Annotated in this window: 41 protein-coding genes, 1 other RNA gene and 1 pseudogene; 19 read left to right on the top strand and 24 right to left on the bottom strand. The window is 36.6% G+C overall.

All coding sequences use genetic code 11. From position 1 onward, the window contains the following. From ACXAG7_RS19050 to ACXAG7_RS19020, 7 genes and pseudogenes are all read left to right on the top strand, one after another. A pseudogene (locus tag ACXAG7_RS19050) lies at positions 1–758 on the top strand (hypothetical protein); the annotation flags it as partial. Positions 759–760: 2 nt separating this feature from the next. Then, complete coding sequence (locus ACXAG7_RS19045) at positions 761–1,837, top strand: hypothetical protein (protein ID WP_476667810.1); 1,077 nt, start codon at positions 761–763, stop codon at positions 1,835–1,837. An 11-nt stretch (positions 1,838–1,848) separates the two neighbouring features. Further along, positions 1,849–2,565 carry a hypothetical protein gene (locus tag ACXAG7_RS19040; protein ID WP_408044446.1) on the top strand — a complete coding sequence of 239 codons (717 nt, stop codon included), beginning with the start codon at positions 1,849–1,851 and terminating at the stop codon, positions 2,563–2,565. A gap of 5 nt (positions 2,566–2,570) precedes the next feature. Continuing rightward, complete coding sequence (locus tag ACXAG7_RS19035) at positions 2,571–3,287, top strand: hypothetical protein (protein ID WP_476667809.1); 717 nt, start codon at positions 2,571–2,573, stop codon at positions 3,285–3,287. Then, positions 3,284–4,153, top strand: a complete 870-nt coding sequence (locus ACXAG7_RS19030) for a hypothetical protein (protein ID WP_476667808.1) — start codon at positions 3,284–3,286, stop codon at positions 4,151–4,153. The genes ACXAG7_RS19035 and ACXAG7_RS19030 overlap by 4 nt, the downstream gene beginning before the upstream one ends. A gap of 3 nt (positions 4,154–4,156) precedes the next feature. Continuing rightward, positions 4,157–5,065, top strand: coding sequence for a hypothetical protein (locus tag ACXAG7_RS19025; RefSeq protein ID WP_476667807.1), 909 nt, complete (start codon positions 4,157–4,159; stop codon positions 5,063–5,065). A 518-nt stretch (positions 5,066–5,583) separates the two neighbouring features. Continuing rightward, positions 5,584–6,744, top strand: a complete 1,161-nt coding sequence (locus ACXAG7_RS19020) for a gliding motility-associated C-terminal domain-containing protein (protein WP_476667806.1) — start codon at positions 5,584–5,586, stop codon at positions 6,742–6,744. Between the two features lie 87 nt (positions 6,745–6,831). Here the strand turns inward: ACXAG7_RS19020 and ACXAG7_RS19015 are convergent, their stop codons facing one another. Then, entirely contained in the window at positions 6,832–7,323 is a 492-nt protein-coding gene (locus tag ACXAG7_RS19015) for a DinB family protein (RefSeq protein ID WP_476667805.1), read from the bottom strand. 230 nt (positions 7,324–7,553) lie between these two features. On the opposite strand from ACXAG7_RS19015, the gene ACXAG7_RS19010 reads away from it, so the two are divergent. Continuing rightward, the gene (locus ACXAG7_RS19010; RefSeq protein ID WP_408044452.1) at positions 7,554–8,285 is read left to right on the top strand and encodes a hypothetical protein; all 732 of its coding nucleotides are present in this window, start codon (positions 7,554–7,556) and stop codon (positions 8,283–8,285) included. A 120-nt stretch (positions 8,286–8,405) separates the two neighbouring features. Here the strand turns inward: ACXAG7_RS19010 and rny are convergent, their stop codons facing one another. The 4 genes from rny to ACXAG7_RS18990 all read right to left on the bottom strand — a co-directional run bounded on the left by rny (position 8,406) and on the right by ACXAG7_RS18990 (position 10,778). Continuing rightward, on the bottom strand, positions 8,406–9,968 hold the full coding sequence (gene rny / locus ACXAG7_RS19005) for a ribonuclease Y (protein WP_408044453.1): 1,563 nt from the start codon (positions 9,966–9,968) through the stop codon (positions 8,406–8,408). Positions 9,969–10,015: 47 nt separating this feature from the next. Continuing rightward, positions 10,016–10,120: non-coding RNA, 6S RNA (gene ssrS, locus ACXAG7_RS19000), on the bottom strand. A gap of 66 nt (positions 10,121–10,186) precedes the next feature. After that, positions 10,187–10,474, bottom strand: a complete 288-nt coding sequence (locus ACXAG7_RS18995; RefSeq protein WP_408044454.1) for a cell division protein ZapA — start codon at positions 10,472–10,474, stop codon at positions 10,187–10,189. Between the two features lie 13 nt (positions 10,475–10,487). Continuing rightward, the gene (locus ACXAG7_RS18990; protein WP_408044455.1) at positions 10,488–10,778 is read right to left on the bottom strand and encodes a hypothetical protein; all 291 of its coding nucleotides are present in this window, start codon (positions 10,776–10,778) and stop codon (positions 10,488–10,490) included. A gap of 148 nt (positions 10,779–10,926) precedes the next feature. On the opposite strand from ACXAG7_RS18990, the gene ACXAG7_RS18985 reads away from it, so the two are divergent. The 5 genes from ACXAG7_RS18985 to ACXAG7_RS18965 all read left to right on the top strand — a co-directional run bounded on the left by ACXAG7_RS18985 (position 10,927) and on the right by ACXAG7_RS18965 (position 17,583). Beyond that, positions 10,927–12,618, top strand: coding sequence for a M23 family metallopeptidase (locus ACXAG7_RS18985; protein WP_476667804.1), 1,692 nt, complete (start codon positions 10,927–10,929; stop codon positions 12,616–12,618). A gap of 8 nt (positions 12,619–12,626) precedes the next feature. After that, complete coding sequence (locus tag ACXAG7_RS18980; protein ID WP_476667811.1) at positions 12,627–15,074, top strand: carboxypeptidase-like regulatory domain-containing protein; 2,448 nt, start codon at positions 12,627–12,629, stop codon at positions 15,072–15,074. Positions 15,075–15,078: 4 nt separating this feature from the next. Then, a complete protein-coding gene (locus tag ACXAG7_RS18975; RefSeq protein WP_476667803.1) occupies positions 15,079–15,681 on the top strand; it encodes a hypothetical protein in 603 nt (200 codons plus the stop codon). Between the two features lie 10 nt (positions 15,682–15,691). Further along, positions 15,692–16,915 carry a DUF418 domain-containing protein gene (locus tag ACXAG7_RS18970; protein ID WP_476667802.1) on the top strand — a complete coding sequence of 408 codons (1,224 nt, stop codon included), beginning with the start codon at positions 15,692–15,694 and terminating at the stop codon, positions 16,913–16,915. Between the two features lie 218 nt (positions 16,916–17,133). Then, positions 17,134–17,583 (top strand): GNAT family N-acetyltransferase, encoded by a 450-nt coding sequence (locus ACXAG7_RS18965; RefSeq protein ID WP_476667801.1) that lies wholly within the window; start codon positions 17,134–17,136, stop codon positions 17,581–17,583. A 68-nt stretch (positions 17,584–17,651) separates the two neighbouring features. Here ACXAG7_RS18965 and lgt read toward each other — a convergent pair whose 3' ends face one another. From lgt to ACXAG7_RS18935, 6 genes are all read right to left on the bottom strand, one after another. Next, positions 17,652–18,515, bottom strand: a complete 864-nt coding sequence (lgt, locus tag ACXAG7_RS18960; RefSeq protein ID WP_408044460.1) for a prolipoprotein diacylglyceryl transferase — start codon at positions 18,513–18,515, stop codon at positions 17,652–17,654. Positions 18,516–18,519: 4 nt separating this feature from the next. Beyond that, positions 18,520–18,771, bottom strand: a complete 252-nt coding sequence (yidD, locus tag ACXAG7_RS18955; protein ID WP_408044461.1) for a membrane protein insertion efficiency factor YidD — start codon at positions 18,769–18,771, stop codon at positions 18,520–18,522. Then, positions 18,771–20,249 carry a cysteine--tRNA ligase gene (gene cysS / locus ACXAG7_RS18950; RefSeq protein WP_476667800.1) on the bottom strand — a complete coding sequence of 493 codons (1,479 nt, stop codon included), beginning with the start codon at positions 20,247–20,249 and terminating at the stop codon, positions 18,771–18,773. The genes yidD and cysS overlap by 1 nt, the downstream gene beginning before the upstream one ends. A gap of 105 nt (positions 20,250–20,354) precedes the next feature. After that, positions 20,355–21,863 carry a hypothetical protein gene (locus ACXAG7_RS18945; protein ID WP_408044463.1) on the bottom strand — a complete coding sequence of 503 codons (1,509 nt, stop codon included), beginning with the start codon at positions 21,861–21,863 and terminating at the stop codon, positions 20,355–20,357. Beyond that, a complete protein-coding gene (locus ACXAG7_RS18940) occupies positions 21,844–22,428 on the bottom strand; it encodes a hypothetical protein (protein WP_408044464.1) in 585 nt (194 codons plus the stop codon). Before ACXAG7_RS18940 ends, ACXAG7_RS18945 begins: the two co-directional genes overlap by 20 nt. Further along, positions 22,421–22,969: an RNA polymerase sigma factor gene (locus ACXAG7_RS18935; protein ID WP_476667799.1), complete on the bottom strand. Its 549-nt coding sequence runs from the start codon at positions 22,967–22,969 to the stop codon at positions 22,421–22,423. Before ACXAG7_RS18935 ends, ACXAG7_RS18940 begins: the two co-directional genes overlap by 8 nt. Before the next feature lie 99 nt (positions 22,970–23,068). Here ACXAG7_RS18935 and meaB point away from each other — a divergent pair, with 99 nt between their 5' ends. Next, positions 23,069–24,160 (top strand): methylmalonyl Co-A mutase-associated GTPase MeaB, encoded by a 1,092-nt coding sequence (meaB, locus tag ACXAG7_RS18930; RefSeq protein ID WP_476667798.1) that lies wholly within the window; start codon positions 23,069–23,071, stop codon positions 24,158–24,160. A gap of 68 nt (positions 24,161–24,228) precedes the next feature. Further along, positions 24,229–24,579, top strand: a complete 351-nt coding sequence (locus tag ACXAG7_RS18925; protein ID WP_476667797.1) for a tRNA-binding protein — start codon at positions 24,229–24,231, stop codon at positions 24,577–24,579. A 23-nt stretch (positions 24,580–24,602) separates the two neighbouring features. Here ACXAG7_RS18925 and ACXAG7_RS18920 read toward each other — a convergent pair whose 3' ends face one another. Together ACXAG7_RS18920 and ACXAG7_RS18915 are read right to left on the bottom strand one after the other, a co-directional pair. After that, positions 24,603–24,965, bottom strand: coding sequence for a winged helix-turn-helix transcriptional regulator (locus ACXAG7_RS18920; RefSeq protein ID WP_408044467.1), 363 nt, complete (start codon positions 24,963–24,965; stop codon positions 24,603–24,605). 81 nt (positions 24,966–25,046) lie between these two features. Next, positions 25,047–25,565: a hypothetical protein gene (locus ACXAG7_RS18915; RefSeq protein WP_476667796.1), complete on the bottom strand. Its 519-nt coding sequence runs from the start codon at positions 25,563–25,565 to the stop codon at positions 25,047–25,049. Between the two features lie 279 nt (positions 25,566–25,844). Here ACXAG7_RS18915 and ACXAG7_RS18910 point away from each other — a divergent pair, with 279 nt between their 5' ends. Genes ACXAG7_RS18910 through ACXAG7_RS18900 form a run of 3 tightly spaced genes read left to right on the top strand, consistent with a single transcriptional unit; the run spans position 25,845 to position 27,025 of the window. Beyond that, positions 25,845–26,375, top strand: a complete 531-nt coding sequence (locus ACXAG7_RS18910; RefSeq protein WP_408044469.1) for an RNA polymerase sigma factor — start codon at positions 25,845–25,847, stop codon at positions 26,373–26,375. After that, complete coding sequence (locus ACXAG7_RS18905) at positions 26,372–26,788, top strand: hypothetical protein (RefSeq protein ID WP_476667795.1); 417 nt, start codon at positions 26,372–26,374, stop codon at positions 26,786–26,788. Before ACXAG7_RS18910 ends, ACXAG7_RS18905 begins: the two co-directional genes overlap by 4 nt. Before the next feature lie 21 nt (positions 26,789–26,809). Then, on the top strand, positions 26,810–27,025 hold the full coding sequence (locus ACXAG7_RS18900) for a hypothetical protein (RefSeq protein ID WP_408044471.1): 216 nt from the start codon (positions 26,810–26,812) through the stop codon (positions 27,023–27,025). Positions 27,026–27,340: 315 nt separating this feature from the next. Here ACXAG7_RS18900 and ACXAG7_RS18895 read toward each other — a convergent pair whose 3' ends face one another. The 8 genes from ACXAG7_RS18895 to ACXAG7_RS18860 all read right to left on the bottom strand — a co-directional run bounded on the left by ACXAG7_RS18895 (position 27,341) and on the right by ACXAG7_RS18860 (position 34,998). Beyond that, a complete protein-coding gene (locus ACXAG7_RS18895; protein ID WP_408044472.1) occupies positions 27,341–27,952 on the bottom strand; it encodes a hypothetical protein in 612 nt (203 codons plus the stop codon). 153 nt (positions 27,953–28,105) lie between these two features. After that, on the bottom strand, positions 28,106–28,432 hold the full coding sequence (locus tag ACXAG7_RS18890) for a hypothetical protein (RefSeq protein ID WP_408044473.1): 327 nt from the start codon (positions 28,430–28,432) through the stop codon (positions 28,106–28,108). A 306-nt stretch (positions 28,433–28,738) separates the two neighbouring features. Beyond that, on the bottom strand, positions 28,739–29,128 hold the full coding sequence (locus tag ACXAG7_RS18885) for a DUF7668 domain-containing protein (RefSeq protein WP_476667794.1): 390 nt from the start codon (positions 29,126–29,128) through the stop codon (positions 28,739–28,741). Positions 29,129–29,328: 200 nt separating this feature from the next. Beyond that, on the bottom strand, positions 29,329–29,631 hold the full coding sequence (locus tag ACXAG7_RS18880; protein WP_476667793.1) for a hypothetical protein: 303 nt from the start codon (positions 29,629–29,631) through the stop codon (positions 29,329–29,331). 116 nt (positions 29,632–29,747) lie between these two features. Next, positions 29,748–30,338 carry a hypothetical protein gene (locus tag ACXAG7_RS18875; RefSeq protein WP_476667792.1) on the bottom strand — a complete coding sequence of 197 codons (591 nt, stop codon included), beginning with the start codon at positions 30,336–30,338 and terminating at the stop codon, positions 29,748–29,750. A gap of 83 nt (positions 30,339–30,421) precedes the next feature. Next, complete coding sequence (locus ACXAG7_RS18870; RefSeq protein ID WP_476667791.1) at positions 30,422–33,037, bottom strand: DUF4132 domain-containing protein; 2,616 nt, start codon at positions 33,035–33,037, stop codon at positions 30,422–30,424. Further along, positions 33,027–33,419 (bottom strand): hypothetical protein, encoded by a 393-nt coding sequence (locus ACXAG7_RS18865; protein WP_476667790.1) that lies wholly within the window; start codon positions 33,417–33,419, stop codon positions 33,027–33,029. The genes ACXAG7_RS18870 and ACXAG7_RS18865 overlap by 11 nt, the downstream gene beginning before the upstream one ends. Positions 33,420–33,846: 427 nt before the next feature. Further along, positions 33,847–34,998: a hypothetical protein gene (locus ACXAG7_RS18860; RefSeq protein ID WP_476667789.1), complete on the bottom strand. Its 1,152-nt coding sequence runs from the start codon at positions 34,996–34,998 to the stop codon at positions 33,847–33,849. 583 nt (positions 34,999–35,581) lie between these two features. Here ACXAG7_RS18860 and ACXAG7_RS18855 point away from each other — a divergent pair. Next, positions 35,582–36,151, top strand: a complete 570-nt coding sequence (locus tag ACXAG7_RS18855; protein ID WP_476667788.1) for a hypothetical protein — start codon at positions 35,582–35,584, stop codon at positions 36,149–36,151. 455 nt (positions 36,152–36,606) lie between these two features. On the opposite strand, the gene ACXAG7_RS18850 is transcribed toward ACXAG7_RS18855, so the two are convergent. The 3 genes from ACXAG7_RS18850 to ACXAG7_RS18840 form a co-directional block, all read right to left on the bottom strand. Then, complete coding sequence (locus ACXAG7_RS18850; protein WP_476667787.1) at positions 36,607–37,077, bottom strand: hypothetical protein; 471 nt, start codon at positions 37,075–37,077, stop codon at positions 36,607–36,609. Between the two features lie 70 nt (positions 37,078–37,147). Further along, positions 37,148–41,119, bottom strand: a complete 3,972-nt coding sequence (locus ACXAG7_RS18845; RefSeq protein WP_476667786.1) for a DUF6443 domain-containing protein — start codon at positions 41,117–41,119, stop codon at positions 37,148–37,150. Between the two features lie 4 nt (positions 41,120–41,123). Further along, positions 41,124–44,402 (bottom strand): hypothetical protein, encoded by a 3,279-nt coding sequence (locus ACXAG7_RS18840; RefSeq protein ID WP_476667785.1) that lies wholly within the window; start codon positions 44,400–44,402, stop codon positions 41,124–41,126. Between the last annotated feature and the right edge of the window lie 296 nt (positions 44,403–44,698).

The following is a 44,698-nucleotide window of genomic DNA, read 5'->3' as shown; positions in this document are numbered from 1 at the left end:
CGGTAACAGCTGCTAAAATAAATGCGGATGTTGCGGGTACTGGTTTAACACAAAACGGTGCGGGTGCTTTAGTAGTTGATCCGACTGCCTTTAACGGTGACGGTAACATTACTTCTTCTGACTTAACGGTTGGTGGTGATGCTAACGCTTTATTAGGAGATGTTACGCTGGAAATCTCAGCAGGTGCTGTTGGAACAACAGAATTAGCTGACAATGCAGTAACTACTGTAAAGATCAACGACAACGCTGTAACTACCGGAAAAATTAATGACAATGCAGTAACTACTGCGAAGATCAACGATGCCGCAGTTACTACGGTTAAAATTGCCTCAGGTGGTAACGACAAAGTATTAACCACTACTGATGCTGGAGTTGTACAATGGGAAGATAAAGGCCCTACTATTAAGGCAGCAGGAAAAGTAGCTATGACATACAATGCCGACGCTACTTCTACCTACAACAATCACAATGTAGTCAAGAGCTTTAACATTGCTAGCGTTACAAGAGATAGCGAAGGTGATTATCAAGTAACTTTTACAACCGCTATGAGCAGTGCTAATTACATTATTCAATTATCAATTAGAGATTGTGGTGGTAATTGTCCTGGAAACACCAATGCAAACTATGATGATCCAGGTATTACTTATTACGACCAAACTGCTACAGGATTTAAAGTTAACATCGGTGATAGTGACAATGGAACTAATCAAAAAGATGATATCGATTTAGAATTTATGTTTAGTGTTATTGATTTTTAATCATGAATAAACTACAGTATCTCATAATAACAACTATATTATATTCTTTCGCTGGATTTGCACAATTAGATGCGAATTCAGCGATGGGGATACCTCAAGTCAGTAACACCACTGAAATGCAAAATATTACTGGCGCTACTGAAGGATCGTTGGTATACAATATTGCACAGAAGGGAATCTATGTTTACAACGGCACTAATTGGGTTTCCCCTAGTGGAAGTAATTGGCTTATATCTGGCAACAACGGAATTAGTTCTTCTAATTTTTTAGGAACTACTAATGACGTTAAGATGGAAATTCGCTCTAATAATTTGCCGATGCTCGAATTCGGAAGAAGAGAAACACTCAACCTTTACCAAAACTTTCCTGACTATACTGACAATGATCAACCTTTGGTCCACTTAAAAGGAAATGGGAATACTGCTGCCTTACAATTTGCTGCATCGGGAGCCTCATTTTACAAACCGATGTTTTTCACGACTACCAATGGGAGTTTTCGTTTAAAGGGAAGTTCAGGAAGAACCGATCTTTTTGAAATCGGCTCGGGAGGTCCAAGTAATGATGGAAGACTGGAGTTCATCATTGGTGATGATGGTGCAGAGCCCATTATATTTAAACGTTATGATTATCGAAATGGGAAATTTCACAAAGAACTTTTCCGTGTACAAGGAAGCAACAACACTGCCAATGCAAAAACGAGATTTGGAATCAACATCAATACAAATGAAGTGCCTGTTGACAGTGAATATGACGATTCACAATCGGGGTATAATATTGCTAATTCCACCTTGCAAGTACAGGGATCTGTTGCCACCGCAATTACACGCGTAACGGGTTCTGGGAATTATACACTTTCGGAAGATAACCATACCTTGATTATGCTCTCAAATCGAAGCCTCACATTGCCTACGGCCTCGAGTTGTACCGGTCGTGTGTACATTATAAAAAATAACTCAGGGAGTAGCCTTTCTATATCTTCATACAACAATCAAAACAATACCAGCAGCACCAGTATTACCAATAATAATACTGTATGGTTACAAAGTGACGGCGTAGTATGGCAACAAATAAATAATTAACTAACAGCTTTATGTTTAAACCCCTATTGTACATAACATTTCTATTGGCTGTATTCACAACGACCCTTGCTCAAATTGACGAGAATGCCCTCGTTAGTTTACCCAGAGCAACGACCACTGAGTTGAATGCTATTACCACTCCCCAATTGGGAAGCTTAGCTTATGACACAGATAAAAACCGCGTGGTACAATACACCAACGCTGGTTGGTCGGACTTTTTAACTGCGAGGAATGTTTATGTAGGTGCTTTTACAATTAACGCTGCAGGTAATCAAGACATTACTGGACTCCCCTTTCAACCTTCTCAAATTACCTTTGTCGCACATGCCAATGTCGAAAGTCTCAATATCAATAGTGATAATGGTACTGGTAATAACGATCGTGGAATTCCCAACTCTTTTGGAACCATGAATGGATTTGCCAGAGATGACAGCGGCACCATCGTACAACAAGTAATCTATGTTGGTGGGCATGGTAACTCAATTAATGATATTACACGATACGCGAGTAGCTCGAACTGTATAGGACTCAGATATGGTGATCAAAACGGTAATAGCCTTGGTCGCATTACCGCCTCTTTAAGCTCCTTTAATACAGATGGTTTTACAGTAAACGTTACTTATACCAATGGAACGGTTACTGCTAATAATGGAAATCCCATTGTCGATGTTCAACCCGATGATGTACTCGGTGAAGGGATTGTAGTACTGTTCACTGCTTATAGATAATTTTCATGAAAACCTCTACCCTGATAGTTCTAATCGTATTAAGTTTCAACTCAATTCTCAATGCACAAATAGATGCTAATTCTTTACTTTCCATTCCTACTGTGAGTAGTAATGCTGAGATGACAGGCATTTCTTCACCCTCATCAGGATCGCTCGTTTATCACAGCGGAGAAAACAAAATCTATATGTATGATGGCACAAGTTGGGCCGCCTTAAAAAAAGAAACGAATAGTTTTGGCGATATCAAATACGGAGTACAGTCAGCAGATCACAATGGTTGGTACTTACTCAACGGTCGCGCAACCAGTACACTCTCTGCAGCCGCGCAGACAAATGCTACTAACCTCGGCTTTACAACAAATCTTCCGAACGCTCAGGACAGAGTTTTAAAACACCCCTCAGCTACCGACAATATAGGTGATACCGGCGGACAAACAACCACTACCCTATCTCAAAATAACCTCCCCAATGTAAACTTTACGGGTTCCACGTCTACTGACGGGAATCATACACATACCGTTCCACGAACCACAGGAAGTGACCAGGTACGTCACAGCAGTGACGATACCCGAACTTTTTACAATTCCGGAGGAACTACCACTACCAGTACTAGCGGTAATCACAGTCATACCGTAACCGTTAACAGTGGTGGAACTGGACAATCGTTTGAGAGATACCAACCCTATTTAGTGGTCAACACATTTATTTACCTAGGACTATGAGAAAACTTTTACTACTAACTATTATTACCTTATTTCCCCTTACACTCTTCGCACAAATCGATGCGAATTCAGTAATAGGGCTTCCTACAGCGACAGACAATACCGAAATGAATGGAATTTCAGGTGCTGCTGAAGGATCTTTTTTATACAATATAGCTCAAAAAAACATTTACTTTTATAACGGAACCGCCTGGGTAGCCGTTTCCTCATTAAGCTCAAACCTATACACTGCCAACGGAGCACTTACAGGGGCAAGAACCTTGAATGGTTCAGGAAATGCACTTTCCTTTTCCAATTTAGCATCCTTCCAATTGAACACTACGGGAGCTACACAATTATTTGCAACTGGAAGTCTACAACTCGGATCTACAGGCAATACCACACAAATCACCAGTGCCCTCGGGTTAACACTTACCGCAACCAGCGGCGGAGTAACTATTAACGGAAACACAACGGTTAATAACAATCTCATAGTTGATGGGTCTTTTACCGATAGTACTGGAAGTACAGGTACTAATGGACAGGTTTTAAGTTCAACAGCTACTGGTACAGACTGGATAGATCCAAAATTAGCTACCGTAGAAAACAAAACCGCAAACTATACCTTAACCGCCGATGACAATGGTAAGGTTTTTACATTTAGCAGCGCCACTGATGTTACCTTAACAGTACCAAACGGACTCCCCGTTGGCTTTAACATCAGCATCTACCAAACAAATGCAGGACAAGTTACTATTGCCGGAGCGGGAGGTGTAACCATCCTCAACCGACTGTCGCGATTTAAAACAGCCGGACAACACGCTGGTGCGGGGCTTATTTGTACGAGTACCAATAATTTTCATCTGACAGGTGACTTAAAAAGGTAATTTATGAGAATTCGAATACTATTTTTTCTTTTTACCGTTTGCCTCGTTTGCAACGACTCGTGGAGTCAAATTGCAAGTTACAACCAATTCCCAACGCATAAACCATCGCATATTCTCGACGAAAAACTAACCAGCATCAGTTTTTCTTTTTCCATGCGTGTTTTAGAAAGTGACTACACGGGCCCCATTATCAGACTCCGCAGAGCGAGTGATAATGCAGAACAAGATTTTGGCTGGGCCGATAACGACATCGTAGATATTACTGCCATCAATGCATGGCGAGGTGCTAGTAATGTTTTTGTCCATACTTGGTACGATCAAAGTGGACTTGGCAGAGATGCCATCCAAACGAATACGAACAGACAACCGCGGTTTTATCCAGACGCCACTCGTCCTTATTTTCAAGGAGACGGTGTAGATGATCACTTGTTAATAGATACGCCAAACGGAGTACAAGACCTTACCAATGCGGGAGACGAAGGAACAGTACTCACCATTGCACGTGCTACAAACCGCAACCAACACTCCTTTGGAGTACTCATCAATTCCAACAGATGGTCAACACATATCAACTGGGGAAATCGAAATTTGTACTTCGATCCGGGAATCTGCTGTAACGGAACTAGATTTTTTTACAATGATTCTAATGTTAATACATGGGAATTGTATACTTTTATCAAAACGAATACCAATGCTATCGCAAGAGCAGGTGGTGTTCAACGATTTAATGGTGTGCACACAACGGGTAGGTGTACATTGACAACCGATTTTACTATTGGTTGGGCCAACGGTAATCAGGCCTGGGCTCATTCTAACACAAGTTTTATCGAGTTTATCATGTATCGTACCGACATTAGTGCAACAGAATATCAAGAAATAGAAGAAAACGCTATCACCTTTTGGGGTATTTAATACTCCCTTTGTAAGTTTCTGTCCCCCCTCCTTCTACTTCTCTATGATACGGTATGTGACATTTTGAACTTTTTTGGGTCAAAATGTTAGGATTCACGTATTAAAACTACTATTAGATAACAAAAACATAGTATCGGTAAACTGTACGAACTGATTTTTTTAAGTATCGATGAATTCCACTGAACGGAAGATAGCTTGCATCTATCTAAAACGACGCTAAAAGACTTCAATTTGGATGTAGTTTTACAATGTAATTAGTTCGCAACTAGTAATAATGACCGGAACATTTACTAAGCAAACCAGTTATATTGGACCATCATCAGTTATCATACTATAATTCAAATAGATACAAAAAATGTTAGTTGGCCATATCGATAAATTTTATATCTTTGTCGCCTTGAAAAAAACTAACCGAAATTAACTGAATGAACGATAAACCTATATGATTTAAAAGAAAAAAGACATATACGATTTTAATAAAAGAATAATAAAAAATAATTAAAAAATACGGGGGTATTATGAAAAATTTTTTATCTATTACGGTATTACTTATGCCTTTATTTTTGAATGCTCAATCAGCATTTCACAATTTCGGAAATGTTAAATTGCACACGAGTGCAGCGGTTGGATTCCACACCGATTTAATAAATGACGGAACATTAAACAATGACAACCAAGGGTTTGCAGGGTTTTACAGCGACAGCGAAATCAGAGCGATTTCTGGTAATAACAGAGCTATCTTCAGCAAGGTTGAAATAGACGCAGTAAACGATGTAGAATTATATACGAGCTTAGGAGTAAGCAATGAATTAAATTTTATCAATGGTAAAGTGTTTACACCGAGAAACAACCAGAGTATCTCTTTAGATTACATTAACCACCAGTTATCAGTAGGTGAAGATGACAGCAGATATGTAGACGGTTATGTTACGGTTACAGGAACGGATGAGTTTATCTTTCCTATAGGACACGACAATAAGTTCAGACCTATGGTATTACCTGCGCAAAATGTAAACAATACCTTTAGAGGTGCTTACTACGCAGTAAATCCGAATACAGCTCCTAGCAATGTGTTCAGTCAAAACTTTGACACCAATGAAAAGCAATTGTTCATAAACACTATCAGCAATGTTGAATTTTGGGACTTAGATGGAGCTGCAGCAACAACTATTACATTAACATGGAATGCAGCGAGTAACGTGGCGGCAATTGCAGAAGACGTAAATTTATTACGTGTTGTTGGATGGAGCAAAACTGAAAACAAGTGGATTGATTTAGGTAGAACTGCTGTAAACGGTGACCTTAATGCAGGAACTGTAAGCTCTAAAACCTTTACTCCAGACGAGTATGAAGTTATTACTATAGGAGCTGAGTACGCAGACGGTGACTTAAGCGATGTAAACATTATCATTACTCCTAACGGAGATGACAAAAACGAAGCCTTAGTATTTGACGGTTTAGAACAATACAAAAACAATACGCTTTCAATCGTAAACAGATGGGGAAATCAAGTGTACGAAGCTACAGATTACAAAAATAACTGGAAAGGGACTTCTGAAGGAAGAGCAACAGTAAACAAAACAAATGACTTACCAGTAGGAACTTACTTCTACGTTTTAAAATTCGGAGATGACGGATTGAGTAAAACGCAATTGGGATGGATATACATTCACAGATAAGAAGTTAACCCTACTAAATAAAATATACCCCAAAAGAAAAGGATACTATTTACGCAATGGTATCCTTTTTTTATATCGGTGTAATTTTTACTTGTTTACCACTCTCGGTGTCGTCGGATTGTAACCGAAATCTGCATCGGGTAATTCAATCCCTAAGGAGTTAACTATAAAGCCTACACTGGCAAAATGGTGAATAGCATGACTGTGAGCCTGTATTAACGCACTAGAAAGCGTATAAGTCGCGGTAACTCTTCCCATGCCCAAATCGTCAGTAACTTCAATTAACTGATTCAAATCAAGTGTTTCTAACTCGTACAAGGCCCGAATAATCATCTCAAAATATTTAATTCCTTCCACAGTTTGCTCTTCTGCCAAGGTATTTCTCTTTCGATCTGAAAAATCAATATGCCCCTTCTCTACTCCATTCACTATACAACTAAAAACATCCAATACATGTCGCATATGCGCTCCAATACTCGAGTAATAAGGTGCCACCGTTTTATCGCTGTATTGTTCATTGGTTATATTCGTAAGTAGTGTAATTCCTCTTTGTAAATTCTTATCAATGGCGGCTATCATATAGCTAAAATTAAATTTTGAAGTGAGTCGTATAAATATAGGGTATTTTACGAGTACCTAACAGTAATTTTAACAAGTATTTTCAAACCACTAAAAACCAAGCAATTAAAACCCGAAAAGTTTTCTACAAAAAAGGCACCTACAATTTTGGCACGCAATTTGAAAATAACTCAAACAACTGCGGAAGCCGAAAAGCATATAGAGTAAGCATAACCCTAAAATTAGCAATTATGAGAACAGGGATACTATTTTTTTTAGCAGCAATGTTATTTGCTCCACTACAAGCCAATACGAATACCAAATCAACTAGCAAAATTGGGGTTGTCAATCGCTATGACGATGTATTAAGTTTTGTTGAAAGAGGAATTAAATTTCACGTTTTCCTCAACGGAGATTTTGATTTTAACACCCATCACAGAACTACCAGATATGTCGATTACAACGGAAGAAGGACACGTGTATCAAATGGTGTGCGCATAGAGCGCGATCGCAATGGCCGTGTCAGACGTGTAGGTACCGTATATATCAACTACGATTTCAGAGGAAATGTAAAACGTATTGGTAGTGTATTTATGCAGTACAGGAGAGGTCAATTAACCAGAATCGGAAATATGAGAATTCGTTATGATCGCTGGGGGCACCCGAGCTTCCGAGGATATATCAAAAGAGGTGGGTATTACCAAGACATCGATCACTGCGACGATGATGTTAACATCGATATCGACATCAGTATCGGTGATGAATACGACTATGACGATGTGTACTTTTACCGAAGAGATTTCAGACGCAACTACCGTCAGTTCAAAGAAGACGACAACTTCTTTTACTACCGAGCCGTTCCGAATGCCAATATTGGACAAAAGGCACGTGTCCTTAAAAGACGTAAGAGTAAAAGAAACTCTGATAGAGATGATTTGTATTACAGAGCGAATCCTGAAACAAAACGATCTAGAAGAAATTAAAATAGCCAACTCAAAACAAAAACCTCCAGTTTGAACTGGAGGTTTTTATTTTAAAAAGAAAACCAAGTGGCTCGGGCCACTTGGTTTTTCTAACTAAGAATTTATCGTTGTTGACAGCTGTTATTTGGCTACGTTTACCGCTCTTGTTTCACGGATAACGGTTACCTTCACCTGTCCTGGATAGGTCATATCATTTTGAATTTTTTGAGAAATATTAAATGATAGTTCCGCAGCTTTTGCGTCGTTTACTTTGGTACTTTCAACGAGTACACGCAACTCTCTACCCGCTTGGATTGCATAAGCTTTTTGTACTCCTGTAAATCCAAATGCGATATCCTCTAAATCTTTTAAACGCTGGATATAGCTATCCAACACTTGTCGTCTGGCACCTGGACGAGCTCCTGAAATCGCATCACATACCTGTACTATCGGTGCGATCATACTCTTCATTTCAATTTCGTCGTGGTGAGCTCCAATGGCATTGCAAACATCTGCTTTCTCTCCGTATTTCTCTGCCCATTGCATTCCTAATAATGCGTGTGGTAATTCGCTTTCTGTTTCTGGCACCTTACCAATATCGTGTAACAATCCTGCGCGTTTCGCTGCTTTTGCATTCAAGCCTAATTCAGCAGCCATAATACCACACAAATTAGCAACTTCTCTCGAGTGTTGTAATAAGTTTTGTCCATAAGAAGAGCGGTACTTCATACGACCTACGGTTTTTACCAATTCAGGATGTAATCCGTGAATTCCAAGGTCAATAACAGTTCTCTTTCCTACTTCTATAATTTCTTGCTTGATTTGTTTCTCAGTCTTTCGAACGATTTCTTCAATTCTCGCAGGGTGGATTCGACCATCAGTAACGAGCTTGTGCATCGACAATCTTGCGATTTCACGACGAACAGGGTCAAAACACGAAAGAATGATGGCTTCAGGAGTATCATCTACGATGATTTCAACCCCAGTAGCGGCTTCCAATGCACGGATGTTTCTACCTTCTCTACCGATAATTCTACCTTTTACGTCGTCTGACTCCAAGTTAAATACAGAAACACAATTTTCTACTGCCTGCTCTACTCCTACGCGTTGAATGGTATTCAATACTACTTTTCGCGCTTCTTGTTGGGCAGTCATTTTAGCTTCTTCAACGGTATCTTGAATAAAACTCATCGCATCTGACTTCGCCTCTTCTTTTAACGACGCTACTAACTCGGTCTTCGCCTCATCTGCTGAAAGCCCAGAAATTTGCTCTAGCATATCTACGTGACGCTTGTGTAACTTTTCAATTTCAGACTCTTTTTTATCTAAAAAATCCAATTTGTAATTGTAGTCAGCCTGTTTCTTTTCGAGTTGCTTGTTCAGTTTTTTGTTACGATCCAACTCCGAAGATACTTGACTTTCTTTATCGCGAATGCGCTTTTCAACATCTCCCACTTTCTTTTCACGAGAAAGAATTACCTTTTCGTGTTCTGACTTCAATTCAATAAATTTTTCTTTCGCTTGAAAGATCTTATCTTTTTTTATCGCATTGGCTTCTACCCTTGCTTCTTTTATAATATTCTTAGCCTCCTTCTTGGTCTCTTCGATCAATTTGTTCGCCTTTGTCTTCTCCAGCATTTTCGCTATCAGAAATCCAATAGTCAGACCAATAATACTAGCTAATGCAATATATGCTAATTCCATATGATTAATTTGTGTGTATAAAAAAACCTACATCAATAAGGTTTTATAAACTCCTAAAAACAGGTTTAGGACTAACTGGTTGCTCAAGGATCCCGCAAGCGGGCGTGCTTTCCTAACCACGACTCATCCTTTCTAATTGAATAGCGTTGAGTTTATTAAACATTTTATCAATGTAGGCAGTATTTTACTTTTGTTATTTTAAAGAACTTTTTTCTTATCTATAAATGCTCGTCCAACAATTGGTTGAGCACAGCTATTTGTTTCAATACTTCTGCGTCTTCACTTTCTTGGGTAATGCGTTCAATCTCTAGCTTAGAAGCAAACTGCAAGGCACACATTGCCAATACATCTTGTTTGTCAGCTACCGCATAGCTCTGCTCGAACTTTGCGATCAATTCGTTAATGGTTTTAGCAGCCTTTCGCATCCCCTCCTCTTCTATAGTACTCTGCACATTTAAAGGATAGGTTCGACCTGCAATTACAACATTAACTTTTAACTTTCCCATGTAAAGAACGTTTTTAGGTACTCAAGAGTTTGATACATTTATCAATCTCTCTGACCAAAGCATTTATTTTGAGTTTTGTTTCTCTCGTGTTTTCGTTACTGCCTTCAATAGTTTTGGCAATTTTCAACAAATTCAATTTCTCTTCCTTTGTATTTAATTCTTGCTCTTTTTCTTGTAATAAACGTTGTAACCTTGCATTGTTCTCGAATAAAATTCGATTTTCCTCCTTCAAAAATTCATAGTTGGACAACAACTCCTTGAGTCTATCTTCCAGTAAATGAATTGCTTCTTGAGTGTTACTCATTAATTTCTCCGAATAAAACTATTTCTACAAAGTTATCAATAACCTTGAATTTAACAAAATTTTTACAACATTTTCAAAGTAACCTCGGTTTCAAACGATTACAGTTTTAACTTAAATTTTCTAAATTTGTTGTAAAACTATTGCCATTTTGAGATTTTACCTTATTATTTTTTTTGCTTTTATAAGCCAATTGAGCCCGGCCCAAAAGAGTTATCCTACAGACTACTTTGACCCTCCGCTGAAAATTCCCATAGTACTTGCCGGTACTTTTGGAGAGTTGCGAAGCAACCACTTTCATTCGGGTATTGATATAAAAACGCAAGGAAAAGAAGGACTCCCTATTTACGCAGCTGCCGACGGTTACGTTTCAAGGATAAAAGTAGGCCAATACGGTTTTGGTAAGGCTCTGTATCTAAAACACCCCAATGGGTATTCAACGGTATACGCCCATTTGCAAAAATTTGCTCCTGCCATCCAAAAACACGTTAAGAAAACACAGTACGCAAAGAAAAAATACGCCATTGGGAATCTCTTTCCCAGCCAAGATATGTTTCCTGTAAAAAAAGGACAACTCATCGGTTACGGAGGAGACACCGGAAGTTCAGGTGGACCACACCTACACTACGAAATCAGAGAAAGCAAAACGGATCGTATTATCAATCCCTTATTGTTTGGCCTCCACCCAAAAGATACCATTGCACCGCTCATCAAATTCTTGCTTGCCTATCCTATGGATATTGCGTCAAGAGTGAATAACGGAGCCAGTAAAACAGCCCTTCCTCTCAAAAAAACAGGACCGGGTACCTATCGTACAAATCCTATCACTGCCAGCGGTGAAATAGGTTTTGGGCTCGCTGTTTTTGACCGACTCAACGGCGCTTCGAATAAAAACGGTGTGTACAGTATTGAAATGAAGGTAAACGGACAAACGGTGTATTATCACGATGTGGAAAGCTTTACATTTGCGGAAAGCAAATACATCAATCTCCATATCGATTACCCTTATTATAAGAGCTACAAACAACGCGTTCAAAAAACCCACAAAGTTACGACCAATAGACTGAAGCTCTACAAAACTCTCGTTAACAATGGAGTTATCACCATCTCACCAGAACAAAATTACAGCATTGACATCATTGCAAAAGATATTGAAAACAACAGCAGTACCATTCACATTCCTGTAAAAGGAGTTGCCGCCAATGCCGTATTTACCCAAAAGGACACTACGGCTTTTAAAATTAAAGCAAACGAGTTTATTCGATTTCAGGACAAAAACGTTCAGGTAGCCTTCCCGAAAAACACCTTTTACGAGGATTGCTTTATTGATTTTTCCGTCGAAGAAGGAGTGGCCCACATACACAACACTACGATTCCGTTAGACAAGAGGTATACCCTTACTTTTGAGACGGGCTACTTATCAGCACTTCAAAAACAACAGGTATACATCGCCAATGTCAATTATCCTAAATACCCAAGGTATGTCTCTACAAAGAAAAAACTAGACAAAGTATATACCTCCACCAAAGCACTAGGAAGCTACACCTTGAAGTTTGACACGAAAAAACCTACAATTCAACCGCTCAACTTCTACAACAAGCAATGGATTAGCAAGAATAAAACCCTAAAAGTTAAAATCAAAGATCGCCAGTCGGGAATACGCAGTTTCAAGGCAAGCATTGACGGTGAATGGATTTTAATGGAATACAATCACAAAAGAGGTATTTTGACCTACGATTTTAGCGATAAAAAGTTGGTTGGCAGCAAACATATCTTTAAAATTGTAGTCGCGGACAACGTCGGGAATACCAAAACCTTAAAAGCGACGTTTTTTAAAAAGTAAAACCTTTCATTTTGAACAAACTAATCATATTACTCCTATTTCCTTGCGTACTTTTTGCTCAGAAAACAGCAACCGTCAAAGGAATTATAACCGATGCATACAACAACCCTATTGAAGGTGTTGCCATTAGCTATCTGAACGAAGGAACGACAACCAATGCCAGTGGATTTTACGAATTCCGAATTCCCATCCGAAAAACGGTGACCGTTACCTATAGCCATGTATCGTTTAAGAAAGTGGTCAAAAAGTTTACTGCACGTGGAGTAAAGACCTTTACCTTTTCACCTAAATTAAAAGCGTTGAATGAAAAGCTCAACGAGGTTGTTGTCAAAAACAAAAACAAAGAGGCCCAAGGAATCACCACGATTAAAGTAAAAAAAGTACAAACGCTACTCGGAGCTAATGCCGGAGTAGAAAATGTACTAATGACCTTGCCAGGAGTGAGCAATAATAACGAATTGAGTACCCAGTACAACGTTCGTGGAGGTAATTTCGATGAAAACCTCGTATACGTCAATGGGATTGAAGTTTACCGCCCTTTTCTCATACGTTCAGGACAGCAAGAAGGTTTGAGTTTTATCAATACACACATGATCCAAAACATCAACTTTTCAGCTGGTGGATTTCAAGCGAAATACGGTGATAAATTGTCGTCCGTTTTGGACATTACCTATCGCAAACCTACTGAGTTTGGCTTGCAGGTAGACCTGAGTATGCTCGGAGGAAGTGCTACTTTTGAAGACAGTTATTACAACGATCGCCTCAGTGTGTTGGTTGGGCTTCGCTATCGCGACAACAGCCTGTTTGTAAACAGCAAACAAACAGAAGTAAATTTCAGGCCTCAGTTTACCGACGTTCAGTCGTTTTTGAGCTATCGTCTGAATGATAAATTACAATTGAACTTTTTGGGGAACTTTTCGTTAAACGAATACAATTACCAACCACTAACGCGCAGAACCCGTTTTGGTACCTTGGCCAATCCGTTAGAGCTCATCGTGTTTTACCGAGGTCAAGAGCAAGATCAGTTTAAAACCTTATTCGGAGCCTTATCTGCTGATTACCAAGTAAACGAGGATATTAAAATAACCACTACAATTTCTAGTTTTAACACCCAAGAAGAAGAATACTTTGACATTGCTGCCGCTTATAATTTAGGAGAAGTAGATAGTAATATCGGTTCTGAAAACTTTGGAGAAGTACAATTCTCACAGGGAATTGGATCGCAAATAAACCATGCCCGTAATGATTTGGATGCCTTGATCAATTCTGTTCAGGTTCGTGCCACTATCAAGGACGGCCAAAACGAATGGCGCGCAGGAATCAAACTTCAAACCGAAAATATCAAAGACCGCATTAATGAATGGGAAGTCATCGATTCATTAGGATTCAATGTACGTCCGCCTCATCATAGCATCAATGATCAGCCCTACCAACCTTTTACTGGGCCCATTGAACCTTTTCAGAACGTCAAAGCTCAAAATACCATTGATATTACACGTCTTTCAGGATTTACCCAGTTTAGCAGACAAACCCATTGGGGTGACCACAAAATTTGGTTTAACGCAGGGGTTCGCGCTCATTACTGGCGCGTAAAAACTGCACTGCAAGCAAGTAAGAGTCACGTTACTTTTAGCCCTAGAGCTCAATTTGCGATCAAACCAGATTGGGAAAGCGATATGATGTTCAGGATTTCTGGAGGTTGGTATGCCCAGCCCCCTTTTTACAAGGAGTTACGCGGTTACGACGGTACTATTAAGCCGGAAGTACAGGCTCAAGAAGCCATACATATTGTAGGTGCTAACGAGTACAGTTTTGTACTTTGGGATCGACCATTCAAACTCATTAGTGAACTCTATTACAAAAACCTAAGTCAGGTAAATGCCTATTCGGTTGACAATGTCCGTATTCGATATCGTGCTGACAACCTAGCCAAGGCCTATGCTTATGGTTTAGACATCCGCTTAAACGGTGAATTTGTTCCAGGGAGCGATAGTTGGGTGAGTTTTGGGTATTTAAAAACGGAAGAAAACATCAATGGACAAGGCTATATAGCCCGTCCTACAGATCAACGCTTAAAGTTCGGAGTATTGTTTCAGGACTACGTGCCAAATTTACCCGATTTAAAGGCCTATTTAAACATCGTTTACAATACTGGACTACCAGGAGGTGCTCCAGCCTATTCAGACGTATATCAATTCCAAAGTAGGCTCAATGACTACAAGCGTGCAGATATCGGAGTCTCTTATGTATTGGCCGATGCCAACAAAAAAAGTACTGCAGGTTTTTTACAGCATTTTAAAGAACTCACCATTGGACTCGAATTATTCAATGTGTTCGATATTCGAAATGCCAATACCAATACTTGGGTACGTGATGCCTACAGTAAACGCCAATACGGTATACCGAATTATATGACGGGTAGAGTCCTGAATGCGACCGTAAAAATGAAACTCTAAGTATATGATGAAAACAGCTATGACAGCAGTTGTATCGCTGGGATTATGCCTGGGAAGTTCACAAAAAAACAGTTATGCAAAATACGCTGTTCCCAACGGTGAACTCCGTTATAAAATAACCTTCCCACTACTCGAAAATCCGGTGCATCAGAAATTGTATTTCAGTAATTACGGAGCTTCGCAATTGGTTGAAATGATCGACTCCACAAAGCAATTTAAAACCAACTTGATCCTTTTAAAGAACGACAGTTTAGCCCATGTTTTTATGAATGATTCTGACTTTGTAAGCGCGGAAAACTCACCAGAATTTGCACACGAGAAGGTTGTAAATTCCCTAGCTTGGGCTAAAGCGCACGACGGTGCTGTCATTACAAAACAAAAGGACACGCTCTTTCAAGAAAAAAACTGTTCCTATATCGAATTTCATTTGCAAACAACAGCCATGAAAGGCTTTGTAATTTACTATCGAGACATTCCGTTAAAAATAAAATATCCATGGGATACTGGAATGGTAGAAGAACTCGTATTAACAGCTATGAAAATAACCACCGCTCCACCTGCTAAGCTTGTAAAATATCAAAAGGCAATCACTGCTAACCAAGACTGATTTAAAAATTATGAAACGTCCCACCTCTGAAGCGAAGAGAATCATATTATTAGATGTATATCGAGGTTTTGCCATTTTTGGCATCTTTGTCGTCAATATTGGTATCATGAACTCGACTTTTTTAAATCAAGACGTGTTTGCGTTGCAATGGACCAGTGCTCTAGACCAAGGGATCGCCACGCTATTACAACTGTTTTTTTATACAAAGTTCTTCCCTATTTTTTCCTTACTCTTCGGAATAGGCATTGCTATGCAACTGATAAAACGCAGCGATTCCACGGCAAAAAAAACTAGCTTTTTTTATAGACGCATGGGAATTTTATGGGGCTTCGGACTTTGCCACATCCTCTTTCTATGGTCAGGGGATGTGATCCATCTGTACGCCATTATCGGACTGGTTATGCTGCCTTTGGTTCATCGCTCTAACGGGCTTTTACTCCTCACATCGGTCTTGCTTTTGCTCTTTCCGTATTACGATCCCTTATTTGCAAACCTCTTTGATCTACTAGATTACCACCCTGAACACTACCTTAAAGAACACACGGGAGCAAGTGTGCGCACACTCATAAGAAATGGAAATTATACGGCTGGCATGCGACTCAGAATCTTAGAATATTTTAGTAATTTACCAATGTTATTGGGCTTTCTTGGGCCGATTGCCTTGAGTATGTTTTTACTAGGTATATACCTCGGTAAAAATCAACTTCAATACCGACTGAAACCATGGCTAAAACAAATCAGCATTCCGATGTTAATAGGTTTGGTCAGCACCAGTGCTTACCGCTACTATTTCTTATTCCACTTGCTCGGCCATAAGCTCGACCTCTATCGTTTATACAGAGAATACTTCGTAAAACTCATGGTTCTCTCCGATGTATTTACAGGCCTTTTTTACCTGTGGATTATTGGCATGTTGTGGTACTACACGCCGTTAAAAAAAGTTTTGAGCATATTACAATTCCCCGGTCGAATGGCTTTGACAAACTACCTAGCACAAAGCCTAGTTGGTCTTATCCTCTTTTCATCGATAGGATTTTCACGCTACGAAACTTTTGCTCCATCGGAAACTTTTGCAATAGCCTGCGCAGTCTTCTGCTGCCAAACAGTGGTGAGTTGGTTTTGGCTACGCCATTACAATTTTGGCCCGTTAGAATGGGTTTGGCGCTGCTTGAGCTACGGTAAATTACTTCCCCTTCGCAAGCGACCAGAAGTAGTTCAACAGGAAAACAGTTAAAAAGCTATCAACCTTTAGGCAGATTTCGAATAAAACGCCTCTATTAGTGAGCACTCACCCTAGGGCATTGCCTAAACCCCACATCTCATTATCAAGGCTAACTAGCCCTCCTTTTTTAAGGCTTTTTCGGCTACGGTAATCTTAAAAGCAGGTTATCAGATTGTTAGACACCACCAACATTATCCTGAGGAAAATTGTATCTTACTCAAAAAAAAAACATGCACATAAGAAAAGCTCGAAGTACAGAGGCCGAAGAACTGAGTACGTTGGCACTACTTTCGAAAGCCTATTGGGGCTATACGGAAGAGCAACTCGACAGTTGGCGTGAAGATTTACGTATTACTCCAGCCTATCTAAGGCAACATACTGTATACGTAGGTGAAGTTCAAGAGAAACTCATCGGGTTTTACGCTTATTGTTCACTTTCGGAAAGCAGCGTCGAACTCGACTTCCTTTTTGTAAGTCCGACAGCTATTGGTAAGGGCTATGGTCAACGCTTGTTACAACATTGTTTAAACAACCTACAACAACAGGACTACCAAACGGTCGAATTACTTGCCGATCCTCATGCAGCCTCGTTTTATACCAAAAACGGCTTTACTACCGTCGCACTAATTCCTAGCTCAATTCCTGGCCGACAGCTTCCGAAAATGACATGTAACCTATAATAATACAAAAAGCCCCCAAAATTACCTGTGCAATTTTGGGGGCTTTGTCAATTTATAACTACTAGGGTTTAGGCACCCTTGTTTGACGATTTTCTCATAACCAACCAAACACCGATCAATACTAAGGGAATACTCAGTACTTGTCCTGTATTCAGCGGACTAAAAATCCAATCTTCTCTTCCTTCCGCTTGTGGCTCTTTGAAAAATTCAATTACAAAGCGTAACGACCACAAAACGATCATAAACACTCCAAATAAAAATCCTGTTTGATTTTTCTTGTCTGTTTTCCAATAAAAATACCTCAACAAGAAAAAGAGCGCTAAATAGCTAAATGCTTCGTACAACTGCGTTGGATGACGTGGATCGGGGCCACCGGTTAGTTTAAAAATGACTCCATAGCTCGACTCAGTCAATTTACCGTAGATTTCAGAATTAAAAAAGTTCCCTAAACGAATAAAAAATCCTGCCAGAGCCACCATGATACCCAATCTATCCAAGATAAACAACCACGGTTTTTGCAAATGTTTTTTCGCATAAAAATACAAGGCAATCGGAATTGAAATAGCCGCTCCATGACTGGCAAAACCTGTAAAACCGGTAAACTTCCAACCGTTGATCAAACCAAACAAAAAGGAAGCTCCTTCTTGTTTCTTGATAGGTAAAACTATCTCAATGAGGTTATTCTGATAATGTTCCCAACTGTAAAAAAACACATCTCCCAAACGCATCCCTATGAGCATAGACACAAATACGTACATAAATAGAGGATCTAATTTTTCTACGGGTACTTTGTCTTCGATATAGATTTTTTTCATGAGGTACAGGCCTAACAGGAATGCACACACAAACATTAAACTATACCAACGAACTCCAAAACCAAAGATTTTAAAAATCTCTGGATCAGTGTCCCAAACTACGGATAAAAAATTCATTTACTTATTTCTTTAATTTTGTTTTTACTTTCTTTTCAGGCACCGGATCGTACCCTGAACCTCCCCAAGGATGGCAGCTAAAAATTCGCTTTAGTGCCAACCAACCTCCGTAAAAGGCTCCGTGTTTTTGCAGAGCTTCCAAAGTGTATTGTGAACACGTTGGTGAGTACCTACAAGTAGCAGGTGTAAACGGAGAGATTGCTGTTTGATAAAATCGAACTAACAAGATAAACGGATAGGCTACTATTTTTTTCACTAGTTGATGGTAAAAGTGGTTCCTTCTCTTCCGTCTTTCAACTGGATTCCCAATGCCAATAACTCATCGCGAATCTGATCGGACAACGCCCAGTCTTTATTTTCACGAGCTTCTTTTCTCAACTTGATCAAAAGTTCTACAACACCTTCAACCTTACCTGCACTTTGCTGGGTATTTTCATCAATCAATCCTAAAATATCAAAGACGAATACTTGCATGGTCTCTTTTAACAGGTCCAAATCAGCAGCTGTACTGCTCGCTTTTTTATCTTTTAAAAGGTTGATAAACTTCACCGCTTCAAAAATATTAGCAATCAAAATTGGCGTATTAAAGTCGTCGTTCATGGCATCGTAACACTTCTGTCTCCAGGCAGCCACATCAAAATCACTCGATTTTCCAGGGGCTATACTCGCCAAGGACTTCACTGCTTCCATCAGTTTCTGATATCCTTTTTCAGAAGCCAACAAGGCCTTGTTTGAAAAGTCTAAAATACTGCGGTAATGTGCTTGCATGATAAAGAAACGCACTACACCAGCGCTAAAGGCTTTTGGCAAGATTTCGTTGTCTCCTGTTAAGATTTCTTCTGGAAGGATGTAGTTCCCTGTTGACTTTGCCATTTTTTGACCGTTTAACAACAGCATATTGGCATGCATCCAGTAATTTACGGGTTGTACTCCTGAACAGGTGTGTGACTGAGCAATTTCACATTCGTGGTGCGGAAACTTTAAGTCCATTCCACCTCCGTGTATATCAATTTGCTCTCCTAGATACTTCGAACTCATCACGGAACACTCGAGGTGCCATCCTGGAAATCCATCGCTCCACGGTGATGGCCATCGCATAATATGTCGGTCATCGGCTTTTTTCCACAAGGCAAAATCCTGAGGATTTTTCTTATCAGACTGTCCGTCTAAGGCTCTGGTATTGTGAATGGCATCTTCAATAGTTCTACCCGACAAAATCCCGTAGTTGTGGTCTTCGTTGTACTTCAACACATCAAAATACACAGATCCATTAACTTCATAAGCAAATCCTTTGTCCATGATTTCTTTGATCATTTCAATTTGCTCGACGATATGTCCGGTAGCAGTAGGTTCGATACTCGGTGGCAAAAAGTTGTACTTCGCTGCCACGGTATGAAAATCTACTGTATAACGCTGAACGACCTCCATAGGTTCGATCTCTTCTAATCGGGCTTTTTTAGCAATTCTATCCTCTCCTTCATCGGCATCATTTTCCAAGTGACCGGCATCGGTAATATTTCGTACATATCGCACTTTATAGCCCAAGTGCAACAGGTATCTAAAAACCATATCAAAGGACATAAAGGTTCTGATGTTTCCTAAATGTACATTGCTGTATACCGTAGGACCACAGACGTACATCCCTACTCTTCCTTCGGTTACAGTGGTAAAAAGCTCTTTGCTTTTTGATAATGAATTGTAAATTTTAAGTTGGTTTTCTTTGTATAATTCCATAGAAAAAGTGACTATTAACAGATGCTAAAGATAGGCACTTTAAAAAGAATAGCGAAATGGAATGCAGAGGAAGTTTAAAATAAAAAACAAAGAAAAAAAGGGGAATTATCGCAAGGTCAGTTGAGTGAGTTTCCCCTGAATTTCAATGCTTTTATCGGCTGTTTGAATTTTAAAACTTCCGTTTACCTTTTTCGATGCTCCGCTTCCCAACGAAAATTTTATCGACGAAGGAGAACTGTAATGCTGTATCGGTTGCGTTGAGCTGTACTCAATCTCCTTTTGCAAGCCAGTAATGGCAATGGTGGCCTCTCCGAATTTCAGACCTATCACAACATCGGTAGCTGTGGGCTGAATTTTCAGAACATTTAGCTCTCCAAAATCGTTAAACAGCGCTACGTTATCTGCCAAGTTGAGTACCTCAATACGAGAAGATCTTCCGTTAATTTGTGCATTGGTAACCGATGCTATTTTAGCATCGGTTACGTTATTTAAGAACAAAGAACAAGCATTTAATGACTCTATGCTCACCGGAGCAAAAGAAACGTCTAATTTCCCGCCGTCAATTGCTTTTGCTTTTAAGGTTCCATAGCTAACTTTCCCATTGGCCTTCGTTTTTGGCAACTTCACCTTACAGTGACGTGTATTTAAATCGAAGGTGGCGTTTTTAGGTACTTTTACCGTGATTTTCTTCGTTATTTTCACCTTTTTGCCATTTACAGTAAACTCGTTGGGCCCTACAAAAGAAAAACTAATATTGGTGTTTTTTAAGCTTTTTTGCGCCTTAGCCAAAGCCTTTTCAATCTTTTCTTTGTTCAATTTTTTCATGGCTACTCTGGCCTCTAACATCGCTTTTTTATGCGCCAATTGGTGTTTTTTACGATGTACAGCCAATGCCTTTTTGTGTTCTAAAAGTGCTTTTCTGTGCTTTGCTCTACTTTTAGCAATGGCTCTTTTTTGCTTTTTGAGTTCTAAAAGACGCTTTTCGTGTTCTTTTTTGAATTTTTTGTACTCTTTCGTCTTTTTAAATTCTTCCCACTCCTTTTTTGACTTGATGCTGATATTATTCACGCCGTCCTTCCAGGTAAAAAAATACGAATCTCCATCGTGTTCATACTTGTCAAAATCGAAATCTAAATCTTCTAAATCTGGAATAGCAATTTCGTCAAATTCAATTTCAGGAATCTCAATTTCCGGGATTACTACAAAGTCCTGATCGAAATCTTCGTTTATAACAATCATATTCGATGACGACAGCTCTCCCATATCGTTCATATTATAGAATGTCACACCGTGTTCACCAGTACTCCAAGAATTTCCAGAATGGGCTTCGATACTAACTTTTGACTTGTTGCCAAGCGCTTCAAAATCCCATTGTTTTATATAGCGTTCAGCTTCTTTTTTATCAATTCCTTCTACCGTAATGGTGGCTTCGACGGCTACCTGATTTTTGTTCCAGGTTGTCACCGCTATTTCAGCATGAGACGCGTCAATTTCAATAGCGACGTCTTTGTTCGTTTTAAAATCTTCTTTAAATGTCTTTGTTGTTTTTTGGGCAACTACTCCCGTCGTCAACAGCATACTGCAAATGAGCAGTCTAAATGGATTGCATTTCATTTTGAATTGGTTTTTTAAATTCTTCTAATTGTTTTTGCATGCGCTTTAACAGCTGAACGCGCAGTTGCAAATTCCCAATCAATGCATTGATTATATCATTATTGACTCCTTTGGTATTGAGCTCTTTGGTCAATAATTTATACTCTTTGGTCAAGTCACTTAATTGCGACAAATAACCATCAAATAATTCTTTATTACTCTGGGTCAATTCGAGTTTACTCAACTCGTAATTAATGGTGTTTGTGTAATACGATTCTATCGTTTTGAGTTCAGGCGAAATACTCCCCAAACTAATCGGATACTCTTCACTTGCACTCGACTGTACGGGACTCGGGTCAAGGGGTAAGCTGGTTGTCAGGCTTCGGTAATACCCGGTGATGGCCAAGGCTACCACGAGTATCGATGCCGCCGCGTACCACCAAAGATTGGATGTCCTTTTGCGCTTTGTTGGGGTACTGTGGAGTTCCTCCATTAACTTTTGTTGAAATCTCGCACGATGCCCCAAAGAAACTTCTGTAGTTTCTGAGTGTTCTTCCTTCATTATTTCACGTATATCTTTATGCATAATGCTTCTTTTTTAAAATTTGTTGTACTTGTTTTCTTCCACGCATCAGTTGCGTTCTCGACGTGACTTCTGAAATCCCCAGAATCTGACTAATTTCACTGTGGTCGTAGCCTTCTAACAAATACAAATTTAACACCACTTGGTATTTTGTACTCAATTCACTGATGGCCTTCACCACATCCGCACGTTGAATATGGGGAGCCACTTCCCAAGTATCGTGATACGCTGATTCAGTGATTTCTTCATTGATGCTCACCAAGGCAATTTTTTTCTTTTTTAAACTGTCTATACTTTGGTTGACTACAATTTTCTTTAACCAGGCGCCAAAACTCACCTCCTCTTTATACAGGTGTATCTTTTTAAACGCCTTGATAAACGCCTCCTGCATTACATCTTCAGCCTCAGCTACCTCTTTAACGTAACGAAGTGCAACTGTATACATAGCTTGGCTGTACCTGTCGTACAATTGCATTTGTGCTTTGGCGTCGTTTAACTTACACGCCTCTATGATCGTTTGATGTAGCTGTTTGGTCTCGCTCATTTTATCTAAGTTACCCTAAAGACGATACTTTTTTAACCGCGTTGCATTTTCTGAAAAATTTTCTTTTTAAATTTACATTTATATTTGTTTTTAGCCTATATGACCAGTAAAAAGAAATCAGCCCTTAGCGAAAAAGAAGGCGTTGTACCTCCACCAACCACTAATAAATCGGCCGCCAAAAAAATTAAATTACGCAGGCGTTCGCAACCTACTGTGGACGAATTTGTAACACAAATTTGTGCGGGGAACATTACCTATTTAAGCAAGGCGATCACTTTAATAGAAAGTACCAATCCTAAACATCAGGAAAAAGCCAATCAAATTATCGAAGCTTGTCTTCCCTTTGCGAACAATTCTGTACGTATTGGAATTACAGGAGTTCCAGGTGTAGGAAAAAGTACGTTTATCGAAGCATTAGGACTGGCTTTAACGGCGCAGTCACACAAGGTAGCTGTATTGGCTGTCGACCCGAGTAGCTCGGTAAATAAAGGTAGTATTTTAGGCGACAAAACCCGTATGGAGCAATTGGTTACCGATCCAAACGCGTTTATCCGACCTTCTCCTTCGGGAACTTCACTAGGTGGCGTAGCACAAAAAACCAGGGAAAGTATAATCCTTTGTGAAGCTGCTGGCTACAATCATATTATTATAGAAACCGTGGGTGTGGGGCAATCTGAAACTGCGGTGCATTCTATGGTCGACTTTTTCTTGTTGCTAAAACTTGCAGGAGCTGGTGACGAATTGCAAGGTATCAAGCGAGGAATCATTGAAATGGCCGATGCTATCGTGATTAACAAAGCCGACGGCGACAATGAAAAACCCGCTAAAATTGCCAAAGTGGCTTTCCAAAGGGCCTTGCACTTATACCCTCCAAAAGACAACGGATGGACCCCGAAAGTACTGCTTGCGAGTGCGCTGCACTTTAAAGGGATCGACGAAATTTTGGCCATGATCAACACCTATATGCAACAGGCACAAAAGGACGGATACTTTCAAGAAAAAAGAACGTCACAAAATAGTTATTGGCTACTAGAAACCATTGAACAACAACTTAAAGCAAGCTTTTACAACAGCCCTCATGTTCCGGAAGCATTACAAAACGAAATCGAAAATTTAGAGAACGGCAGTACCACGCCTTTTAATGCTGCCAAACGCTTGTTAAAGCTGCAACAAGCATCAAAAAACACCTAAGTCTTTACAAATTGAGGAACCCCTCACGCTTTTCCTTAAAATCTAGTATATTTAGAACAAAAAGACATATGAACGCAACAGCACAAGAAACTATTAGTTGGCAAGACTTTACCAAAGTGGATATGAGGGTTGGTACGATTGTAAAAGCAGAACTCTTTAAAGAGGCTCGCAACCCAGCCTATAAAATGGAGATTGATTTTGGAGCCCTCGGAATTAAGAAGACCTCAGCCCAAATTACTGCTCTTTACACTCCTGAAAATTTACTTGGCAAACAGGTAGTAGCGGTCGTTAACTTTCCGAAAAAACAAATCGCAACTATTATGAGTGAATGTTTGGTTTTAGGTGGCTTAGGAGACGACAAAGAAGTGACACTACTCAATCCGGAACGACCGGTAAAAAACGGCACTAAAATCGCCTAAACTCACTAGTACTAAAGTGCTTCTTAGGAAGTACTTTTTGCCGTATTAGATTCGGTATCGTGTTCAGCGACCACAAATTCGCCCCAAGCGGCAATCGACTTTAACAAAGGGATTAATGTTTTCCCAAAGTCCGTTAAACTATACACTACTTTTAAGGGTGGTTTGTTGGTATAAACGGTTCTCAGCACCACGCCATCTTCCTGTAATTGTTGTAATTGTAAACTCAGCGTTCTTTCGGTCACGCCTTTCATTTTTTTGCGGAGCTCATTATAACGCAAATCTCCCGCAATTAAATAAAAGAGAATCACCGTTTTCCATTTACCACCAATAATCCCCATAGTTACACTGGTGCAACAAGGATATTCTTTACCTTTTATCGTATACATATTACCGTTCTCAACATTTTGATACACAAAGGTATAAAAACCCAAGAAACTATACTAATGATAGTATCGCTAAATCTGTACTCAAAATCCTAGTTCCTTAAAGTTTTCCAGTGCTATTTCACGATAAAAATCCTGCATTTTTTCAAAGGGAATTTCCGCCTCCGCCTGACGTGCTAAATAAGCTTTTTCGCCGAGGAGTACTTTTGACGTTCTCACAAAATAAAACAGGCGAGCGTGCGAATACAACTCCTGTTGTAAGGCTGTTTTCAAATACTCTGCAGTAATTTTAGGCACAAAATTAATCGTGAATTTCTCATCCGTATTCCCGCTGTAGAGCGACAATAGTTCTCCGAGTTGCCCTTCGAAAAAAATGTTCTTACTCACAATTAATCTACTATCTAGGTATACCTTTTGTATGCCTTCAAGAATTGAACGGTCCAAAAAGTCATCGCCCTCTGCTGTATAATCCTCTCGGTATTTACGCAGGTAAAATACCCACCCCTTTAATCCTTCTACATCTGATTTGATTTGAACTCGAATAATTTTCAAAACGCTGAATTGACTGGTAGGTAACCAGTGCATCTTTTTCTCTGAACTCATAGTAGGTGATCAATTAAATTTTGACAAAATGAGGAATGTTACTGGTAATTAAAACTCCTAAGTTCCCTGTCCAGTCAACATTCTCTTAAAGGTATCATTTTTTAAGCACTTCCCCAAAAAAGCTTCTAATTACCAAATCATTAGCATTGAACACTTCGCTCATAAGCACTTACAACTCCCGATACAAAACCCACTTTTTTTCAAAAAAACTAAAAAAAAATGCAATAGATTTACAATAGCTCGTCTTTATAAATGAAAGCATGAAACAATCGCTGGTTTATGAGTGTCAAATCGGAAAATAGAAAAAAGCTTACGCACTTCTTCAACAAGGAGTACCAGTCGCTGAAGCATTATGTAGCTTCCAGGGTATCGGGTACCATTGATGCGGAAGATGTAGTTCAGGATGTTGCCTACAAGCTCTTTTCTGGTGCCGATAGTTTTGCCTCGATCAACAATGTAGCACAATTTGTATATCGCTCCTTGCGAAACAAAACCATTGACCTCCTCAAAAAACCCAAAAGAGAGTTACCGCAGGCCACGGACTCCTCTCTTAGCCTTGAGCAGTTCGATAGCTTAGCCACCGAATTTCATTTGGACAATGAAGAAACCTACTTACTCCTAAAAAAGCATATCCTTGCTTTAAAACCGATGTATCGGGATATTATTTGGGCAGTAGATATCCAGGGCTATAGTTATCAGGAGCTTTCACTAGAACTCGGTGTTCCTCAGGGAACCCTCATGTCACGACGACACAGAGCTTTAAGCATTTTATTTACAGAACTTTCAAAAAATTTAAATCCGCAAGTATGACCTCATTTAAATCAAAACTCAACAAAAATACTCCGCTCGTCATTGTCGGGAAAGTCATTTTCGGAGCTCTTGCCATCACCGCCTTTGTATTTACCTTTGGTTACGGTATTCAATGGCTTTGGAACTGGTTAATGCCCGACTTATTTGAATTACCTACCATCAGCTATTGGCAGGCCATTGGACTCTTTATTTTGAGTAGAATACTGTTTAGCTCTGGCAATTTTTGCGAGCGTAGAAAACGCGAACGCTGCACCCCTAAACAAACAGAACGCAGTGATTGGGTAGCTAAACTCCGTCACTATTCTGACAGTGAAGAATGTGAAGACTGGAAACACTATGACGAATTTTGGAAACACGAAGGTAAAGAAGCCTATAAAAACTTTGTGGAACGCTCTCAACACAAAGAAAACTAACTACAAAACCAACTAAGTACTATGAAACTTTTTATTTTAAAAACGAATATCAATAACTCCAATGATTTTGAGTCGATTGCTCCTAATTTTATGGAACAAGAAGGAATTCTGGACTGGTCAGTAGACTTGGAAGACAGAGACAAAGTACTCCGAATAGAAGCTGCAGATGAACTCGAAGAAAACGACATCATCAACATGGTTACTCAGCAGGGATTTTTATGTGAAGACCTGGTGTAAACTACTTATTGAGCTCACTGCTTTAGGATCATACTTTTTTAGTGAGCTCTTCCGTTGTTTCCAACAAGGGGATATTTTGAAACACAAAACCGTGTAAAACCCAGGTTATAAACTCTTTACGCTTTTTAGTAAAATCAATAGTTTAGGTGACTTAAAAAAGCTAACAAGTAGTAACCAATAGGAACTAGGTGTTTACAAATGTTTTCAGACCACTAATAGAAACAGCGTCAACTCAGTGGTTATTACTTATGACAACTACACTCCAAAAACTTCCGACAGCTAACTTCAACCCCTTAATTATCAACATATTCAAAACTACTTTTGAGTCAATTCAAATTCTCCGAAATCTAATTTCCCTTCTTTATCAATCCATTTTACACTCAATTTTAAGTGATTTATCCATAAGGTATCAATTGCCAAGCTTGGTGGTACTTTCTTCAAATCAAATGCTTTCTCGATTTTTCTTACCTTAAAAGTTTTCAAATCCATAATTGATACCAATACATTATCTTCATCTCCTTTGGCTATCAAAAATCCTGATTTTTGGTCTTTTATTAATGGATACATTAGGACCACACCTTGCTTCTCCTTAGCAACTGGCAACACTAACGAGAATTTACACGCTGTACCACAAGCTTTTGTATAAACAAAGCTATTTCCTATTTTTGTAATATCTCTATCTATAACATCTAGATATAAACTATCCTTACTATGGTTCATAAATTTGTCGACGATCCCCCAATGAAAAATACCATACCCTTTTTTGTTACTCACAAATTTTAAAATCGTATCATTATTTTCATACAAAACCTCGACTTCTCCAGAGTTTTTAACCGTACCCTCCTCTTTACTACTATTGATGCTATTTTTAGGCTTACAACTTAAAAAGGATAACACTAGTATGGTTATCAAAGTATGATTTCTCATTACTTGAATTTATAGGGTTTAATTTTTATGTTAATTTCAAGAACGCTGACTTCCTGATATTTTTAAACTTTGATTGCGTATTATCTAATCTTATTCAACACTGGATAAAATTCGTGTAGGAGCGGGGCCACAAGTACATACTAGCACTAGCCATTAATCTGACATACTTGCGCCATCAGGGGAAGTTTCGTTGACAAATTCTGTTAATAAATCTAAGACTTTATTGATCGCTTTTTTTTCATCTCCATTGCACAAAATATGCAAAATATAACTCCCCCAATGTAGACTAAAATTTCTCCCTTCTTTATTTTCCAACCAACCATGGAAATCATTAAGAACATCCGTTTCACCACTTTCCTCTTTTCCCATACCGTACCCTATTAAAAAAGAAGTTAAGCATTCATAGGAATCTTTATTAGGAATTAACATATCTCTTCTTTCTTTGAGATATTTTATAATAGTTTTAAAGTTACTTCTCATAATATTACTTAAAAAATAAAAATATTTTGCCGACCTATCTTAATACAGACCTGTTATCGTTCCTACATTTCTTTTTATTTGTCTTACGATTTACCTTATCAATAATTTCTTTCCCTTTACATTAGGACAACTTATCAAATATTTCTGACGAGTGGGGTTTCGCTGCTATCTGATTTCTAGTTTACAATGTTACTTTTCACTGTTCTCTGATGACACGAATACGACACAGTGACTCGGTATCGGGGTCTATTCTATTAACTGTAGCTCGTGATTTTCTCATCAAAAATTCTAAACAATTGTGACTCCTTAAGCACCTAAAAAAACAAAAACACATTGAATATCGACAAAGTACTCCTCCCCCCTCTCTCTTACCTCAGCATTCAAAACTAAATCACTCTCACCTTCCTCTTTTGTATAAAGGTCTATGAGCACATTCCAATATTCGCCATAATCCATAGAAACCGATGAACTCCAAGTTTCGTCTGGAAGATCAATTAGTTCTTCTCCATAATCTTCGATGTACTCTTTGATTTGTTCAGCAATTTCATTTGAAATTGGATTCACATTTTTTACACCTGAACTTAAGTGATAATCCTTATGTACAAAAGCGTTTATGATTGCCTTAAAACTAGCTCTCCATATGTGTGGAACAGGGAGTTCTTTTTCCTCATTTTTTTCAACGTTAACTTCATTCAATTAATCAATCAATTTTATGGTACTTTTTAATGACAATTTCTATCACGACGTTCATCTGACATAAAAACACTAGAGCATTTGCTATCCTGATGCAACTCCTTTTCAGTACAGTTTTGGCTCCTTCCTGAAAAGAAAACGACATTGTTATTACTAAAGAAGCACCTACTATTCAGATCATTTCACTCACCCTATCAGAATCGTTAATTACACATATTACCCAAGCCATTTAAACAAGGAGAATAATAATTAAGTGCTACCTTTCGTCCTTTGAAAAAATCCTTTTGAAAAGAAGTTTCTCGATTGTTTTTAAAAACCCTACTATCCTTGAATTTGATATTCTTTTTTGATTTCTCTAATCTTAATTTAATTATTTCTCCTTCTTTTATAACATCTTCGGTACCTCTTCGCTCTTTTTTGATACTTGTTATACGATAAAGTTTTGAATCAATTATATCTTCTATATAAACCCAATATAAATCTTGAGCGACAGGATGTATTTTCAATACCTTAAATTTCTCTGTGCTTAATTTCTGACATGTACTCAGAAATAAAATAGTTAACGTTATTAATATTTTCATTATTCAAAACTAATCTCAACATTAGAACATTAAATTCTCCTCTATGTGCTTTTTTTGTCGTTAAACGCTATCAGTTGCAGAGCTAACGGACATGATTTCTTTACATTATTTGACCAACCCGGTTTAGCTCCTTCTTTTAGCAAAGCTTTTACACCGTTGTTCAATTCAACAAAGGCACTGACTTTTTTGGAAATCGACCATGTTATCTCAATTCCCCCTAATACATCAGTATTCCCATTTCCTAAATCATCTGTATACTCAGCGGTGTTAAAAAAAGGGGCATTACCCAACTCTTTCCTGTCAACTACATCGGGAGGCTCCATACTATTGTACAACCAAACATCACTCACTATTTCATTGTTTCTTAAAAGATAAGCGTAAGCAACTCTAGTATCATCTTCAATAATTACAGCGTAACTACTATCTTCTCTACAAAAAAATTGATTAAAATAAACTTCCATTTTATTTTTCGCATTAACAAATCGACCTTTACCCCATTCCATACTGCCACGAATTGCCTTTCCTCCTTTGCAGTTAAAACCGGAAATAGATCCTTTCCCTCTTAACTCGCTCCAAAAAATCTCCAACGATTGCGAGTAGTAGTTTGGAAATCCACAACAGCCTATAATCACGATGACACTCTCTTTAATCTTGCACTACCCTGATCATCCAACTTCAGGCAGTCTTCCATGAAATATTTAGCGCGAATCCATTGTCATCGATTAATTTGACTCAAAATAGTTGAATCTTTTATTTTATCATCATCAGCTAGTAAAAAGGCTTTGCTTAAAACCAAAGACAGCCCTCTGTCTCCCTCAAAAGGCAAGAAAACATTAGCCGTATTTGTTCCCTTCCCTCGAGCAGGAACAATACACAAATATTGATCATTAGGTTCCATAAGAATATTGGAACTTCCGATATGAATTTTATAGGTTCTTTTAGTTCCTTTTACTTTCAAGAATTTCCCATCTATTGAACTGACATTCTTAATTTTTAATCTTGGAAGTAGTTTTTCAAGAATCTCTTTTCTTGTCTTTGCGATTTGAGTTAAATCGCCAAAAGAATAACTTGTCCAATAATCTCTGTATTGAGCTAAACCTCCATTATCTCTCCACTCTGGATCATTTCCTACACTACAAACTCCTACAAACAAGTCAACATCTCTCATAATTTCTGAGAAAATAAGTTTGGGGACATCTATCAAGTTTAGAACGTTTTGATCCTCTCCAATAAAACGAACTTGATCCGTGGCCACATAATTCCAAATTCCAGCATCATTAAACTGATCATCAGCGAGAATTTCATTAATCCAAAATTGAGCAGACATTTTATATTCTCTAATATCTATGCTCGCCAACTCTCCATCTCCGCCATTATCAAAGGCCCCCATTAAGGTATATTTCCATCCTCTTATGGCAGTTAAAGCATTAAATTGATGTTGTTTGATAATATGAGCGGCCATTCTATTACTGTAAGTTTTGGTACTGATCTCTGCGTCGGTAAGAATATACACCTCTCTATAAGCTTGTTTTAAAGGCTGTTTTATCGCTAGCTGTTCTAATAGATTCCTCCAATACAATACTTCATCAATTTCAGAGTAAATAGGATGCCAAAGTCTGACTTTTGTCGTCTCATCTATCCATTCCAGAGCATTTCTATCTTTATCTACCCACTTGCTCTGCTCATACATGGCGGTTACATACTCTTTGCCATTTTCAAATTGCCATAAAAGCTTGTTGGCTATAAAGCCTACCAAGCCATGATTTAAATAATTTTTCAGGAAATCACTATAATCCCAAATACGATTTTCTAAATACAATCGATCAATCCTATCTCTTTGAGCAGTAAGGTACTTCTTTATTTGCGCAACGTCGTTTTTTGCTCTTTTTAAAAGCTCTTTGTGTTTTGCTGAATTTTTGACAAATGAAGGGGTCGTCTTTTGAATTGATCCATCGGGCTTTTCCCAAGTCAAATTTACTTTCCCCAAATCTTGTATCGCTAAATTCAAGGTATAATCTTCAAATTGATAGCTCTTTTTCCCGTTCTGTAAATCAAAATCAGGGATCGACAATTCTTCTATTTCAGAAGAGGAAACGCCTAACTTTTCTGATGCCTCATCCAAATATTTCACAATCAATTTCTTGGTATTGTTCTGTTTGATTTTCAGTTTGAGTCTTGATAAATGGCTAACTCCTTCTAAGCCTCTGGTATTTCCTAAAACATAAAGGCACGCATTTCCTACTGCTGCTGCCGTAGGGCCGACACCAGGTATTTTTTTAAATGCTTTTTCAGCAAGTCTCCCCAGTAGATTTATCGTTCTTGAGTCATGAAATTTTGCTAGACTCCAAATCAATCCTTTAAAAAAAACTGAATTCTTTTCGTGCATAAACTCATAAGTACTGTATTCATATACCTCTCCTGCATAGTTATTACTCACAACGGTCTCAACAGGTTGTAGTCCAACCACATATTCTATCCATGGGTGAACAACCCTTTTGTAGTTCGTAATTCCTATTTCGTCAATAATAGCACTTGTTGATTTTAAAAACTTCGCTGTTGGTTTGGATGTTTTGGATTTAATAAAAAGGTGAAATAGCCCAAACCACTTGTCTTGAACATCAGTTTCAAGCAGAGCAATCTCAGAATTTATGAATTCACCCACACGATCATTTGGCAATTTATACGGTGCATTTCTCCCTTGGTTATCAGCACTCTCAAACAGTAGCTTTTCAATCTTTATACGTACTTTTTCCAAATCTGCCCCCCAATAACCTTTTCGTTGCTTCATTTGAGGCCAAGAAAGTAAATCCTCTAAAAATATTTTAAGATCTTCTGTGAGCCCCTTAGATTTGATCGTTCTTTCAATTTGCTGTGTCGCAAAACCTATAGGCCAATCCGAAAATGTTTTAAGTTGCAATTCATCCGACTTTTTAAACTGGAGAAAAAGCTGTTCCAATTCACCTGAGGTATACTCTAAATTACTCCTGATCAGTCCTGTTAAAATCTCTGCTTTGGCAGCTATGGTATAATGCTCCTCATCAAAAACATACCCTTTAATCTTTCTTCTCTTTATCTTAGTCTCAGCGATGACTTTGTTAACTAAATAAAAGATCATCCCTTTTCTGAAAGAACACTCTTTCTTCTTAATCTGTTGATAGGTTTTATTTTTACTTAATAGGATCCTGTGCCACCAAAAATCCCCATGTTCTTTTTTGATTTCATCAATAACTTCTTTAACTAAATCTTCGTACTGCTTGTCTTCAGTTGCATTTACCTTAAATATACTCATAAAACTTTCTCTTATTCCCATAGCATTTAATTTACCCTCCAACGAGTGGAGTTAGTTTGATAAAACTTATAGACGTATTCTCTCTGACCAATACTTGCTGTTGAAGACTCTCTGCCTGATTGTTATCAATCAAAACAAAATATCCATTTTTTTGAAATGCATCTAGGGCTACAAAAACTTGTTTCTCTACGTCAATTGTTTTTTTCTTGTCTTTTAACTTAAAACCATTTAATGTTTTTTCCGCTTCAGTAGGTTGAACAAGACCTTTAAAATATTCAGGTAGCTTTTTATTATAGGCATCAATTTCTGCCGCTACCCTTGCAGCAATAATCTCTTTAACAGTAAGAATTTCACTTGAAACCACTAGCTCAATTGTATCTAAAATGTCTCCGGCTAAGGTTTCGTCTTTGATAGTAATTTTCATATTGATAATTTTTCCCTAAACTTACATTATTTTTTCAGACCTATAGGTAAAAGGTCTTTTATTGTCAACTCCTCATTTGTTAGATTTGTTAGAAAAGTATTTCCTAACTTTCTTTAATACTGTAATTTTCAATCTCCACTTTTCCATTCATCTATGGTTAACTCCATACTAAAGGAATAATCTACAATATTATTACTTGCTATAGAAGTTAATCATTTAATTGCCTCTATTTCATACTTTTCAAGTAAGTAGGTTGCTACCCACAATTGAACACTCGTATTTTCATAGTGTAAAAGTTGTAATAACTCATTACCAACACCATTCTCATTCAAATATTTTGCTGCATCTATTATTTTATAACAGTTCTTATTTTCTATTTAATAATTACCTTCATAAGATGCGCTACCGTACTCAATAACTCTTAGTTTTAATCTTTCGAGTCATAATACTCAAAAACTCTATGCACTTCTGCAAAGGCATTCTCTTCATCGTTTAAATAATGATAACATGTCAACCAATTGTTGTACTTATCTCGATTTACGTATTCAAACTTATACGTTGCATGCACTGTTTTCTCATCATTTTCATAAGAAACTAACTTAATGACCTCTTGATTTTCATTAAAATACAGTTCATTTACTCGTTTAAAATCGGTATTAAAACTTAATCCGCCACTTGCTCTTCTCTTTAACCGAATTAAATTATTACTATCGTCATAGGTAAAATCTTCACTAAAAACCAAACCTACTCTCTCTCCCTTCCATACAGTATACGTATATACTGATGTTAAATTCCCTCTTTCATCATAAGTATACTCCTCTTGTGGAATCTTTCCCGTACCCCAAAACTCCAAGCCATGATCTGGATAATCGGGAAATCCTGCGAATTCAAATGTTTTTTTAATTAACTGTTTCTTGGTATTGTAGTGATACGTTGCTGTGAAATTAATAGTCTCTTTATCTATTTTATTGTCTAAGTTTTTATCCCAAAGCGTTTTACCTATTTCTTGATGTATTGTACCATCATAATTTAAGGTATACTCATAAACTTCTGTTTGCTTTCTATAACTACTGTCTTTTTCTACAATTACCTCGTTAGGTTCATACGACCGTGTGTTGAAATATACTCTGTAGGGGTTAAAAACATGTTTTCTAACAAGATGCTCTTGCCTATATTTCGTTTTCTCTTCTATATCTTTTGAAAAATGTTCATATGCATACATCCGTACCATTCGTCCTCTTTTACTCTTAACAACAATTGTATCGTGAGCTAAAGATTGATACATACTATCTGGTATCGAATGCCATTTTTTCTCTGTTCCATTTTTATCGAATTCAATATATACTCCGTAACAAAATCCAACAAACCTGTTCGCCACAAGGAATAACTGCAGCTGATCATCGCTTAAACTATCTCGATTGTACAACTTTTGAAAAGTTCTACTCGTTTTTACTGAACCATTAAAATGATAGACATCTCTACTTTGTTTATGATAACTCTTTATAGTACCACGACTGATATTACGAGTTTTACAGCTCGCGAATACTACTAAAACTAAAATTACTGTTTTTATTCTCATACTATTCTTTTTCTATTAGGTAGGCTTTCCATAGATCATTTATTTCTTCTTGGTTAGATACGCTGCTAGCGCACAATTGAATCGTGTAAAATTCTATGTATCTAACTCCATTAGTTACTATCCTCGTCTCTCCTGTATATTCTTTTCTAATGTAAATTCTTTTTTACTAGTATCAGGATAATCTTCTGGGCTAAGCACAAAGCCTGCTTCTACTGGGGTGTAAAATTAATACTTGCTACTCACAGTTTTTTTCTTTAAAAGTAAAAAAACTACTTTAAATTCTTAACACATTTTGTTGCAACAAATCTGATATTAATTCTTATTCCCTCTTACCATAACATACCATCGTGCAAGAGCGGTGACTTAGCACGCAAATAAAAGTAATATTTCATCTTTTTATCAGACATCTATTTGTTTTAAAGTATATTTTATTAGAAATATATTTGCTTTACTAGTGTAAACAAAACTTTTTTTGCGCCATCTTTTAAACTATTATGGAGAGTATCATTATAAAAAGAAACTCAAAGGGCATAAAGTATAATTTGGAACTACCAATTGAATATTATAAAAAAAGCTGAAAAATATGAATTTTGGAAAACACTGTGATTTATGTGAAAATCAAAAAACAAACTTTCACAAGGGAACAACCTGTAATTTGACGGGATCAAAACCATCGTTTGACATTATTTGTCCAGATATCAAGCTTGAAGAAAAACTTAAACAAAGGTTAGATCTAGTAAATATCACTATCAGAATTAATGAGCAAAAAAAAAGTTCAGCTTATTTCTTTTTTTATGTTTCCATTATAATTGGTTACTTTTTGATTATAGGAGGTATTTTAATTTCAACATTTACATTAGTTAGAGTGTATGCCTTCTATATCACTTTTGGTACAATTAGTTTAGGTCTATCATTTTTAGGTATAGGATACGAGAAACTGAATAGGTTTAGAAATAAAGAAAAAAAAGATAAATCCGAAAAAAGCAAAATAGATACATTACTTAGTCTTTATAAGATTAACTATGAACCAATCATTACTTTAGGAGAACAACGACATGGAATTCAAGAAATAACTATAAATATTCAAGTTAAAAATGGAGCATTAAAAAGCTATGTGAACACTTACAAAAATAATGAAATATATAACGCTTAATTCTTGCCTCTTTTTTCTTCGAATATTTTATAATTCCCTGCTTTACATTTAAACCTGGTTTCATTTTAGGATGCTATAATCGTATTATTTCATCGGTAGCTATTTTTGAATATCATTCATCATATCACTTTCTTCCTTTATGTTTTCGATAAATACTATTTTTCTACTTTTAAATAGTCCGGCTTTTAGGAAAGCTTACAAGGTTAAATAAGGCTAACCAAATTCCACAAAGAGAACGTGGTAGCATATTGCTTACTGTAGATGCTTTCTTACGTGATTACAACGCTAAAAAAGCGTACTCTTAAAAACAACAAAACCACAACTCTCGTCGTGGTTTCATCTTTATTATTTTTAAAGTTAATTTCTGTATTGCTTACTCATACTCGGCACTAGAAAGGATTCTAGCGGGAGCGGGGCATTACACTAAAGCAAAATGTCAATTTGCGGAGATTTATTTAGTCATTAAACTGTTTTAAAACTTTAGTTTCTGATAATTCATCTTCTTTCCAAATTTCTAACACATAAGAGTCATTACCATCTTCTTCATCTATATCCACACCTTTTAAGTTACAAAAATAAATTCTAAACGTATAAATTCCATTCTTCAAGTTAAGTTCAGTAATTTTATCGTAATCTGGACAATCTCTTATTTGTAATTTTGAATTAGAAACTTCAATATAACTTTCAATAACATGATCAAAACCATCATATGAATTAATATTACTTTTTTCTTTTAATAGTTTAACTTCAAGATTAATGTTACCATAAGAAGCTGTTCTAACAGCAATGAAACCTTTTTCCACATATATTCTGTTCTTAAAACTAGAGTCTTCCCAAATATCATTAGTTCTTTCTTTCATAACAGAAGAACCATTAGTTATATAAAACTGATTATACTCTGTTTCAAAATTTAAATTAATTTTCATTTTTTTTAATTTAATTACACTACAGCCAAATATAAATAGTAATATTAAGATATATAATTTATTTCCCATATTAAATCCCTTGTGGTCCAATATTATAATCATCATTTTGAAAATGGTATTCCATTCCTGGAGGCGCTAAAAGAAAAGGTATTTTAAACACTCTATCTAAAATCTTTAATAAAGGTAATGATGGTCCTATAGGTTTTGGTTGAACATAAACTGGTATTATTGGAGGTATTATAGGAACATCAGAAGGTGTACTAACTGGATCTGGAATTTTTTCAGGTTCTCTCTCATTTGGAACAGGTAACACTAAAAAACTATCTCCATGATTTAGTCTTTTATATAAATTCGCTAAAGAGCCTCCTTGACTTTGATTTTCTCGAGCAGGAACGTAAGCAACTAAAGAGTTTTTTCCTCCTTCAAAAGTTGATGCAAAAGGATATTCGTCTCTTTGCAAACCTTCAGATCCTCTTGAAGGTATGCCTCTTAAGGCTGCTCTTCTTCGTTTTCTTCTTCTTTTTTTATCACTGTCATAATGGAGGACGTCAGGCTTTCCTCTTCTAAAAGAATTAAGAGTATGCTTATAAATACCTGGTGTTACCTTTTCAAAAACAAAATGAACATTTAACCCTGTTCCTGATTTATCGCTCTCTTTTTTTACTCTTTTGAGGGCTAAAAAAGCTGTTTTGGCATCTTTCCCTGTAAATTTAACTCCCCCATTTACTCTTATTATATCTCTTCCATCTGGATCTATGAATAAGAGTGGAGAATTAGCTGCAAATATATATGGACTAACTGGTGTATACTTCTCCGCCAAAGGGTCTATGTTCATCCACCTACCTAAAGCAGCATCATAATTTCTAGCCCCGAAGTCATGCCATTGTATACCGAGTTCCTCGTTTAGCTCTTTTCCATTATACCCAAACTTCTGGGCGGTACTGTTTCCTAGAGAGTTAGCAAAATTATTATAACCCTTGTGTTTAAGTCCAAAGGGATAATAATTACTTTCTTCCACAATCTCAGTAGAAGCAGTTACAATACCATCCTTATTAGCATCGGTATAGGAGAGTCGAACATTACCCAGATGGTCTTTATATTGATATATATAATCAAAGGCGCCATTAGATTTTTTCACATAACCTTCTGAATGCCCAAAAAATTGAAGTACATTATTTTCATATATAAAACCACTTGCATAATCAGTAGTCACAAGATTTCCATTATCATTTACTACTTTTTTCAACTTAGTACCATCAGCTGCATAAGTATAATTGATTTTCTTTGTATTTGATTTGTTGAACTTAACTTCAGTTGGCAAGTTCATATGATTAAACACAATGCTAGTTATCCCTTTGTTGGCATCCGATATCATGTTACCGTTGGCATCGTATCCAAAATCATCATTTGAATTAGAACCATCCTTAAATCCATAATGAGTATTTCCATTATCCGAGACTTTTTTGAGCTTATTTCCACTATCGTATGTGTAAACTAGATTATCCATTACACCAAAGCTCGTAGCGTTAGCATTTAAATGTCCTCGTCTGACTAAGTTTAGAATATTACCATTTTTATCATACTGAATACCTGATAGGTTGTAATTCGAGGTGTTGCCCCCTGTAGCGCTTAACAGTCTGTTCAAGGCGTCATAGCTGTATGTATAAGAACGTGTTTGGCCATCATTAGCCGTTTGCCAGCTCGTTTGTGCTATGTTTCCGTTGTACAAACGCTTGCTCGCATCACTGTGCTCATTGTAGGCTATTTCAAAGTTAAATAAATCATTATCATTTTTAGCATCTTGGTTGATTTTCTTTAACCATCCTCTAATATTGTAGCTATAATCTACCGTTTGTAAATTACCTCCAAGCTTTTTACTTTGTAATTTCCCTAACTCATCATAGGTATTAGCTACTATAGCTTCTGTTGATTGATCGTTTATTTTTTGAACTTGTGATACCAACCTTCCCGAATGATCATAGCTAAAACTATCTATAATTTCAATATCTACTTTACCTTGTTTTTTGTGGATACTTTTTGTTTCTACTACTTTCCCAGAAAAATCTAGGTTCCTTTCAACAATATCCGTAGTTTGTAACTCATCATTTCTTTTATAAACTTGAATTGATCTTCCTTTTAAATCGTAATAATTAACCGTAGTTATCCAATTATTAGTTTCTAACACTTTTACTTTACTTCCAGTTGTTAATCCCTTTAAACGAGTTGTAGATTGCGCTCCATAAGTAGTACTCACTGAGGGTTTAGCTCCAGCTAAATCAAACGTATAATTATCATAATAATTTACAGTCAATACCTTCAAATTTGAGATTGGAAAATTATTATTACTGTAAAATATATTCAAACTTCCTGCTGTAGTAAGCTTATTTTCAGAATTATTAGAGGTATTTGTATTCTGGGAATCAAAATGGTTTTGCATCTCATCTTGATTTAAACCTCTTTCATGAGTATAAATCCCTGTATAAATGATCCTTCCTAAATAATCATACTTAGTAAATAGCCATTTATTTGTTTTTCTTAAATTAGCATCTTGTGTCAATACTGGTCTATCGATTTTGTCATATACTATGTATTCTTTCCCTTTGCCTGGTACTTTCTTTTCTACTAAACGATTTCTAGCATCATACTGGTATTGATAACATAACTCATCTAGAACTCTATATTCTAATTCTCTTCTTACTCCATTATTACAAATTGGCAAGCTTACTGAAAATGAACCCGAGAAATAAGAGATTGAATGACCAAAATGGTTTACTATTTTTAGCTTACCATCTTCTATTTTCACACTGTATGAAGTACTAGTTGTATTGGTATTAAGGTACCCTAAATTTAAATTAGGCCACGGACAACCGATGTCACCTAAGGAATACCCAGAATGATTTATTTGTGTAGACACAAAACTTCCGTTAAAATCTACATTAAGTATATTATTTTTTATTGATACTTTGACACTTCCACCTCCATTAGATTGAGTGAACTCTTCTTGATTTATATATAACTCATAATCATTAAATGAATTATTTGGAGTTTCTTTTATTATTTCTTGAGATGCTTTAGGGGGTAAGACATAAGTTAAATTACCATAATCATCATATACATAATAGGTATCATGAGCTTCTTCCACACCATCTACCAAAGCGTATGTCCTTTTTAAAAGAACTTGTCCCTCAATATTTTTAAACTCTTCTGATGAATGTAGTTTACTATTACTATCATCATAATTCTCATCTTTAACTACAACTTTAAAAAGATCTCCTTTAGCATAATAACTACCTATTGGTTTTAATCCTAATGTTGGAGCATAAGTATTTCCATTTAGTTTTGTTGTGACAAAATACTTCAAAACTTCATCAACTGAATTTACATCATAACCATACCTTATTTCATGTCCTCCACCTAATCTCCAATCATAACCAGGAGCTGCCTGTTTAACAACTCTATTAATAGGTGAATTTTCAAATTCCTTTACTGAATAAGGGTTAGGATTAGTAACATTTATGTCTGACGAATAATTTGTTTGATAATATGAATTAGTAGCGGTAATGGCATTATGATTAAACCTTCCATTACTTGAATTCGAGCCATAAGGTAAATATTCTTTTGCTAACCTTCCAAAACCATCATATTCCAAATGAGTAACTACATCTTTAAGATTAGTACTCTGTTTTATACCTATGCTTTGCTTGGCTCTACCCAATCCATCATAATAAACAATGTTTTCAATTACATCTTTTTCTGAATTTACCTCTCCATTGATAGTTGCTCTTTGAAAATCTCTCGTTAAAACAAAATTCTCATCATTGCTAAGGTTTAGAGGAATATATGTACTATTTTTAATTTTTGCCCAAAAATTAGCTCCTGAAACAATATGAGTTGTGGGCTTTATAGTTATACTTTTATCTGCTTCTTCTGTTCTAGTACCTGAAATAATGGTTTCATTTTCTATTACAATGTGTTCTTGTGAGTGTAAAGGTAGTATTAATAAAAACATTGAAGCTACCAATATATAAATACTCTTTTTCATAGTTTTAGTTTTTATAGTTGTATTTATATTCTTTTAACATATTCTTATTAGCATCTTTTATATAGGCTAATCTATTTGAACTATCATACTCATAATACAATATTTCTCCCCTCGCATCAGTAATACTAGTAACACCTATTAACGGATTATAGGTATAGGTCGTAACCTGTGAATTTAAAAATTGTGCTCTCAAATTAGATAAAGCCGATATTAAGACCTCCTCTGTTCTTTTATCAACATCATTATTTGAAGCTATTTTCGCGGCGTTTATCGCTGATTGTTGGGCTACTGTTAAATTTTCGTGTTTAGCATTTATTATTTTTGCAATAGGCATAGTCTCATCATAGCCCCAAACTATTAAAGTATTCACCTCCCCATCTTTATTAAAATCAATTATATTTCCTTTGGTGTCATATTTATTGTAATAAATTGTTCTAGCAACATCAACATCGTTTTTAGGTCGATTAAGAACACTAATCAAGTCTCGATAATTATCATAAGTATAGTAATAATAATCGCTAATTTTCCCTTTACTTAAAACTGTTAAGCTGTTATACTTATCAAGTATATGATGCCTTCCTCCTCCAGAATTATTTGAAGGTGTAAAATTATTACCCACTATAGTTGTCCCAGTTAAATAATTAGTTCTTTCTTCCCTTAAAATGCCGCCATTATGATCTTTTATTTTTTTGTTTGTAACATTATAATTGTTATTGTAATCGTATTCAGTAACAGTAATTATCTTCTTACCATTGAAATACTGAATAGTTTCTTTTCTACTTAAAAGCATTTTAGTTCCTTTCAATGGATAATAAAAAAATATATAATCATCATATACATTTAAGTTTGAATAAGGGCTGCCTCCAACACCAGTACCTGAAGCAGTTGGGTAGCCAAATTTTCCTACATTAATGGATTTTACATTATAAGAAGTTTCCCCTATTTTTCCATTATTTCCGCTAGAAAATGGAACAATAGAATTATACGCGTATTTTGTTTTTTTAATTGTATCGTTACTATGACTCAAAAATACTTGCTGAAGTAACACACCATTATTTTGATCTGTACTTCTTATTGAATAAACAAACTTATCATAATATCCTTGAGGAACGGTTCCTCCTTGCCCAAATATTTCTCTAGGACTTTTATCAGGTACGTTTGAAAAGTAGGAAACAATTTTTCCATTATTATCGAAATTATTAACATCAATATCCTCTTTTGTAACGGAATCATAACCAACCCCCGAACCATTCCCTAACAATGATGTTTGGTAAGAATTTGAATAATAACAGGTAATAGCTGGTCCAGCCTCTGTAAATTTATTTATAAAAGGTGCTTCACCTTGATGACCATAATCATAATATATTTTTCTAAATGTGTCCTCATTCATTGCTGAGATTGACTCAATATGTTTTCCTCCTTTATAAGAATATCTTGTTTTAGTTGCTAACGTATTTTCTTCAGAAAAATTTCGGATTTCTTTGATTCTTAGTCCATACCCTTTACTTTCATTTTGTGCATAATTTGTGCTATAATCGACACCTGTATAATTTAACTTATTATCATAATTTGGAATGTAAATATTACTAAAGCTGTTTAGCTCATATTCATATTCTGAATAACCTCCTGTTGGAAAAACTACCTTTTTTAACATACCAACCTTTGCATAATTAGGATGAGCTGAACGGTTTGCCATTCCTTCAACATTAGCTACCAAAGGCCTCACCCAAGCAGGTATGTTACTTGTATTTTCATATAATCTAAAGGGGTTATTGATATCAGATGTATTATTCATTCCGTTATAATATCCCCAAAAATCAAAATCCAAAGAGTTTTTATTCGGTAGGAATTCTGTCTCATATTCAAAACGATATCTCTTACCATCTATCGTGATACCATCTAGCCTAAGTCTTTTTTGCGAATCATCTGTATGAGTAGAATTAAAATAAGACTGATTCAATTTTATTTTTTTTTGAATATGTCCTTTGTATTTAATTTTAATCTCTTTAAGATATTTATCACCTTTAATATCCAACCTTTCACCATGGTTGAATTCTATAAGTGTATTTCCATATACAATAGATGACAATACAGATTTCTCCTGAGCCATTACATTAATACCAGTTCCGTAATTATCTATTTTCAATCCATTCTCTACAGCAAATCTTTCAGCTTGTAATGGGCCGTCAACTTTCCCCATTCCTGGAACATCCCCCTCACTTCCTTGATTAACAATTGAAAATCTGGTACTTTTAAATTGTGTATATCCAGAACTAGCGCTTCGAGAACTTACAGCATAATTATCAGTATAATTAAATGTAATTGTATTCCCATAAGGATCACTAATTTTCGTTAATTTCCAGCTTCTAGCATCTTTACCTTTAATTCCATTAGGAAATCCCTTCAAAAAAGATGTTCCATATCCTGTATTAGATTGGAGAAGGGATTTAGTATGGGGTTCATTTGAAATTGTTCTTGTTAACAGTTCGTGTTGAAATTCAAACCTAATACCTGAAGGAGTAATAATTACCCATGAATTTTTATCTACAAATTCTATTTTATACTTTTCATTATTCAAAACTCTATAACTAGTTCCATATTTATAAAACATTAAGTGATGTCCAAAAAAACTAGCTTTAAAAATATCACGTTCTACATCTATTCCTGTAAGAGGATATTCTAATGATTCATAATTTTGTTCTTCCGACAATGAACCTGAATTATAATTATGAGGATAAAATATTCCCGATGCAGATGAACCAGCCCCCTCAGAACGCACCCTAATCATTGAAAATGAATCACTTTCGGGAGTCGATTTAGCTAAATTAAACCTTCCAGGATCTCTCGGGTCTTTAGGATTTATAGGGTTTTCCCAATAATAGCCAGGATACGGTCTTAACACATATTGAGGGTATGGAGCCCAATAATAATCAGGCACTTTCATTTCTACATTTGGATGCAAATCATCTTTCCCCATTACAATTTGTGTAACCATTCCTGTACTCATATACCAACCCAACCCAATCATTGAAGCTTCTTCATCTACTCTTATACCGTTAGAGGAATAATTTATAGCTAACGGAATTTCAATATTACCATACTCAATTTTATGCATCATGATTGGAATATTGATTCTACCGTTATACTCTGATGGTGCATCATACCCATACTTTTCAAACAAATACGATTGTGGTGCTTTGGGTTCTTGAAATTTTTGTGAAAATTGACTATGGATTTTTGTTATTGTAAAGCATAGTGTTAGAAACATGAATAGTTTTCTCATAATAAGTTTTTCTTGTTAATTGTAAACGGCTACAAAACTTATTTCTAATTTACAAAACAGACAACCCATGAATTATAATTATGGTATACGCAGAAGTCTAAAGTAATAAGTAATACTAGCAATTTTTTTTTCAAAACTCTGCAAAAATACAATTTCATTAAAAAAAAAAAAAAAAAAAAAAAAAAAAAAAAAAAAAAAAAAAAAAAAAAAAAAAAAAAAAAAACCCCCCCCCCCCCCCCCCCCCCCCCCCCCCCCCCCCCAACCCCCCCCCCCCCCCCCCCCCCCCCCCCCCCCCC

The organism is Tenacibaculum sp. AWR4_210 (genome assembly GCF_056160945.1).
Note: the sequence above shows the minus strand (reverse complement) of the source record. Positions and strands in the feature narration are given on the sequence as shown.

Coding starts and splice junctions, on each gene's coding strand:
- ACXAG7_RS19045 (WP_476667810.1), top strand. CDS start 761: ATGAATAAACTACAGTATCTCATAATAACAACTATATTATATTCTTTC.
- ACXAG7_RS19040 (WP_408044446.1), top strand. CDS start 1,849: ATGTTTAAACCCCTATTGTACATAACATTTCTATTGGCTGTATTCACA.
- ACXAG7_RS19035 (WP_476667809.1), top strand. CDS start 2,571: ATGAAAACCTCTACCCTGATAGTTCTAATCGTATTAAGTTTCAACTCA.
- ACXAG7_RS19030 (WP_476667808.1), top strand. CDS start 3,284: ATGAGAAAACTTTTACTACTAACTATTATTACCTTATTTCCCCTTACA.
- ACXAG7_RS19025 (WP_476667807.1), top strand. CDS start 4,157: ATGAGAATTCGAATACTATTTTTTCTTTTTACCGTTTGCCTCGTTTGC.
- ACXAG7_RS19020 (WP_476667806.1), top strand. CDS start 5,584: ATGAAAAATTTTTTATCTATTACGGTATTACTTATGCCTTTATTTTTG.
- ACXAG7_RS19015 (WP_476667805.1), bottom strand. CDS start 7,323: ATGATAGCCGCCATTGATAAGAATTTACAAAGAGGAATTACACTACTT.
- ACXAG7_RS19010 (WP_408044452.1), top strand. CDS start 7,554: ATGAGAACAGGGATACTATTTTTTTTAGCAGCAATGTTATTTGCTCCA.
- rny (WP_408044453.1), bottom strand. CDS start 9,968: ATGGAATTAGCATATATTGCATTAGCTAGTATTATTGGTCTGACTATT.
- ACXAG7_RS18995 (WP_408044454.1), bottom strand. CDS start 10,474: ATGGGAAAGTTAAAAGTTAATGTTGTAATTGCAGGTCGAACCTATCCT.
- ACXAG7_RS18990 (WP_408044455.1), bottom strand. CDS start 10,778: ATGAGTAACACTCAAGAAGCAATTCATTTACTGGAAGATAGACTCAAG.
- ACXAG7_RS18975 (WP_476667803.1), top strand. CDS start 15,079: ATGATGAAAACAGCTATGACAGCAGTTGTATCGCTGGGATTATGCCTG.
- ACXAG7_RS18970 (WP_476667802.1), top strand. CDS start 15,692: ATGAAACGTCCCACCTCTGAAGCGAAGAGAATCATATTATTAGATGTA.
- ACXAG7_RS18965 (WP_476667801.1), top strand. CDS start 17,134: ATGCACATAAGAAAAGCTCGAAGTACAGAGGCCGAAGAACTGAGTACG.
- lgt (WP_408044460.1), bottom strand. CDS start 18,515: ATGAATTTTTTATCCGTAGTTTGGGACACTGATCCAGAGATTTTTAAA.
- cysS (WP_476667800.1), bottom strand. CDS start 20,249: ATGGAATTATACAAAGAAAACCAACTTAAAATTTACAATTCATTATCA.
- ACXAG7_RS18945 (WP_408044463.1), bottom strand. CDS start 21,863: ATGAAATGCAATCCATTTAGACTGCTCATTTGCAGTATGCTGTTGACG.
- ACXAG7_RS18940 (WP_408044464.1), bottom strand. CDS start 22,428: ATGCATAAAGATATACGTGAAATAATGAAGGAAGAACACTCAGAAACT.
- ACXAG7_RS18935 (WP_476667799.1), bottom strand. CDS start 22,969: ATGAGCGAGACCAAACAGCTACATCAAACGATCATAGAGGCGTGTAAG.
- meaB (WP_476667798.1), top strand. CDS start 23,069: ATGACCAGTAAAAAGAAATCAGCCCTTAGCGAAAAAGAAGGCGTTGTA.
- ACXAG7_RS18925 (WP_476667797.1), top strand. CDS start 24,229: ATGAACGCAACAGCACAAGAAACTATTAGTTGGCAAGACTTTACCAAA.
- ACXAG7_RS18920 (WP_408044467.1), bottom strand. CDS start 24,965: ATGTATACGATAAAAGGTAAAGAATATCCTTGTTGCACCAGTGTAACT.
- ACXAG7_RS18915 (WP_476667796.1), bottom strand. CDS start 25,565: ATGAGTTCAGAGAAAAAGATGCACTGGTTACCTACCAGTCAATTCAGC.
- ACXAG7_RS18910 (WP_408044469.1), top strand. CDS start 25,845: ATGAGTGTCAAATCGGAAAATAGAAAAAAGCTTACGCACTTCTTCAAC.
- ACXAG7_RS18905 (WP_476667795.1), top strand. CDS start 26,372: ATGACCTCATTTAAATCAAAACTCAACAAAAATACTCCGCTCGTCATT.
- ACXAG7_RS18900 (WP_408044471.1), top strand. CDS start 26,810: ATGAAACTTTTTATTTTAAAAACGAATATCAATAACTCCAATGATTTT.
- ACXAG7_RS18895 (WP_408044472.1), bottom strand. CDS start 27,952: ATGAGAAATCATACTTTGATAACCATACTAGTGTTATCCTTTTTAAGT.
- ACXAG7_RS18890 (WP_408044473.1), bottom strand. CDS start 28,432: ATGAGAAGTAACTTTAAAACTATTATAAAATATCTCAAAGAAAGAAGA.
- ACXAG7_RS18865 (WP_476667790.1), bottom strand. CDS start 33,419: ATGAAAATTACTATCAAAGACGAAACCTTAGCCGGAGACATTTTAGAT.
- ACXAG7_RS18860 (WP_476667789.1), bottom strand. CDS start 34,998: ATGAGAATAAAAACAGTAATTTTAGTTTTAGTAGTATTCGCGAGCTGT.
- ACXAG7_RS18855 (WP_476667788.1), top strand. CDS start 35,582: ATGAATTTTGGAAAACACTGTGATTTATGTGAAAATCAAAAAACAAAC.
- ACXAG7_RS18850 (WP_476667787.1), bottom strand. CDS start 37,077: ATGAAAATTAATTTAAATTTTGAAACAGAGTATAATCAGTTTTATATA.
- ACXAG7_RS18845 (WP_476667786.1), bottom strand. CDS start 41,119: ATGAAAAAGAGTATTTATATATTGGTAGCTTCAATGTTTTTATTAATA.
- ACXAG7_RS18840 (WP_476667785.1), bottom strand. CDS start 44,402: ATGAGAAAACTATTCATGTTTCTAACACTATGCTTTACAATAACAAAA.